The organism is Streptomyces sp. NPDC048197 (genome assembly GCF_043202395.1).
GTDB lineage: Bacteria > Actinomycetota > Actinomycetes > Streptomycetales > Streptomycetaceae > Streptomyces > Streptomyces siderophoricus.
The window spans coordinates 1-55874 of sequence record NZ_JBIDAJ010000033.1 but is presented as its reverse complement, the minus strand read 5'-3'; the positions used below and the strand labels follow the sequence as shown (position 1 = coordinate 55874).

Genomic DNA, 55874 nt, shown 5'->3' with positions numbered 1-55874 from the left:
CGGCCGCCGCGGGTGGGGTCCGCGGTGACGACGATGTTGACCGGTGTTTCGAGGATCGCCTCGATCTTCAGCTCGCGGAACTGCTTGGCCCGCGCCTTGGGCAGCGACTTGGCGTACGCGTCGCGCTGCTGCATCGCGAGCTGGTGCATCTTCTCGCGGGTGTCGGCGGACCGGATGACGACGAAGTCCCAGGGCTGGGAGTGGCCGACGCTGGGGGCGGTGTGGGCCGCCTCCAGGACGCGCAGCAGGACCTCGTTGGGGATCGGGTCGCTGCGGAAGCCGTTGCGGATGTCGCGGCGCTCGCGCATCACGCGGTGGACGGCGGCGCGCTCGGAGTCGTCGTAGCCGGCGGCCGGGGGCCCGGCCGGGACCTCTTCCGCCTCGGGGGCTCCGTCGGCGGCGTCGGTCTCCTCGGCGGCGGGCTGCTCGTCGGCGGCCTGCTGGTCAACGGCCTGCGGCTGGTCGGCCGCGGGAACCGCGTCGGGCTCCTGCGGCTGGTCCTCGTCCGCGCCCTCACCGCGCTGGAGGAGCGCCTCGGCGTCCTGCTGGTGGGGGGCCTCGTCGGCGGGGGCCTCCTCGGGCGCCGCTACGGCGGCCGGGGTGTCGGCGGGGTCCTGGGCCTGCGGAACGGTGTCGTCCGCGGCGGCCTGCGGCTGCTGTCCGGCGGCCGACGGCTGTTCGCCGGCCGGCTGCTCGGCAACCTGCTGGGCCGGGATGTGGACGGTGCCGGGCCGGGCCGCGGGGGCGGCCTCTGCGGGGGCGTCGGCCGGGGTGGCGGGCTGCTCGTCGGCCGCCTGCGGCTGCTCGGGCGCGGGGGCCGTGTCTGCTGCCTGCACCGGCTCCGTTGCCTCTTCTGCTTCTGCTGCCACTGCTGCCGCTTCTTCGGTGACGTCCGGTTCCGCCGCCTCTGCCGTTGCTGCTTGTTCTGGGCTCGCGGGGGCTGCGGAGGTCTCCGGGGTGGCCGCGGCGGGCTCCGGAGCCGGGGCGGCCTCGGGAGTCGCTGCGGCCTCAGGCGTCACTGCGGCCTCGGGGGACGCGTCGGCGGGGGTGTCCGGTGCCGCGTCCGGCGTGGCGTCCGCGGCGGGTGCTGCGGACCCGGCGGCCGGGGTCGCCTCTCCCTCGGGGGCGGCCGTGACGGCAGCGGCGGCCGAGGGGTCAGGGGTGATGGCCTCCGGCGGCTCTATGACGGTCTGCTCCTGCTCGACGGGGGCGACCGCCTGCTCGACGGGGCCACCGTCCTCGGTAGCGGGCAGGGCGACGGGGCCCTGCGGCGCCGCGGCGGCCTCGGATGCCACGGCCTCGGGGGCCACGGCTTCCGGCGCGGCGGCCTCGGGCTGCGGCTGGGCGGCGGCGTCGACCGTGACGTTGTCTTCGTCTTCCGTGCCCTCGGCCGCGCCCTGCTCAGGAACGTCCTGTACGGGCACTTCCTGGGCAGACACTTCTTGGGCAGGCGCGTCCTGGGCAGGCGCGTCCTGGACCGGAGCCTCCTGTGCCTGAACGTCCGGAATCTGTGCGTCCGGAGTCTGTGCCTCCGGGGCCTGGGCGGTCGGCTGCTCTGCCGTCGGGGCCTCGGCGGGCTCGCCCGGTGCGGTCCCGTCCGCGGCGCCCTCCGCGGGCTGCGCCACCGGCTCGGGCTGTGCCTGCGGCTCAGGCTGCGCCACGGGCGGCTGTTCGGCGGCCTGCGGCTGTTCGGCGGGCAGCTCGGGGTCCTGGGTGACGGGCTGTGCGACCGGCTGCGCGGTCGCCACCGTCGGCGCGGCGAGGGCCTCCGCGGGCGCGGCCGCCTCCTCCACCGCCGGTGCCGCGTCGGCAACCGGGGCTGCTTCCGCGGCCGTTGCGGTCTCCTCGACCGGCGGCAGCTGATCGGCCACCGGCGCCGGTGCGGCCACCACGGCCGGCTCGGGAGCCGGTGCCGGCTCGGGGGCGGGGACCGGTGCGGCCTGGGCCGGGGCGTCGTTCCAGGCCGGCATCTGGGCCGGGATCTCGCCGAGCTGCGGGCCCGGCAACGGGCCCTGGCCGGCAGCACCGTAGGTCTGCTCGGGGGACAACTGCCCACCGTAGGAATGGCCGCCGTAGGACTGGCCGCCGTACGTCTGCTCGGCGTACGGCGCCGCCCCGGCCTGCGGCTGCGGTGCGGCGTACGCCTGGGCCGGGGCCGGCTGGGCGTCCTGGGGGGCGGCGGGGACCTGCTGGGCGGCCGCGGCGGCCTCCGGGGCCACGGGGGCCTGGGCGGCGGCGTCGAAGTATTCAGGGGCGCCGGCGGGCGGGGCGGCGTGCCGGGCGGGGGGGTCTGCGGGGCCGCGGTCGGCGAGCGAGCGGACCACGCCGCCGGTCGCGTCGGGCACCGGCGGGCCCATGTGCAGCGGGCGGCGGTTGGGGGCGGCCGCGCGGGCCCGGTCCGGCTGCTGGGGCGCCGCGGGCTGTGGGATGCGGACCGCGCTCAGGTCGACGGAACCGGAGTCCCGGCCGCCGCTCTCGTGGTCGCCGGCCTGGGCGGGCATCGCCTCGTAGCCGGTGGCGCCCTGGGCGGTGGCGTCGAACGGCACGCCCTGCTGCGGCTGCTGGGCCGGGCCCTGGTGGGTCTCGTGCGGCAGCGGCCGGTCCGCGGGCTGCTCGCTCCAGGCGCCCTGGGCGCCCGGCATGAGCAGCAGGTCGTCGTCCTCGACGGCGGGATCGGTCTGGTCGAGGTAGGGGTAGTCGCCCTGAGGGGTCACCATGCCCGGCAGCTCCGTGGGTCCGGCGTCGGCAGGGGAGGGAGCGGCCGCCGGCTGCGGCTGCCCGGGATGTCCGCCTGCGTTCTCCGGCTGTCCCTCGCCCGGGACCTGGCCGGTGTCGGTCATGCGTACCCCTCGCCCATTGGTAGTGCTCCTTCCAACCGCTCGTGCGACACGCTCGACCGGGGCGCCCCGACGCCCCGATAGCTAGAACGAGCGAGCACGCCTCGCGGCACGTCCACGCTCACAGCTTCATATTCGTCCAAAACCACGGCATTTTCCGGATATTGGCGTACGAAGCCGAACGTGGAACGGCGGCGCAACGATCCGCCAGCCTACCTCGCGCGGGTTGCCTTCCTGGTCACGGGTGAGGAACGCGATACCCGCTGAGCAAAAACACCACGGACCGCTCGCGTTCGACCCAGACGGAGGTGTCCAGGTCCACGGACTGCAGCAGGGCGCACTCGACGTCGTACCCGCCGTCGGCCAGTGCCCGGCCCAGCAGCTCGGCCTCGTCGCGGGTGGCGGCGTGGGTGACGATCCGTTCGGGACGGCGGGCGGCGCAGGCGGTGACGACCTCCACTCCCCCGCCGCCGATCCGTACGACGTCGGGCTCGGGCAGGTCCTCCAGGATCTGCGGCGCCCGCCCGTGGACGACCTGGAGTTGGACGCCGTGCCGGCGGGCGACGGCGGCGGTGCGTCCGCAGGCGTCGGGGTCGGCGTCCACCGCGATGACCGCGGCGCCGAACCGCGCGGCCTCCACGGCCGCGGCCCCGCTGCCGGTGCCGATGTCCCAGACCAGGTCGCCCACCCGGGGCCCGAGGCGGGCGAGTTGGGCGGTGCGCAGCTGGACGGTTTCCCCCTCGGCGAGGGCTCCGCCGAACGCGCGGCCAGGCAGTCCCCAGCCGCGCGGTCCGGTCGGGTGGCCGACCTCGTGGCCGGCGATCCAGCCGGTGCCCTGGGCCGCGGCGCCGCCGGGTGAACCGCCGACGACGATGACGACGTTGGGGTCGCGCCAGACGTGGTCGGCGGCCTTGTCGGATGTGAGGACCGTCACCTGCTCGCGTTCGGTGCCCAGTTCCTCGCAGATGACGAAGGTGCGGTGGACGCCGCCGAGCAGCAGGGCGAGTTCGGCGGGGCCGGCGCCGGGCGAGGTGAGCACCGCGACCTTGGTGTGGGCGCGGCAGACGTTGACCGCGCGGCGCAGGTCGCGGCTGTGGGCCACCACGATCTGGGCGTCGTCCCAGGGCATGCCGGCGCGGGCGAAGGCGGCCGCGACGGAGGAGACGGCCGGGACGACCTCGACCTCCAGGCCGTGCTCGGGGGCCCGCAGGGTGCGGACAACGCCGAAGAAGCCGGGGTCGCCGTCGGCGAGGACGACGGCGGTGCCGCGGTGCTGGGCGATCCGGCGGGCGGCCAGGGTGACGCTGCCGAGCCGGATCCGCTCGGCGTGCGGCGGGACTTCGGGCAGTGCGAGGTGGTGGGCGGCGCCGGCCACGAGTGTGGCGGCGCCGAGGGCGGAGCGGGCGGCGGCGGTCAGCGGAGAGCCGTCCCATCCGATCACCGTGACCCGGTCGGCCATGCTCGTCAGTCTCCTGGGGCTGCTGTGGTTACGCGGGCGGTGGCGGCCGCGGGGTGGCCGCGGGCCGGTGGCGCGCCGCTGTGGTGCGCCGGACGCAGGTCCGTGCTGGTCGCGCGGGTGCGCGGCAGGCCGAGGGTACCCCGAGAGGTACGGACCTGGGCGCGGGCGTGGGTCAGTTCCACTCGGGGTAGGTGAATCCGTTCGCGTCGGCCATCCGGCCGGGGATCCCGTCGAGGTCCTCGGGCAGCAGGCTCCAGACGATCAGATCGGTGCGGATGTCCGTCCAGCCGCCGTCCTCCGTGCGGCTGCGGGCTATCCAGGCGTTGCGCAGGACGCCCTCGCTGATGCAGCCGATCTTCTGGGCGACCTGCTGGGAGGCGGTGTTGTCGGCGGCGGTGCGCAGTTCGAGGCGTTCGAACTTCTCGTGGTGGAAGAGCCACTGCGCGATGGCGAGGACGGATTCCGAGGCGTAGCCCTCGCCGCGGGCCCAGGGGGCGGTGACGTAGCCGATCTCGGTGGAGCGGATGCGCCAGTCGGTGTTTTCGAGGTGGACGGTGCCGACCAGGCGCTGGGTGAGGAATTCGGTGACGGCGAGGGCGAGGCCGCGGCCGGTGGTGCGGAGCGCGGCGGCCTTGCCGGTGGCCCAGGCGCGGGCCTCGGCGGTGGTGTACGGGTGCGGCAGCGCGGTCCAGGCGGTGACCAGCTCGTCGGACATCATCTCGGCGAGGGCGGGGACGTCGGCCTCTTCGAAGGGGCGCAGCACCAGCCGGTCCGTGCTGAGGGAGATGTCCGGAAAGGTGGATGTCATGCCGCTGCTCCAACGCCGTTGACCGTGGGTGCTCCGGGACGTCGCGGGATGGTTCAGCGCGAGGTCACGGGCCGTCTGACCGTCTTGAATGCACCAGCATGCAGCATCGGTGGGTGGGTGTGCCACGCGCCCGGGCCCCGGCCGCGCGGAGTGCGCTGCCGGGGCCCGGTGGTGGCTCGGGGGGGGTCAGGCCTTGGCGGGACCGAAGGCGGGGATGACCGAGCCGTCCTTGTACTTGTCCTCGATGAACTTCTTGACCTCGGGGGAGTTCAGGAGCTTGGCCAGCTTCTTGATCCGCGGGTCGTTCTCGTTGCCCTTCTTGACGGCGAGGAAGTTGGCGTAGGGGTTGTCCTTGGCCTTCTCCAGCGCGAGGGCGTCCTTGGAGGGCTTGAGGTGGGCGCCGATGGCGAAGTTGCCGTTGATGACGGCGGCGTCGACGTCGTCGATGCGCGGCGCGGTCTGTGCGGCCTCCAGCTCGGTGATCTTGATGCCCTTGTCGTCCTTGACGTCGGTGAGCTTGGCGTCGGCGCCGACGCCGGGCTTGAGGGTGATCACGCCGTTGTCGGCGAGCAGCTTGAGCGCACGGCCCTCGTTGGACGGGTCGTTGGGGACCGAGACGGTCGAGCCGGACTTGAGGTCCGAGAGCTTGTGGATCTTCTTGGAGTACAGGCCGAGGGGCTCGATGAGCACGTTCTGGACCGGCACGATGTGGGTGCCGTTCTCCTTGTTGAAGGTGTCCAGGAAGGGCTTGTGCTGGAAGAAGTTGGCGTCGACCTGGCCGTCGTCGGTGACCTTGTTGGGGATCTTGTAGTCGTTGAACGGCTTGACGACGAGCTTGAGGCCCGCCTTGGCCGCCAGCTCGTTCTTGACGAAGTCGAGGATGGTGGCGTGCGGGGTGGGGCTCGCGGCGACGACGAGGGGGGCGTTCTTGTCGCTCTTGTCGCTGCTGGCCGTGGTGTCGGAGGGCGCGGAGCAGGCGCTCGCGCCCAGGGCGACGGCGGAGGCGGCGGCGACGGCCACGGTGATCTTGACGGTGTTGCGCACGAAGAGTGCCTCTTTCTTGTTGCCACACGGGGTGTCCGTGTGCTGTCCGCCCGGCAAAGGGTCCGGGCTCTTGGGTGGTGCGGGTGACGCGGGTGGCTTATGGGGTCAGGCGGCCTCGGTGACGGCTGCCGGCTCCTCGGCGCGGGCGCGGCGCAGGCCGACGCGTACGGGCGAGGAGGGTCGGGTGCCGCGGCCGGCGAGCCGGCGGACGATCAGGTCGCCGAGCAGCTGGACGAGGGTGACCAGGACGATCAGCTCGACGACGGTGGTGATCATCAGGGAGGTCTCGTACTGCTGATAGCCGTAGGTGTAGGCGAGGTTGCCCAGGCCGCCGCCGCCGACCGCACCGGCGATCGCGGAGTAGCCGATCAGCGTGATGACGGTGGTGGTGACGGCCGCGACCAGCGCGGGCAGGGCCTGCGGCAGCAGCACCTTGAAGATGATGGTCCAGGTGCCGCCGCCCATGGCCTGGGCGGCTTCCACCAGGCCGTGGTCCACCTCGCGCAGCGCGGCCTCGACGAGGCGGGCGAAGAACGGGATCGCGGCCATGGCGAGCGGGACGACCGCGCCGGTCGGGCCGATGGAGACGCCGACAACGAGCCGGGTGAAGGGGATCAGCACGACGATGAGGATCAGGAACGGGAAGGACCGCCCGATGTTCACGATCGCGCCGAGGACCTTGTTCACCACGACGTTCTGCAGCAGGGCGCCGCGGTCGGTCAGGTGCAGCAGCACGCCGACCGGGATGCCGAAGAGCACCGCGTAGAACGTCGACCACCACACCATGAAGAGGGTGTCGAGCGTGTTGTCGTAGAGCAGCGGCTGCATCTCGGTCCAGCTCACTTGGCACCTTCCTTCAGGAGCGGGGCGGCGGCGGGCGCCGGGACGGCCGCGGCGGGGGCGGCGTCGGCCACGTCGGCCACATCGACCTGGAGGCCCTGCTCGCGCAGGAAGCCGATGGGGACGACGTTCTCCTCGAAGCGGCCGGGCAGCTCGATCCGCATCCGGCCGATCTGCTTGCCGCCGACGGTGTCCATGGCGGCGCCGAGGATCGAGATGTCGACGTTGTAGGTGCGCGCCAGCTCGGAGATCACCGGGCGGGTGGCGGCCGAGCCGTGGAAGGTGATGTCGACGACGGTGCGGTCGTCGGCCGAGGGCTCGCCGCCGACCGGGAAGAGCTCGCGGGCGAGCTCGGAGCCGGGGGTGGCGAGCAGTTCGGCGACGGTGCCCTGCTCGACGACGCGGCCGTTCTTCATCAGCGCGGCCGAGTCGCAGATGGTCTTGACGACGTCCATCTCGTGCGTGATGAGGACGATGGTCAGGCCGAGCTGGCGGTTGAGGTCGCGCAGCAGGGTCAGGATGGAGCGGGTGGTCTCCGGGTCGAGGGCGCTGGTGGCCTCGTCGGAGAGCAGCACCTTGGGGTCGCCGGCCAGGGCGCGGGCGATGCCGACGCGCTGCTTCTGGCCGCCGGAGAGCTGGGCGGGGTACGCCGAGGCCTTGTCGGCGAGGCCGACCAGGTCCAGCAGTTCCAGGGCCTTGCGGGAGCGTTCGCGGCGGTCGACCTTGAGGATCTCCAGCGGCAGTTCGACGTTGTCCTGGACGGTGCGCGAGGACAGCAGGTTGAAGTGCTGGAAGACCATGCCGATGTGGCTGCGGGCGGCCCGGAGCTGGGCGCCGGCGCGCTTGCCGCGCCCGGCGATGGAGGTCAGCTCCTGGCCGGCGACGGTGACCGTGCCGGAGGTGGGGCGCTCCAGGAGGTTGAGGCAGCGGATGAGGGTGGACTTGCCGGCGCCGCTCTGGCCGATGACGCCGTACACCTCGCCCTCGCGGACGTGCAGGTCGACGCCGTCCAGGGCGGTGACGTCGCGGTCTCCTGAACGGTAGACCTTGGTCAGGCCCGTTGTGGTGATCACAGGGAATTCCGTCACTGTCGAGTGCACGGCGGGGTCGCCGCCGGCACGGGGCATTCTTGCGAGTGCGGCAGGGGGGAACGGGAGCGGTGGCGGGCGCGGGGCCCGGCTCCTGGTTCCGGTGACGCGGGGCGGCCGTCGCGGTCGGGGACCGGTGCACGGCATGGGGTCTCGCTTCGGGGCGCGAGGCTCAGGCGGGGGCCCTCAGCGGTCACACATTCGACACATGCAACGAGCACCGGGCGTCAGGTTCGCCTCGGTCGCAGGGGTGCGGTTGCTCGTCGTGGTCATGGCGGCAAGTAAACCAGACGGCTGTGCGGGCCGATCAACCGTGTCCGAATGGCGGACCTGACCGACCGGCCCGTGGACAGCGCCTCATCCGGCCAGGGTGATCTCCACCGTCCCGTCCGTGGCCTGCGCGGATACCGCCGACAGGTCGGGGACGACGACGTCGGCACGGAGCTCGGCGGCCGGGTGGGTTGTGGTCAACGCCACGGTCGTCATGCCGGCCGCGCGGCCGGCCGCCAGCCCGGCCGGGGCGTCCTCGAAGACGACGCAGCGGGCCGGGTCCACGCCGAGCCGGCGGGCGGCCAGCAGGAACGGCTCCGGGTCGGGCTTGCCGCGGGTGATGTCGTCGGCGGCTATCAGCTTCTTCGGCCGGATCCCGGCCTCACCGAGGCGGGCCTCGGCCAGCCGCCGGGTGGCGGAGGTGACCACCGCCCACCGCTCGGGAGGCAGGCCCGCGAGGAGGGCGCGGGTGCCGGGCAGCAGGGTCACTCCCCCGGCGACGTCCTCGACCTCCAGCTGTTCGATCCGTGCCAGCGCGCCGGGCACCTGCCCGGCCGGGAGCAGATCGGCGGCGATCTCGGCGGCCGGACGGCCGTGCAGCTCGACCCGGGCGAAGTCCTCGGGGGCGATGCCGTACTCCTTTGCCCACCGGGTCCAGCAGCGGTGGACGGAGTCGAGGGAGGAGACCAGGGTGCCGTCGTTGTCGAAGAGGAGTGCGTCCGCGTGGATCTTCATGGGGACCGAGCGTATGTGCGGTCCGGGGGCGGGCGCATCGGGTCTTTTGGCCCGTAATAGGGTCTCGGCATGCTTGATGCCCTGACGATCGCGACCGGTGTGGCCGCGCTCGCGCTCGCCGCCTGGTGCGGTTTCGCCGCCTACCGGGACCAGCGGACCATGGACTGGCACTTCCTCGGCATGGCCGTGGTGACGCTGCTCGCCGTGGTGCAGCTGGTCGTCGGCATCGTCCAGCTGGCGCGCGGCGAGAAGCCCGCGCAGGGCACGGCGATCTTCGTGGCGTATCTGCTCGGCGCGTTCGCCTGTGTGCCCGCCGCGGGCTTCATGTCCCTTGCGGAGCGCACCCGTTGGGGCTCGCTGACGGTCTCCGCCGGCGGCGTGGTGCTGGCCGTGCTCGAAGTGCGGCTGTTCGACATCTGGGGAGGCTGACGTGACGGCGACCGACCGCACCGCCGAGGAGGGTGCGCCGGGCACCCGCCGGAAGCTGATCACCGGCCCGGGGATCCTGCTGGTCTGGCTGTACGGCGTGATGGTGGTCGGCGCCGTGTCGCGCTCGGTCTTCCAGATCGCCACGGACTTCGACCGGGCCCCGCTGGCGTACGCGCTCTCCGCGCTCGCCGGCGTGGTCTACGGCTTCATCACCTACTCACTGGTCCGCGGCGGCGACCGGGCCCGCCGGGCGGCGCTGGTGTGCTGTGCGGCGGAGCTGGTGGGCGTGCTGACCGTGGGCACCTGGACGCTGATCGAGCCGTCGGCGTTCCCCGACGCCACGGTCTGGTCCGACTACGGCAGGGGCTACCTCTTCATCCCGGTCCTGCTGCCGGTCACCGGGATGCTGTGGCTGCGCCGGGCGCGCACGGCGTAACGGTCGCCCCCACGGGCACCTGCGGCACGTCTCCGGTGGACGGGCCCGCCGCACTGCGGGCCCGCTCCCTTCCGTGACGTCCAGCGACGCGCGAGCCGCTACGCCTGGGCCACGAACTCCTCGGCCGCGGCCTCCTTCTCCAGCGTGACCAGGCTCAGCCGCCGGCTGAGCTCCTCGGTGCCCACGGGCGCGTAGCCGTGGCTGCGGTACAGCCGCAGATTGCCCTCGCTGCGGTGGCCGGTGAAGAGGCGGAACCGGGTGGCCGAGCGCTCCTCGGCGAGCCGCTGCTCGACCGCGGCCAGCAGCCGGCCGCCGAGGCCGTGCCGCTGGAGCCGGGGGTGCACGATGAGCTTGGCTATCGCCGCGGTGCCCGACGCGTCGACGGTGCCGCGCACGGATCCGACCACCTCGTCGCCGAGCCGGGCCACCAGCACGCAGCCCTCGCCGAGTTCGGCGCGCAGCGCGGCCAGCGTCTGGGTGAGCGGCTCGATGCCGTAGTCGTCGTACAGCGCGGCCTCCGGCTGGTAACAGAGGTACTGCAGTTTGAGGATCTGCTCGGCGTCCTCGTCGGTCGCCGCAGAGATGGTCACGCTCGTGCCCATGCGCGTATGCCTCCCCTTATTCGGTTGGCCCGGGCGCGCGAGGGTGTGAGGGGTGTGCGCCCGGACGTGGTGCCCTGACTTCCGGACTCCCCGGAATGTGGCGGCGGCAATCGCCGCCGGGAGCATTCTGCGCAGGCAATTGGGGCAAGCGGAACGGACCGGCACCGAGCTCCTCTGTGACATTCCCAACTCAGATGAGAGCACGGGGAGGTCACTCGGGCCCGGTGCCGGTGCGTGGCCGGCGGCCGGTCAGCGCGTACGGAACTCCTCGGCGGCCAGCAGTGCGGTGTCGGGGTTGTCGGAGAACAGCCCGTCGATGCCGGTGCCGAGGTACGCCTTGAAGACGCCGAGGGAGTCGCCGTAGGCGGTGGGGTCGGTGCCGCGGCGGAAGTCGGCCGGCAGGAACGTGTTCTCGTTACGGACGGTGTACGGGTGCAGGACCAGGCCGGCCGCGTGCGCGTCCTTGACGACGGAGCTGGGCGTGCCGAGCTTGCCGTCCTTGTCCCGCGGGATGATCACGGTCAGGTCCGGGCCGATGCCCTCGGCGAAGCCGGCGATCCAGCCGAGGCCCTCGGGCGTGACCAGGTCGGCGACGGTGCGCGGGTCGCCCGCCGCGGTGAAGTCCCAGGGACGGTCCTTGAGCGTGCCCAGCAGGACGACCTTGGGGCAGTCGACGAGCTCGCCGAGGCGCCGGATGCTGCTGGGCTCGAAGGACTGCAGGAAGTTCGGGGAGTTGCGGCGGTGCCGCCCGTGTGCGCGCAGGGCCTTGGCGAGGCGCTCCTCCAGGCCGAGGCCGAGCCCCCGGAAGTAGGTGGGGTGCTTGGTCTCGATGTGCAGCCAGACCCGGCGGCCCCGCTTGCGGCCCTCCCGTTCGGCCCACTGGAGGACCTCCTCGAAGGTGGGCACCTGCCACCGGCCGTCGTAGAGGGTGTTGTGCTGCCGGGTGCCCGGTATGCGCTCCTTGGCGCGCAGGGTCTTGAGTTCGGCGAGCGTGAAGTCCTCGGTGAACCAGCCGGTCAGCTGCTGGCCGTCGACGGTCTTGGTGGTCCTGCGGTCGGCGAACTCCGGGTGTGCGGAGACATCGGTGGTGGCGGTGATGTCGTTCTCGTGCCGGCAGACCAGATGGCCGTCCTTGGTGGGGACGAGGTCCTGCTCGATGACGTCCGCGCCCATGTCGAGGGCGAGTTGGTAGGAGCCGAAGGTGTGCTCGGGGCGGTAGCCGCTGGCGCCGCGGTGGCCGACGATCAGCGGCACGGGCAGTTCCCGGCCCGCCGTGCCGCGCCCGGCGGCGCTTGCCTGCCCGGCCCCGCCGAGCACCGCCGCGCCCGCACCGAGGGCCGCCGCCCCCAGCACCGTCCGCCGTCCCGGCTGCTGCCGCTTCTGCATGCCCACGCTCCTTGTTCTGCGTCGTTTCGTGCGTTTCCGGGTGCGCCCGGGTGCTTCGGTGCTTTCCGGTGCCGCCGAGTGCTTCCGGGTGTTTTCCGGCCCGCGTCAAGGCGTGTTGCCCGGGTACCCGGGGAACCGGGCCGATCGTAGGCACGGACGGGTCACGCCGGGGAGACGCACGACGACTCCGGGGGGAACATGGTGGTAACACACGTCAACCGTGAGTCAACTGTGCGTATCGACCTCATGAACCCGATGTGCGCGCGGGAGTAACCCGCGAGTATCGTCCTGGGCTGCAGAGTTCTGCGCCCGCTTGACGCTGACCAGACAGCCACGACCCGGAGGACCCGTTGTCCCGCATTGTGCTCAAGGCGATTCTCGGATTCGTCATGCGTGTCCTTTACCGCCCGAAGGTCGAGGGTATGGAGCGCATTCCGGCGACCGGACCGGTGATCCTGGCCGGTAACCACGTGACCTTCATCGACTCGCTGTTCCTGAGCCTGGTGGTCAAGCGGCCGGTGTACTTCATCGGCAAGGACGAGTACGTCACCGGCACCGGCATCAAGGGCCGCCTGATGGCCTGGTTCTTCACCAGCGCCGGCATGATCCCGGTGGACCGGGACGGCGGCCACGGCGGGGTGGCGGCCCTGATGACCGGCCGCCGGATCCTGGAGCAGGGCAAGGCGTTCGGCATCTACCCCGAGGGCACCCGCTCCCCCGACGGCCGGCTCTACCGCGGCCGTACCGGCATCGCCCGGCTCGCCCTGATGACCGGCGCGCCCGTCGTCCCGTTCGCCATGATCGGCACGGACAAGGTGCAGCCCGGCGGCAAGGGCGTGCCGCGGATCGCCCCGGTCACCATCCGCTTCGGTGAGGCGCTGGACTTCTCCCGGTACGACGGGATGGACCGCGACCGCTACGTACTGCGGGCCGTCACCGACGAGGTGATGAGCGAGGTCATGGAGCTGTCCGGCCAGGAGTACGTCGACATCTACGCCACCAAGGCCAGGGCCGCCGCCTGAGCCGGCGGTCCGATCCGGCGTCACCGGGCCCCGTCCGCAGCAGCGGACGGGGCCCTTCGGGTGTCAGCAGGGCACCCGGAAGCCGCCGGGGGCGCGCTGGCCCTCGGCGCCGCCGGTCAGCGCGGAGCGCAGGGCCGCCTCGGGGCGCGGCACCACGCTGCCGTCCTGGAGCAGTTGCTGGCGCTGGGTGACGGTGCCGGTGCGCGCGCCGCGCACCGCGGCGTTCTTGACCGCGACCCGGTTGAGAGGGGCGGGCACCAGCCGCTTCCGGGTCCGTACGAAGGCGATGAAGCTCTCGAAGTCGCGGGTGTGCCGCACGGGTGCGGTGAAGCCGGTGAAGGCGCTGAAGCCGTCCTGGTTGATGAGGGTGTAGGAGGGCGCGGCGAGGCGGTAGCTGCGCCTGAGGTCGAGGGGCCTGCCGTCGATGAGGACCTCGGCGGGGTCCACCCGGCGGCCGACCTTGCCGGCGGCGTCGAAGGTGTAGCGGACGTTGGCGGAGACGGCGAGGGGGGAGAAGCCGAGGCCGCCGCCGGGGGTCGGCGCCCACTGTTCCTCCAGGGCGTCGTGGATCTGCCGGCCGGTGACGGTGACGGTGACGATCGGGTCGCCGAAGCCGACCGCGTTCCAGGCCTGGGCGAAGGTGACGGTGCCGTCCGACTCCTCGTCGAGGATCAGGTCCCCGGCGATGACCGCCTGGCCGACGCGCGGGGCGACCGCGATGACGGCGAGGTCGGCGGGGGTGTCGGGGTGCTCGGCGGGGTCGGCCGTCGGGCCGGGCGGCTGCCGGCCCGCCCACAGGGCCCAGTCGGCGACGAGGTTGCCCATGGTGGACTCCCCCAGTTCGTTGCGGCGCCGGGTGAAGGAGGCGGTCTGGGTGCCGATCTTGGTGCGGGCCCGCCGGCTGCCGTAGCCGGCCCAGTAGGCGGCGATCGACTTGAGTTCCGGATCGGGCGCCACATCGCGGGTGTTGGGGTGGTTGACGGAGGTGGTCAGCTCCCGGACCACCGACCCGGTGTCGGGGTCGAGGCGCAGATTGATCTCGTTGATGATCTGGCCGTAGCAGCCGGCCTCGACGAAGGGGCGGGGCTCGCCGTCGGGGTCGGGCAGCATCATGGTGAAGGCGCAGTGCCAGTGGCCGGTGACGATGGCGTCGATGTCCGGCGAGGCGCGCAGCGCCAGTTCGTAGGCGGGTCCGGAGGGGTTCTTGCCGCTGGAGAAGTCGCTGCCGGCGACCGCGCCGTCGTGCATGCTCAGCACGATCGCGTTGACGCCGCGTGACTTGAGCTCGGCGGCGCAGCGGTTGGCGGTCTCCAGTTCGTCCAGGGTGCGCAGGCCGGGCTGGTAGGAGCCGGGGAAGGACTCGGTGCCGATGGCGGTGAGGTGGATGAAGCCGATCGGCAGCCGGCGGCCGCCGCCGGCGTCCACGTGCACGATGTTGTACGGCGGAAGGACGCGTTCGCCGGTGGCGTTCCACACCATGTTGGCGCTGTAGTACGGGAAGTCCGCACCGCGGAAGCGGCGGCCGGTGGAGTCCTTGAAGTCGTCGTCGCGGCCGGCGGTGGGGAAGGCGTCGCCGTCCTCCATGTGCGAGGTCAGGAAGCGGGCGGACTTGTCGAATTCGTGGTTGCCGGCGGAGGCGAAGTCCAGGCCCATGGCGTTGAGCGCCTCGATGGTGGGCTCGTCGGCGAAGGCGGCCGCGTCGAACTCCCAGCCGGAGAAGAGGTCGCCGGGGGCGAAGAACAGGGAGTTGGAGCGGCCGTCGCGCAGCCGCTCCAGGTGGGCGGCCATATAGGCGACGCCGCCCACGGTGTAGGTCTTCCCGCCGGCTCCGGTGATGACGGAGTGGGCACCCGGGGCGCCCTGCAGATAGCCGTGCAGGTCGGTGATGTTGAGGAGCTGGACGTCGACGTATTCGTCGGCGGTGGCCGCGTCGCGGGCGTGGCCGGTGGCGTAGGCGTTGCTTCCGATGGCGCTCGCGGTGGCCAGAGCCCCTGCGGCGGTGAAGAAGGACCGTCGTCCGATGTCGCGCACTGCGTCACTCTCCTGAGCGGGCCGTCCGTAGGGGGACGACCGGAGAGTCGAACGAGCCGCGCCTGACGGCCGGTCACCAGCGCGCGTACCGGGCGTGAACGGGCGGGGACAGTCGCCCCCAGGGCGTGTCCTATGGATCATCGCGGGTGCGGGGCGGGGTGATCCACCGGACACGCCCTGAGGCGGGGGTGCGCCCGCCGTCCGGCGGAGCGGCGGGCGTGCGGCGGGGTTACCTGCTGTCGGCGAGTTCCTGGCCGCGGAGCAGGAACCAGGCGGCGCCCGCCGCGGCGAGCAGCACGGCGGAGCCGACCGCGGCGGCGGAGTCCACGCCGTCAACGAAGGAGTGCTGAGCCGCCCTCATCAGGACCGCGCCCTGGTGGGAGGGGAGCTGGACGGCGGTCTCGACGGCGCCGCCGAGCGATTCGCGGGCCGCGCCGACGGCGTGCTCGGGAACGCCCTCCGGGGCGGGGAAGCCCCGGTAGATGCTGGTGACGATGGAGCCGAGCAGGGCGATGCCGAGCGCGGCGCCCAGTTCGTAGGCGGTCTCGGAGACCGCGGAGGCGGCGCCGGCCTCCTCCTTGGGCACGCTGGAGAGGATCACGTCCGCGGTGACGGTGAAGGAGAAGCCGGCACCGACGCCGACGACGAAGAGGATGACGCACATCGCGGCGGTGCCGGTGTCGGCGTGCAGGGTGGTGCAGCCGGCCAGCGCGATCCCGACCACGGCCAGGCCGCCGGCCACCACGATCCGTACGGACAGCTTGCGGGCGACCCAGCCGGCGGCGAGCCCGGCGCCCACCGCGCCGATGGCGGCCGGCAGTTCGACCAGGCCGGCGTTGAGGGGCGAGCGCAGCTGCACCATCTGGAGGAACTGGGAGAGGAAGAAGACCAGGCCGGACAGTCCGAGGATGGTCAGCAGGTCGGCGAGGACGGCCCCCGAGAAGCCCCGGTGGTGGAAGAGCTTCATGTTGAGCAGCGGGGATTCCAGGGTGAGCTGCCGGCGGACGAAGACGAACAGGGCGAGGACGCCGAGGACGGCGGTCAGCGCGACATCCCAGCGGTAGCCGTCCACCGCGGCTTCCTTGACGGCGTAGACGACACCGACGATGCCCACCAGGGCCAGCAGCACGCTGGGGATGTCCCAGGGGCCGGGGTCGGGGTTGCGGGACTCGGGGATCACCTTGGCGCCGACGGCGACCAGGAGCAGCATCACCGGCAGGTTGATGAGGAAGACCGAGCCCCACCAGAAGTGCCCCAGGAGGAAGCCGCCGAGGACCGGGCCGACGGCCATGCCGGCCGACGCCATGGCGCCCCAGATGCCGATGGCCAGGCTGCGTTCCCGGGGGTCGTGGAAGAGGTTGCGGATCAGCGCGAGGGTGGCCGGCATCAGGGTGGCGCCGGCGACGCCCTGCAGCGCCCGGGCGGCGATCATCATCTCCGGGCTGGTGGCGTAGGCGGCGAGCACCGACATCGCGCCGAACGCGACCGAGCCCATCAGCAGCAGCTTCTTGCGGCCGATGCGGTCGCCGAGGCTGCCCATGGAGACCAGCAGGCCGGCGATGACGAAGGAGTAGATGTCGCCGATCCACAGCAGTTGGGTGCCGGAGGGGCGGAGGTCCTCGCTGAGGAAGGGGGTGGCGAGGCCGAGGACCGTGGCGTCGACGCCGACCAGCAGGACGGCCAGCACCAGGACGGCCAGCGCGAGCCAGCGTCCCGGGCGGGGCTGGTCGTCCACATGGGCCGAACCGGCCCGGCCTGACGCTATGGTCTCGGTCATTTCTCCATGCTCCGTCGGATGCCACCGAGCAGCAGCTCGGCGATCGAGTGGGTGAGGTCGTTGCGGGCGACCCGTCCTTCGTGGACGGACCAGGCGCCGGCGCCGAGCAGGCCGTAGAACGCCTCGGTGAACCAGGCGGCGCTCAGGTCGAGGCGGAAGTCGCCGTCCTCCTGGCCGCGGCGGAAGAGGGCGGTGATGCGGGCGTCGAGTTCCGCCCAGCCGGCGTTGATCTCACCGTCCTCGAAGAGCTGGTTCTCGGTGAAGAGGAACGCGAGGACGGCGGCGACCGGTTCGGCCTCCCGGATCAGCCGGCGCAGTGCGGCCGGGGCGTCGCCCTCGTCGAGCCGGGCGGTGTCCATCGCCTGCGCGAATTGGGTGATCCCGTGCTCCTCCAGCGCTCTGATCAGGGCGTCCCGGCCGGCGAAGTGCCGGTGCAGGGTGGCGCGGCTGATGCCGGCGGCGCGGGCGATCTCGTCCATCGACGTCGACGCCCGGCGCGTCAGCAGCGCGGCGGCTTCCTTGAGTACCCGTTCACGATCCAGGGCCATGAGACACAGGATATCCGAATGAGACATCAATGTCTCATGCGAGACACGTACGCCCTCATGCCGACGGCCCGCATCCGGGGTCTGTTCCGGATACGGGCCGGCGGTACGGGTCCGTCGTCGTCTACCGCGGCTGCTTGGCCGCCGCCCACTCCTGCTGCCGCACCAGGTCGGCGCGCAGCTCCGCGAGCTGGACCGCCACCGCCGAGGGCGCGGTGCCGCCGCGGCCGTTGCGCGCGGCGAGCGCGCCGGGGACGTTGAGCACCTCGCGGACCTCGGGGGTCAGATGCGGCGAGATCTTGGCGAACTGCTCGTCGGTGAGCTCGTCCAGCTCGATGCCGTGCGCCTCGCACTCCTTGACGCAACCGCCGGCGACCTCGTGCGCCACCCGGAACGGCACGCCCTGCTTGACCAGCCACTCGGCGATGTCGGTGGCGAGCGAGAAGCCGGCCGGGGCGAGCTCTTCCATCCGCTCGCGGTGGACGGTCAGGGTGGCCATCATGCCGGTGAACGCCGGGAGCAGCACCTCCAGTTGGTCGCAGGAGTCGAAGACCGGCTCCTTGTCCTCCTGGAGGTCGCGGTTGTACGCCAGCGGCAGCGCCTTGAGCGTGGCCATCAGGCCGGTCAGGTTGCCGATGAGGCGGCCCGACTTGCCGCGCGCCAGCTCCGCGATGTCCGGGTTCTTCTTCTGCGGCATGATCGACGAGCCGGTGGAGAAGGCGTCGTGGAGGGTGACGAAGGAGAACTCCTTCGTGTTCCAGATGATGATCTCTTCCGCGATCCGCGAGAGGTTCACCCCGATCATCGCGGTGATGAAGGCGAATTCGGCGACGAAGTCGCGGGAGGCGGTGCCGTCGATGGAGTTGCCGGCGCTGCCGTGCTCGAAGCCGAGGTCGCGGGCCACCGCCTCCGGGTCGAGACCGAGGGACGAACCGGCCAGCGCGCCCGAGCCGTACGGCGAGACGGCGGTCCGCTCGTCCCACTGCCGCAGCCGCTCGGCGTCCCGGGACAGCGGCTGCACATGCGCCAGGACGTGGTGCGCGAACAGCACCGGCTGGGCGTGCTGCAGATGCGTACGGCCCGGCATCGCCACGTCCGGGTGGGCCTCGGCCAGGCCGATCAGCGCCTCCTGGAGGTCGGCGATCAGTCCGCCGATGATCCGGGCGTGATCGCGCAGGTACATCCGGAAGAGGGTGGCGACCTGGTCGTTGCGGGACCGGCCGGCCCGCAGCTTGCCGCCCAGATCCGGGCCGAGCCGCTCCAGCAGCCCGCGCTCCAGGGCGCTGTGCACGTCCTCGTCGGCGACGGTGCCGGTGAACGAGCCGTCGGCGACGTCCGCCTCCAATTGGTCGAGCCCGGCGAGCATGCGCGCCAGCTCGTCCTCGCTGAGCAGCCCGGCCTGGTGCAGGACCCGGGCGTGCGCCCTCGACCCGGCGATGTCGTACGGCGCGAGGCGCCAGTCGAAGTGGACGGACGCCGACAGCTGGGCCAGGGCCTCGGCGGGACCGTCGGCGAACCGGCCGCCCCAGAGCCGGACGTCACCGCTGTTGCTGCTCAACTCTGCTCCTCGCAAGGGATGGGATGTGCGGCCGCCTCCCCACCGCTGGGCGGGGAGGCGGCCGTGGTACGAACTGCCGTCGGGCCAACGAGCCGGGCCCGGGCCGGGTCGCGTCGGGCTAGGCCCTGTCGTCAAACTCCCGTCGTTCGCCCGGAGGGCGGCCTCGCGGCGTCTGGTGCGTGCGATCGCAAGGCGGAGGGTCATCCCGGTACTGGGTGTACCGGGATGAGCCCGACAACGCAGCGAGCGTGCGTGCCAGGCGTCGCGAGGCAGGCGGGAGTTTGACGACAGGGCCTAGGCCCGCAGTTGACGTTGTGCCGCGATCTTGCTCGACATGCCGAAGAGCTCGATGAAGCCCTTCGAGAGCGACTGGTCGAAGGTGTCGCCGGTGTCGTACGTCGCCAGGTTGAAGTCGTACAGCGACCGGTCGGACTTCCGGCCGGTGACCACGGCGCGGCCGCCGTGCAGGGTCATCCGGATCTCACCGGACACCTGCTGGTTGGCCTCCTCGATGAAGCCGTCCAGCGCCCGCTTGAGCGGGGAGAACCACAGGCCGTCGTAGACCAGCTCGCCCCAGCGCTGCTCGACCTGGCGCTTGTAGCGGGCGAGTTCGCGCTCGACGGTGACGTTCTCCAGCTCCTGGTGGGCGGTGATCAGCGCGATCGCGCCGGGCGCCTCGTACACCTCGCGGGACTTGATGCCGACCAGGCGGTCCTCGACCAGGTCGATCCGGCCGACGCCCTGGGCGCCGGCCCGCTGGTTGAGCTCCTTGACGGCCTGCAGGACCGTGACGGGCCTGCCGTCGAGGGCGACCGGCACGCCCTCGTGGAAGGTGATGACGACCTCGTCCGCCTCGCGCGGGGTGGCCGGGTTCTGGGTGTACTCGTAGACGTCCTCGATGGGCGCGTTCCAGATGTCCTCCAGGAAGCCGGTCTCCACGGCCCGCCCGAAGACGTTCTGGTCGATGGAGTACGGCGACTTCTTGGTGGTGGCGATCGGGAGGTTCTTCGCCTCGCAGAAGGCGATCGCCTTGTCCCGGGTCATGGCGTAGTCACGGACCGGGGCGATGCACTTCAGGTCGGGGGCGAGGGAGGAGATGCCGGTCTCGAAGCGGACCTGGTCGTTGCCCTTGCCGGTGCAGCCGTGGGCGACCGTGGTGGCGCCGTGCTTCTTGGCGGCGGCCACCAGGTGCTTGACGATCACCGGCCGGGAGAGCGCCGAGACCAGCGGGTACCGGTCCATGTACAGCGCGTTGGCCTTGATCGCCGGGAGGCAGTACTCGTCGGCGAACTCGTCCCTGGCGTCCGCGATCTCGGCCTCGACCGCGCCGCAGGAGAGCGCCCGCTTGCGGATGACGTCCAGGTCCTCGCCGCCCTGACCGACGTCCACGGCGACGGCGATGACCTCGGCGCCCGTCTCCTCGGCGATCCAGCCGATGCAGACGGAGGTGTCCAGGCCGCCCGAGTAGGCGAGTACGACGCGCTCGGTCACGGGTCTCTCCTTACGTGCATTCCTCGATCGGCATAAGTATGCACTCCACCGTATGCTTCGTCAATGAACCGGGAAAAGGCCCAGGTCAGCGACGTCAGCTCGGCGACGGGCCGGACGCATCGACCACCCGTCGAACCCCTCAGAACCCCGTCAGAGCCCCTTCTCCAGCACCTCGACCAGCACGGCGACATGGCTGAGCGGCACCTCCTTCGTCGCCGTCAGCAGCGTCAGCGGCCCCTGGTCGGCGAGCCCCCGCAGCCGCTGCAGCGCCTCCCCGGCCGCCTCCTCCTGCGCCAGCTCCGCGCGGTACCGCTCGGCGAACCGCTCGAACCGTGCCTCCTCGTGCCCGTACCAGCGCCGCAGCTCCGTGGAGGGCGCCACCTCCTTGCACCACTCCGTCAGCCGCGCGTCCTCCTTGGACAGCCCGCGCGGCCACAGCCGGTCCACCAGCACCCGCGCCCCGTCCGCCTTCTCGGCCGGCTCGTACACCCGCCGCGCCCGGATCCCCGCACCGTCCGACATTTCAGCCATATCCCCATCGAAACACGGAAGCCACCGCCCCGCCGCGAGGCCGGGAAGCGCCCCTCGGGGACCCCGCTTTGGATTCGCGGCCCGGGACAGGGTATTTTTCTTCTGCACGCCCCGGCCGGGACTCCTCCGGCCGGCCGCAGCACCGGGACGTGGCGCAGCTTGGTAGCGCACTTGACTGGGGGTCAAGGGGTCGCAGGTTCAAATCCTGTCGTCCCGACGGTGCAAAGGGCCCATGGCCCACGAGAAGGCCCTGCCGCACTTCGGTGCGGCAGGGCCTTCGGCGTTCCTGCGGGCGGGCACCACTGACCCGCCCGCGGCCGGGCGGGACGGCGGGGCGGGTGGTTCAGCGGGGCGGGTGGTTCAGCGGGCCTTCTGGGCCAGGCGGAGCAGATGGTCGGCGAGGGCCTGGCCGCCGAGCGGGTCGCGGCTGATGAGCATCAGGGTGTCGTCGCCGGCGATGGTGCCGAGGATGTCGTGCAGCTCCGCCTGGTCGATGGCGGAGGCCAGGAACTGGGCGGCGCCGGGCGGGGTGCGCAGGACGACGAGGTTGGCGGACGCCTCGGCGGAGATCAGGAGTTCGCCGGAGAGGCGGCGCATCCGCTCCTCCTTGGCGGACTCGCCCAGCGGGGCCCGCGGCTTGCGGTCGCCGCCCTCGCTGGGCACCGCGTAGATCAGCTCGCCACCGGTGTTGCGGATCTTCACCGCACCCAGTTCGTCCAGGTCGCGGGAGAGCGTCGCCTGGGTGACGGACAGGCCGTCGTCGGCGAGCAGCTTCGCGAGCTGGCTCTGGGAGCGGACCGGCAGCCGGTTGAGGATGTCCACGATCCGGCGGTGGCGGGCGGTGCGGGTCTGCGGTACGGCCTGGCCGTTGTGCACCTCGTTGTCCTGCGGCTCGCTCATCGGTCTCGTCAGTCTCCGGATCGTTGTTCCCCGTCGGCCCCTTGGCGGACCGTGTTGAGGACGGCGGGGAGCCTCCGCAGGAACGTGTCCGCCTCGTCGTCGGAGACGATCAGCGGCGGGGCGAGCCGGATGACGTCCGGCGCGACCGCGTTCACCAGGAGACCCGCGTCCTGAGCCGCCTGCTGCACGCGCGGCGCGAGCGGCTCCGTCAAGACGATACCGAGGAGCAGGCCCGCGCCGCGGACCTGGCCGACCATTGGGTCGCCCAGCGCCTCGATCCCGGCCCGCAGCCGCTCGCCGACGCGCTTGACGTTCGCCAGCACGCCGTCCGCCTCGATGGTGTCGAGAACGGCGAGGGCGCCGGCGCAGACGACCGGGTTGCCGCTGAAGGTCGAGCCGTGCGAGCCGGGGGTGAGCAGGCCGGCGGCGGGGCCGAAGGCGAGGGTGGCGCCGATCGGCAGACCGCCGCCGAGGCCCTTGGCGAGGGTGATGACGTCCGCCTCGACGCCCTGCGCCTGGGACTCCAGCCAGTGGCCGGTCCGGCCGATGCCGGTCTGGATCTCGTCCAGGACCAGCAGGGTGCCGGTGGCCGCGGTGATCTCCCGGGCGGCGCGGAGGTAGCCGGGCGGCGGCACGACCACGCCGTTCTCGCCCTGGATGGGCTCCAGGACGACGAGGGCGGTGTCGGTGGTGACGGCGGCCCGGAGCGCCTCCACGTCCCCGTACGGGACGTGGCTGACGTCTCCGGGGAGCGGGGCGAACGGGGCCTGCTTGGCGGGCTGGCCGGTGAGCGCGAGGGCGCCCATGGTGCGGCCGTGGAAGCCGCCTTGGGTGGCGACCATGTGGGTGCGCCCGGTCAGCCGGCCGATCTTGAAGGCGGCTTCGTTGGCCTCGGCGCCGGAGTTGGAGAAGTAGACCCGGCCGGGGCGCCCGCCGGCCAGCGCGAGCAGCCGCTCGGCGAGGGCCACGGTGGGCTCGGCGACGAAGAAGTTCGAGACGTGGCCGAGGGTGGCGACCTGGTCGGAGACCGCGCGGACCACGGCGGGGTGCGCGTGCCCGAGGGCGTTGACCGCGATGCCGCCGAGGAAGTCGAGGTATTCCTTGCCGTCGGCGTCCCACACCTTGACGCCCTCGCCGCGGACCAGGGGGACGCGCGGGGTGCCGAAGTTGTCCATCATGGCGCCCTGCCAGCGCCGGGTGAGGCCCGCGTTGGTCGCCGGCCCCTGGTCGTGTGCCTCCTGGCTCATGACTCCCCCTCGGTTTCCGCGTCCGGCACGACCATCGTGCCGATCCCTTCGTCGGTGAAGATCTCCAGCAGGATCGAGTGCTGGACCCGCCCGTCGATGACCCGGGCGGTGTGCACGCCGTTGCGCACGGCGTGCAGGCAGCCCTGCATCTTCGGGACCATGCCGCTGGCCAGGTCGGGCAGCAGCTTCTCCAGTTGGCCGGCGGTGAGCCGGGAGATCACCTCGTCGCTGTGCGGCCAGTCCTCGTAGAGGCCCTCGACGTCGGTGAGGACCATCAGCGTCTCGGCGCCGAGGGCGGCGGCCAGGGCGGCGGCCGCGGTGTCGGCGTTGACGTTGAAGACACCGGAGGCGCCGGACCGCTCGTCCTCCTCGTCGTTGCTGCGGGCGATGGAGGAGATGACCGGGATCCGGCCGTCGTCCAGCAGCGCCTGGACCGCGCCGGGGTCGATGTCGGTGATCTCGCCGACCCGGCCGATGTCCACCCGCTCGCCGTCGATGTCGGCGTAGTGCTTGGTGGCGGTCATCAGGCGGGCGTCCTCACCGGTCATGCCGACGGCGAGCGGGCCGTGCTCGTTGAGCAGCCCGACGAGCTCGCGCTGGACCTGGCCGGCCAGCACCATCCGGACCACGTTCATCGCCTCGGGCGTGGTGACCCGCAGGCCGCCCTTGAACTCCGACGGCAGGCCCAGCAGGTCCAGATGGGCGCTGATCTGCGGGCCGCCGCCGTGCACGACGACGGGGCGCAGTCCGGCGTGCCGGAGGAAGACCACGTCCTGGGCGAAGGCGCGCTTGAGCTCCTCGTCGACCATCGCGTTGCCGCCGAACTTGATGACGACGGTCTTGCCGTGGTGGCGGGTCAGCCAGGGCAGCGCCTCGATGAGCGTGCGGGCCTTGGGCAGCGCGGTGTGCTTGCGGGTAGGGGTCATGAGGAGTACGCGCTGTTCTCGTGGACGTAGTCGGCGGTGAGGTCGTTGGTCCAGATGACCGCGGACTCGGTGCCGGCGGCGAGGTCGGCGGTGATCCGCACCTCCCGGTAGCGCATGTCGACCTGGTCGCGGTCCTCCCCGACCGAGCCGTTCTTGCAGACCCAGACGCCGTTGATGGCGACGTTCAGCTGGTCCGGCTCGAAGGCGGCGGCGGTGGTGCCGATGGCGGAGAGCACCCGGCCCCAGTTCGGGTCCTCGCCGTGGATGGCGCACTTGAGGAGGTTGTTGCGGGCGATGGAGCGGCCGACCTCGACGGCGTCCGCCTCGCTCGCCGCGTTGATCACCTCGACCTTGATGTCCTTGCTGGCGCCCTCGGCGTCCCGGATGAGCTGCTGGCCCAGGTCGTCGCAGACGGCCCGTACGGCCTCGGCGAACTCCGCGTATGCGGGCGTGACCTGGGAGGCACCGGAGGCGAGCAGCAGCACGGTGTCGTTGGTGGACATGCAGCCGTCGGAGTCGACCCGGTCGAAGGTGACCTTGGTGGCGTCCCGCAGGGCCCGGTCCAGGACGTCGCCGTCGAGGTCGGCGTCCGTGGTGAGCACGACGAGCATGGTGGCGAGGCCGGGCGCGAGCATGCCGGCGCCCTTGGCCATACCGCCGACGGTCCAGCCGTCGCCCTCGTGGACGGCGGTCTTGTGGACGGTGTCGGTGGTCTTGATGGCGATGGCGGCCTTCTCACCGCCGTGCTCGGAGAGCTGCGCGGCGGCGGACTCGACGCCCGGGAGCAGCTTGTCCATCGGGAGCAGGACGCCGATCAGGCCGGTGGAGGCGACGGCCACCTCGCCCGCGTTCAGGTCGAGGACCTCGGCGACCTTCTCGGCGGTGGCGTGGGTGTCCTGGAAGCCCTTCGGGCCCGTACAGGCGTTGGCCCCGCCGGAGTTGAGGACGACGGCGGAGACCGTGCCGCCCTTGAGGACCTGCTCGGACCACAGGACGGGGGCGGCCTTGACGCGGTTGGAGGTGAAGACGCCCGCGGCGGCGTGGCGGGGCCCGTTGTTGACCACGAGGGCCAGGTCCGGGTTCCCGCTGTCCTTGATCCCGGCGGCGATGCCCGCCGCCTGGAATCCCTTGGCTGCCGTCACACTCACGGCGCGACTCCGATCGTGGTGAGCCCCGTCGTCTCGTCGAGACCGAGGGCGATGTTCATGGACTGGACGGCACCGCCGGCGGTGCCCTTGGTGAGGTTGTCGATGGCGCTGATCACGATGATGCGGCCGGCGGCCTCGTCGTGCGCGACCTGGATCTGTACGGCGTTGGAGCCGTGGACGGCGGCCGTGGACGGCCACTGCCCCTCGGGCAGCAGGTGGACGAACGGCTCGTCGGCGAGCGCCTTCTCGTAGGCGGCGCGGAGGGACTCCCCGGTGACCCCGTCCCGGGCCTTGGCACTGCACGTGGCGAGGATGCCGCGCGGCATGGGCGCGAGCGTGGGCGTGAAGGAGACCGAGACCCGCTCCCCCGCGACCGCGCTGAGGTTCTGGATCATCTCGGGGGTGTGCCGGTGCCCGCCGCCGACGCCGTACGGGGACATGGAGCCCATGACCTCCGAGCCCAGCAGATGCGGCTTGGGGGCCTTGCCGGCGCCGGAGGTGCCGGAGGCGGCGACGATCACGGCCTCGTTCTCGGCGAGCCCCGCGGCGTAGGCCGGGAAGAGGGCCAGCGAGACGGCCGTCGGGTAGCAGCCGGGCACCGCGATGCGCTTGGAGCCCGCAAGGGCGGCGCGGGCACCCGGGAGTTCGGGGAGGCCGTAGGGCCAGGTCCCGGCGTGCTCGCTGTCGTAGAACTTCTGCCAGTCGCCGGCGTCCGCGAGCCGGAAGTCGGCGCCCATGTCGACGACGAGGACGTCCGGGCCGAGCTGCTCGGCGACGGCCGCGGACTGGCCGTGCGGCAGCGCCAGGAAGACGACGTCGTGGCCGGCGAGGACCTCGGGGGTGGTCTCCGCGAGGACCCGGTCGGCCAGCGGGAACAGATGGGGCTGGAGTGTGCCCAGGCGCTGCCCGGCGTTGGAGTTGGCCGTCAGCGCGCCGATCTCCACGTCCGGGTGGGCGAGCAGCAGGCGCAGGACTTCACCGCCCGCGTATCCGCTCGCACCGGCCACTGCCGCTCGTACCGTCATGGACCCTCCTCGTCGATGGCATGACTATACGGACTACAACAGTTTTATGCAACGCCGTCCTGCGGATGTCGTGGCAGGCCGGCACCTAAGATCGCCGGCATGGCACTGCGACCTGTTCAGGTGAACATCAAGGCTCTTGATCACTCGGCGGTCGGCCGGTTCTGGGCGGAGGCGCTCGGTTGGGGCCTGTCCAGCGAAGGGCCGGGCGTGACCAACGTGGAACCCGGCGGCGGCTTCGTCTGGCCGGACCCGGTCGCCGTCTGCATCGACGTCGTCGCCGTCCCGGAACCCAGGACCACCACGAAGAACCGTGTGCATCTCGATCTCGCCACCACCTCCGCGGCCCATCAGGCGGAGCTGGTCGCGCGCCTGAAGGCCCTCGGCGCGACGCCCGCCGACGTGGGCCAGGGCCAAAACGTGCCGTGGACGGTCCTCGCCGACCCCGAGGGCAACGAGTTCTGCGTGCTGGAGCCCCGGGAGATCTACCGGGACACCGGGCCGATCGCCGCGGTGGTGGTCGACTGCGCGGATCCGCGGGCCATGGCCCGCTTCTGGGACGAGGCGCTGGACTGGACGCTGCACGAGGTGGCCGACGACCGTGCGGTGTTGCGCTCCGCCGAGGGTGTCGGCCCGTATCTCGAATTCCTCCGCACGCCCGGCGGGCAGACCGTGCCGGACCGCGTCCATCTCGACCTCCTGCCGTACCCGGGTGACGACAAAGCGGCGGAGGTGGCCCGGCTGCGGGCCCTCGGCGCCACCGACCTCGATCTCGGCCAGGGTGACGTCCCGTGGACGTGCCTGGCCGACCCGGAAGGCCACGAGTTCTGCGTCCTCGCCCCCGCGAAGCGCTGAATCACACTGCGCTCTCTTCGCTCTCTTCGCTCTCTTCGCTCTCTTCCTGAGTTTTTGCCGTACGAACGGCCGCCCCGTGCTGCGGGGCGGCCGATGGCCTCGGCTTTCCCCGGCGGCCGGATGAGGGCCGGGGCTCAGGCGGGCTGCGGCATCTCGTTCTTCAGGGATTCCCGGATCTGTTCCCGCAGCTCGGTGCTGTCGGTGTGGCCGTGGACGGAGATGGCGTGCTCGGTGGCCGCGCGCACCACTTCCTCCTCCTCGCCGGAGATCACGAGGGAGCAGTTCATCTCGCTCGGGTAGTCACGGCAGTCGATCTTCTTGCGCATGGCGCACCTCCTCGCTTCCAGTGTCGGCGGGCGCCCGGGGCCCGCCGTATACGGCGAATCCCGTATGGCGCGCGGGGCGGCGGGGCTGGTGGAGTGGAAGGCGACCTGGTGGCCGCCTGGAGGCGACGGGAGGTGCGGGACGTGGCGACTTCGACCTCCGCCGGCGCCCCCTCCGGCGCCGTGGACCAGGAGCGGGTGCAGCAGTTCCTGGAGAAGGTGATCACCGACGGCGGGGCCGCGGTGGCCGGACTGTGCACCTCGCTCGGCGACCGGCTGGGCCTGTACACGGCCATGGCCGGCGCCGGTCCGCTCACCTCCGCCCGGCTCGCCGCCCGCACCGGCCTGGTAGAGCGCTACGTCCGCGAATGGCTGGACGCCCAGGTGGCCGGCGAGTACGTCACGTACGCCCCGGGGACCGACACCTACCAGCTGCCCGACGAGCACGCCGCCGTCCTGGCGGATCCGGACCGGAGCACGTACGCGGCCGGGTTCTTCACCATGCTGCAGGCCGTGTACGCCACCGAGGACAGCCTGATGGACGCCTTCCGCACCGGCGAGGGGGTCGGCTGGGAGGAGCACGGACCGGCGCTGTTCGCCGGCACCGCGAAGTTCTTCCGCCCCGGCTACACGGCCGCGCTGGTACCGGAGTGGCTGACCTCGCTGGACGGTGTGGTGGAGAAGCTGGAGCGCGGTGCGCGGGTCGCCGACGTCGGATGCGGCTACGGCTACTCCACGACGCTGATGGCCCGGGCCTTCCCCCGGTCGTACTTCCGGGGCTTCGACTTCCACCGCCCGTCCGTCGAGGCCGCCCGCGGCATCGCGGCCGAGCGGGGACTGGCCGACCGGGTCAGCTTCGAGGTCGCCACCGCACAGGACTTCCCGGGCGAGGGCTTCGACCTGATCACGTTCTTCGACTGCCTGCACGACATCGGCGACCCGGGCGGCGCGCTGCGGCACGCCGAGCAGGCGCTGGCCGACGGCGGCACCTGCATGATCGTCGAGCCGAACGGGTCGGCCAACGCCCAGGAGAACGCCAATCCGGTGGGCCGGGCGCTGACCGCCGCCTCGGTCGCCGTCTGCCTGCCGTCCGCGCTGGCCCAGCACGGACCGCAGGCGCTGGGGAACCACGCGGGTGAGGAGGCGATGCGGAAGATCGCCGACGATGCCGGGCTCCACCACTGGCGGCTCGCCGCCGAGAGTCCGGTCAACCGCGTCTATGCCGTCGGGCGTTAACCGCGCCTGACGCGCCCGGCCGGTCTTCCCCCGGCCGGCCGGGTGGCACCCCGGGGCCGGGCGGATCTGCCTTGACGGGCCCCGGCCCCCTCGGCACGCTGGGTACATGACCCCGGCCGCGGAGGTCGGCCTGCGACGGATCCTCGCCGTCGTGGACCTCCTGATGGATGCCGTCATCGATGCCGTCGACGAGGAAACCCTCGTTCCGGTGCTGCTTCCGCTGCTGCTCGGGGCGGTCCCCGGCGACAGCATCGTCTGGTCGCCGCACGCCGGGAGTACGGAGCGCCCGTTCACCGTCCCCGCCGGCCTGCTGAGCCAGGACGTCCGCGACGCCTTCGACCGCGAGGCGGCCTCCGACTCCCTCGTCCTGCACACCACTGTCGGCCCCGGCACGCCGATGCGCCGCTCGACGCTGCAGACCCGCCGCGAGTTCCACGCACTGGCCGCCTACCCGGACGTCTACCGGCCGCTCGGCGCCGAACACCAGCTGGCGATGTCCTTCCCGGCCGGCCGCGCCGACGAGCCGCCGCGCAAGGTGTGCGTGGCGGTCAGCCGGAACGGCAGCGACTTCTCCGACGACGACGTGGCCACCGCCGCGCTGCTCCGCAGCCGGCTCACCCGGGTCCTCACCCGGCTCGCCCCGGCGCTGCCCGCCCCGCCGCCGGTCACCCGCCGGGAGTCCGCCGTACTCGCCCTGCTGGCCCGTGGTCTGACGAACCAGCAGATCGCGCACCGGCTGGCGATCAGCCCGCGCACGGTCGACAAACACCTGGAGCACGTCTACGCGAAGCTGCGGGTCGGCAGCCGCGTCGAGGCGGCGAACGCCTGGCTGACGCGGGACGCGGCGGTGGCGCGGCCGGTCCGGTAGCGGCGGTTGGTCCGGTAGCGGCGCTGGGCCCGGTAGCGGCGGTTGCCCGGCCGGTCCGGTAGCGGCGGTTGCGCGTCCGCCGCCGCCGTCGGCTTCAGCCGTCCAGCCGGTCCGGGTCGGCGGCCACCGACTCCCAGAACTCCGCGTGGGCGCGCTCGTGCAGCACCCCGAGGCGCAGCAACCGGGCCCGGGAGCGCTGCCGGGAGTCCTCGGCCGGATCGAGGGCCGCGCGCAGCGACTCGTAGTGGGCGAGCCATCCGCGGTGCCGTTCGGCCTGGCGGGTGGCCAGCGCGACGATGTCCGCGGCGGTGCCGAGATCGGCGAAGAACAGCTTCAGCTGGGCCGGGTCGCGGGTCTCCGCCTCGGGGGTGTCGGGGTCGGCCAGCCAGCGTTCCAGGGCGGCGCGGCCCTCGGCCGTGAGGTGGAAGATCCGCCGGCGGCGGCCCGCCGTCTCGGTCTCCTCCCGCAGCAGACCGGCCTGCGCCAGCTCCGCCGGGATGCGGTACAGCTGCGCATGCAGGATCGGCCAGAACGGCTGGATGTCGTCCTCGACGCGGGACTTGAGCTCGTACGGCGTCATCGCCCCGTGCCGCGCGATCAGACCGAGCACGACATATCTCGCCGGGCTGTACTCCGCCATCCTCCGCCGCCTCCCAGTCACCTTGACACCATCTCATTGAGACCATACCTTCCCTCTCACCGAGACCATCTCAATGAGATGGTTGAGGTGTCGCCTCCCAGTCATGCGCCACAGAAACGGGGAATCCCATGCCCGGCCGCACCACCCCGCCCGCCGTCCGTCCGCATCCCGAACTGGCCGCGGTCCTCGGCCAGTTGCCACCGCGCCCCGCCGACCCGTACGCCGACATCGAGGCGGTGCGCAGCGGCTTCCGGCAGCTCATGGCACCGCTGATGCCGGCCCACGACCCGCGGGTGACCGTGCGGGAGACGACCCTCCCGGGACCGGACGGAAACCTCCTCGACGTACAGGTGCTGCGCCCCGCAGGCGCCGAGGGGGTGCTGCCCGGCGTCCTCTACCTGCACGGCGGCGGCTTCGCGTACGGGGAGCTGGACGGGCCCAGCCCGATGGCCCGCCACGCCTGTGTCGCCGCGGGAGCGGTGGTCGTCAACGTCCATTACCGGCTGGCCCCCGAGCACCGCTACCCGGCCGGGGTCGAGGACTGCTACGCCACGCTGGAATGGATGGCCGCGACGGCGGACGAACTCGGCATCGACCGCGAGCGGATCGCCGTCACCGGAGCCTCCGCCGGCGGCAATCTGAGCGCCGCGCTCTGCCTGATGGCCCGCGACCGCCAGGGGCCGCGGATCGCCTTCCAGTGCCTGCTGATCCCCTGCCTGGACGACCGGGACCGGACCGCCTCCCGGCGGCGGATCGCCGACCCGCGGATCATCAACGGCACCGGCATCGCCCGCACCTGGGACACCTACCTCGGCCCCGGCCGCGGCCCCGACACCCCCGCCTACGCGGCCCCCGCCCGGGCCACCGACCTCACCGGACTGCCGCCCGCGTACGTCCTGACCTGCGGCCTCGACCCGCTCCGCGACGAGGGACTGGAGTACGCCCGGCGCCTCATGGAGGCGGACGTCCCGGTCGAGGTCAGGGACGTCCCCGGCGCCTGGCACTTCTTCGAGGCGTACGCCCCGGAATCCGGCCTGGCCCGCCGCACCACCGACCACTGGCTGGCCGCGCTGCGCACCGCCCTCAACTGACGGGCCGTGGTCCCCAACGGCCGCCGGTTGTCAGCACGTTGGGGACTCGGCGGGCATTCAGTGCGGAACGGAGCGGCGGCGGTAGGTCACCTTGTTGTCGTGGACCCGGGTGACCTCGACGGTCAGGTGGCGGTACCGGCCGATCGGGAAGTGCGCCGTACAGCGCACCGCGGCTGACCGCACCGGCCGCAGGTCGCCCGAGCAGTGCACCGCGTCCGGGCCGCTGCGGAACGGGAGGGTGAGCTGGCCGCTGAGGGTGCGGGCGATCTCGCTGCGCGGCACGGTGTGGGTGCCGTCGTCGACCTCGCTGGTCGCGTCCCGGCCGTGGAGCGCGGGCACGACGAGCACGAGGAGGACGGCGCCGGCCGCGAGGAGGGCGGTGAGCAGGCCGAGGAGCAGCCCGCGGCGGGGCGGTGGCTGGCCGGTCACCGCCGTCAGCCCTGGGCCCGGCGGGCGCGCCGGCGCTGGGCCGAGGCTCCCCAGCCGGCCGCGCCGAGCAGCGCCAGGCCGCCGAGCACCGCCGCCGTCCGGTCACCGTCGTGGCCGGCCGCGCCGCCGAGACCGGTGCGCGAACCACCCTGCGGGACATACCGGCCGGAGTCGTCGGAGAGCCCGGAATCGTCGAGCCCGGAGCGGTCGGAGAGCACCTCGTCCGCCTGGGCTGCGTCCTCGGGGGCCTCGGGGGCCGAGCCGCCGGAGAAGGTCCCGGCGCCGTCGGAGACCGGCGTGGCCAGGAGCGCGCCGTCCGTGACGGTCAGGGTGCCGGTGGCGGTTTTCGCCGCCTTCCGGCCGCCGCCGTCCTCCTGCCCGGCGCGGGCCGCCTGGTACACCGCATGGTGCGGCCCGGCGCCCGTAGCGCCGCCGCAGACGACGGTGACCCGGTACGTGCCCGCGGCGACGCCCCGCGGCAGCACCGCGGTGCCGCCCGCCTGGCCGGCCGTCGCGGACAGCCGCAGGGCCGGGATGTCCGGGCTGTCGAAACGGGCCTCGGCGGTCCCGCCCGCGCAGACGCCGCCGTCGTACACCGAGAAGGCCCCGCCGGGCGCCACCCGCTCGGGCTGGACGGTCACCGCGCCGGAGGCGTCCGGCGCGAGCCCGGAGGCGGCCTTGGACGCGGCGCCGCCCACCGCCTCGCTCACCGCGTCGGTGGCGGCGTCCGCACCGTCCCCGTCACCGAAGAGCAGGACGGACACCGCCAGACCACCGGCCGCCAGCGCATAGAGAGGAATGTGGCTTATGTGCATACCCCACAGAGAAGCGCCCCGCCCGGCGGCCCGCACCTCGATGGGGACCGCGGCCGCCGCCCGCAGCCCGGCACAACGCCGCGGCCGACACCGTTTGCGCAGGTCACACGGGGTGCGCATGCCCCGGACAGCGGAACGCGCGGACTGGGCCTTACGGGTGGTGACGATTCGTGACGGACAGCGAGGGCCGGAACCGGCTGCCGAGGCCCGTCACGCCTCCAGCCGGAGGTCCCATTTGCCGGAGCGGCCGGCGAGGGTCACCACCGACAGCGGCCGGACGTCGATGCGCCAGTACGCGTGCGGCGGTGCCTGGAGGGCGTAGACCAGGGCGGCCCGGACCACGCCGGGTTCGGCGACCGCGAGCAGCCCGGCGGCGTCCTCGACCGGGCGGGTGTCCAGCCAGCCGCCGACCCGGGTGATGAAGGCCAGCAGTGATTCCCCGCCGTGCGGGGCCGAGCGGGGGTCGGCCAGCCAGGTCTCGACCGCCGCCGGCTCGGCCGCCGCGACCTCCCCCAGGGTGCGGCCGCGCCAGCGCCCCATGTCGCAGTCGCGCAGCGCCGGTTGGGGCAGCGGGCGCAGGCCCAGCCCTTCCCCGGTCTCCCGGCAGCGCGCGGACGGCGAGCAGTAGCGCAGCTCGGCGGCGGCGAGCCGGCACAGCACGGGCGCGGCCCGCTCGACCTCCTGCCAGCCCACCGCGTCGAGCGGGCGGTCGTCGTCGAACTGCGTGGCGAGCAGCGCGGAGCTGCGGGCCGCGGCCAGCAGCGAGAGTCGAACGCTCATTCGCCGATGGTAAGAGGAGGACCGGCCGACCGGACCTCGCTTGCGCGGATCCCGAGCGGTCCGCCTCGGATCCCGAGCGGCCCGCCTCAGATCCCGAGCGGGCCCGGGTCGATCAGCCCGAGGGTCATCCACTGCTCGGGCGCCACCAGCGGCCGGAAGCCGACCTTCTGGTAGACGCCGTGGGCGTCCTTGGTGGCGAGGGTGAGCCGGTTCAGCCCGCTGGGCGCCAGGTGGTCGGCGACGGCCTCGACCAGGGCCGTGCCCAGCCCCTTGCCGCGGTCGTCCCGGCAGACGTAGACGTCGCAGAGCCAGGCGAAGGTGGCGTGATCGGTCACGACCCGGGCGTACGCCACCTGACGGCCGGAACCGGACGCGTACAGGCCGAAGTTGAGCGAGCCCGCGACGGCGCGGTCGTGCAGGGCCCGGGGCCGGTCCAGCGCCCAGTAGGCGTCGGTGGCGAGCCAGTCGTGGACCAGGTCGGCGTCCAGGCGGGCCGGGTCGGTGGAGATCTCGTAGCCGTCGAGGGCGTGGGCGTTCATGCCGGGAGATTCCCAGAAGGACGGCGGCGGCGTCGAACCGGTGTGCCCCCGGCCGCCGTCATTCGACGGCCACCCCCAGTTCGTCGCAGGCCGTGCGCAGCCGGCGGACGCCCTCGGTGATCTCGGCCGGGCCGGCCGCGGCCGCGAAGCTCAGCCGGAGGTGCCCGGCCGGCGGCTCGGCGGCGAAGTACGGGCGGCCGGCCGCGACCGCGACCCCGGCCCGCAGCGCCGCGTCCGTCAGCGCGGCCTCGTCGGCGCCGTCCGGCAGCCGCAGCCAGAGCTGGTAGCCGCCGCACGGCACGTACGGGCCGCCGTCCCGGCCGGGAATGCCGCCGTACGCGGCGCCGGACCCGGCGAGGGCCGGCAGCCGGCCCGCGAGCGCCGCGGTCAGCGCGTTCCGGCGGACGGTCAACTCGCTCGCGATGAACCGGAGATGGCGTCCCCAGGCGGGTGATCCGACCAGTTCCAGGGCGGTCTCCTGGAGCGGCTGGGGCACGAAGAAGTTGTCGACGACCTGGATGGCGCGCAGCCGGTCGCGGACCGGGCCGCGGGCGGCCAGTGCGGCCACCCGGAGGTTGGGCGAGGTGGCCTTGGTCAGGGAGCGGATGTGCACGACGGTGCCGTCCCGGTCGTCGGCCATCAGGGTCGGTGGCAGCGCGGCCGCGTCGTCGTGGACCAGCAGCCGGGCGAAGTCGTCCTCGATCACGAAGGCGCCGGCCGCCCGCGCCACCCGGAGCACCTCGCGCCGCCGCTCGGCGGAGAGCACCGCCCCGGTCGGGTTCTGGAACAGCGGCTGGCAGACGAAGAGCCGGGCGCCACTGACCCGGAAGGCGTCGGCCAGCAGGTCCGTCCGTACGCCGTCCGCGTCCACCGGTACCGGCACCGGGCGCAGCCCGGAGGCGCGGGCGACGGCGAGCATGCCGGGGTACGTCGGCGATTCGACGAGGACGGGGGCGCCGGGCGCGGCGAGCGCGCGCAGTGCGGCGGTCAGGGCGTTCTGGCCGCCGGCGGTGATCTGTACGTCGCTCGCGGCGAGCGCGCCCCCGGGGCCGCCGATCTCCCGGGCGAACCAGGCGCGCAGCTCCGGCACGCCGTCGACCGGGGGCCGCGTCCAGGCGCCCGGCCGGCGGCCGGCCCGGGCCAGGGCGGCGGCGAGGGCGCGTTCGGGCTGCAGGTCGGGGTGCAGATAGCCGCCGTTGAGTTCGATGACGCCGGGGGCCGGGCGGGCGAGGGTGGCCACCACGCCCGACGCGTCGACGCTGCGCGGCACCTGGTCGCCGCCCGGTTCGGCGCTGAGCGCGATCTCCTGCCAGGAGGTGTCGGCCGGCCGGGGGGCCGTTGCCGGGGGCTCGGCGCGGAAGGCGCCGGCGCCGGGCCGGGTGGTGACCAGGCCCTCGGCGACCAGTTCGGCGAGGGCCCGGGAGACGGTCACGGGGCTCACCCGATGCCGCTCCACGAGAGCCCGGCTCGATGGCAGCTTCTCCCCTGGAGAGTAGCGCTTCAGCTCGTTCCTCAGGCTCGCGGCCAGCTCAGCCACACTGCTACGCTCTTGCATGAGAGCCAACGATAGCGCTACTACCGCCACAGCGATAGCGGTGAACGCCCCCGCCGCGGCCTCCAGGACCGCCGCCACCGCTGCCACCGTCGCCGCCACCGCCGTCGAGGCCCCGGAGGCCACCGGGTCCGCCGGCCGCACCCCGGCCGGCCGCGGAGCGCTGCTCGCCGGCCTGGGCGTGGCGTCCTTCTCCCTCACCTTCCCGGGGACCGCCTGGGCGCTGGAGGGCATGGGGCCCTGGACGGTGGTGATGCTGCGCAGCGTGCTGGCCGCCGTCCTTGCCGGCAGCGCGCTGGCCGTCCTGCGGGTACGCCTCCCCGAGCGCCGCCACTGGGCCGGGATCGCCATCGTGGCGGGCGGAGTGGTGCTCGGCTTCCCCCTGCTGACCACCCTGGCGCTGCAGACCTCCACCACCTCCCACGCGGCCGTCGTGGTCGGCCTGCTGCCGCTGACCACCGCCGCCTGCTCGGCCCTGCGCACCGGTGCCCGCCCGTCCCGCACCTTCTGGGTGGCGTCCCTGGTCGGCGCCGCCGTCGTCCTCGGCTTCGCGGTGCAGCAGAGCGGCGGCGCACCGGGCCGTGGTGACCTGCTGCTGTTCGCGGCGCTGCTGGTGTGCGCGGCCGGCTACACCGAGGGCGGCCGGCTGGCCCGCCACATGCCGGGCTGGCAGGTGATCGGCTGGGCGCTGGTGCTGTGCCTGCCGGTGACGGTGGCGGGTGCGGCGGTCGCGCTGTCCACCGAGCCGCTGCGGCTGACCGCCCACGCGGTCACCGGGCTGCTGTGGCTGGCGGCCGGCTCGCAGTTCCTGGGGCTGGTGGTCTGGTACCGCGGGATGGCCGTGATCGGCGTCTCCAAGGCGAGCCAGCTGCAGCTCGCCCAGCCGCTGCTGACCCTGGTGTGGTCGGTCCTGCTGCTCGGCGAACACCTGCCGCCGGCCGCGCCCGTGACGGCGCTGGCGGTCCTGGCCTGCATCGTGGTCACTCAGCGGGCGCGCGGGTGACCGGCCCGGGGGCGGCGCCCACACGCCCGGCCGCCGGTTCCGGGAGAACCGGCGGCCCGCTCCCCGGGTGCGCCGCGCCCCCGCGGACGTAAACTTGCCGCGATGGCAGATAGCGCGCCGTCCGGGCCGCGCCAGGCCCGTAACCCCTTAAACCGTTGGCCGTTCAACCGCTCGGCCGTCCCCTCGTCGGCCGTTCGGGTCGCATGGCCGCCCGAAGCGGGGAGGACCCTGATGCACGCGACCAAGGGCGACCGGCTGGTGGTGCACGGCAGGACCGTCGGGCATCACGACCGGGTCGTGGAAATCGTCGAAGTACTGGGGACGAACGGCGATCCGCCCTACCGCGTCCGCGCGGAGGACGGACACGAGGCGATCGTGTCGCCCGGGCCCGACTCGGTCGTCCGGCACGCCGAGACCTCCGACGTCGAACCCGGCCGCTGACCCCCTCGGCCGACCGGCCGAGGACCCACCGGGGCCACCCGGCCCCACCACCGACCCGCGCCGCGCGGACCGGCCCGGGGCGAGCGCCCCTAGGACCGTGCCGCGCTGCCGTAGTGGTCGCGCACGACCCGGGCCAGTGCGCCCACCCGGTCCCTGGCCACCTCCTTCGCCGAGAAGTAGACGTGCCCGCCGACCTGGGGGTAGCCGCGGGCGAAGGTGAGATGGCGGGAGAGTTCGGCCGGGTTCTTCCAGGCCGCCGGCTGACTGTCGCCCGCCTTGTAGAGCGCCTCGCCGATGTAGAGGTCGACGCCGGTGCCGTCGACCGTCCGTGACCACCACGGCACCAGCTCGGCGTAGTCGGCGGCCTTGGTGCCGATCGGCCAGTAGACCTGCGGCACGATGTAGTCGAGCCAGCCCTCGCGCACCCAGCGGCGGGTGTCGGCGTAGAGGTCGTCGTACGTCTCCACCCCCGCCTGGGTCCGGGAGCCGTTCTTGTCGGTGGCCTGGTTGCGCCAGACCGCGAAAGGGCTGACGCCGAAACGCACCCGGCGGCCCCGCTGTTGGCCGCCCTCGCCGAGCCGCTGCGCCATCTCGTACACCAGCCGGTCGATGTTGTCCCGCCGCCAGTCGGCCCGGTTGTCGAAGTCCTCGCCGTAGGTGTCGTAGGCCTCGTCGTCGTCGAATCTCTTGCCGGCGGCCGGATACGGATAGAAGTAGTCGTCGAAGTGCACCCCGTCGACGGAGTAGTGCTCCACCGCGTCGAGCATCGCGTCCTGGACGAACGTGCGGACCTCGGGCAGGCCGGGGTTGTAGTACAGCTTGCCGTTGTAGGGCACGATCCACTCGGGATGCCGGCGGGCCGGGTGGTCGGCGGTCAGCCGGTCCGGGTCGGTGTGGTTGGCGACCCGGTACGGGTTGCACCAGGCGTGCAGTTCGAGGCCGCGCCGGTGCGCCTCGCGGACCGCGAAGTCCAGCGGGTCCCAGCCCGGATCGCCGCCCTGCCGCCCGGTCAGCGACTCGGCCCAGGGCTCGTACGGGGACGGCCAGAGCGCGTCCGCGGCGGCCCTCACCTGGAAGAACACCGTGTTGAGCTGGTGCGCGACCGCCGCGTCGAAGTGGGCGCGCAGTTCGCGCTGCTGCTCGGCGGCGGTCAGCTTGGTACGCGAGGGCCAGTCGAGGTTGCCGACGGTGGCCAGCCACACCCCTCGCATCTCGCGCCGCGCCGCTCCCCCGGCCGGTCCGGCCGCCGCCGGCCCGAGTACCGAGCCCGCGATGCCGATCGCCGCCCTGCCGAACACCCTGCGTGTGATCTGTTGCATCAAAAATCCCCAGCTTGTCCGGTTCGTCCCGTCCTGCGGGCTCAGAATGCCCGCCCCGGAAGCCGTGGCCCAGCACCGCGCGGAGTAACGTCGGGGCCGAGGCGGCCGCCGGACCCTTACGGCGCACCGCCGGTCCTGAAGATCAGCGAAAGGCACGAGGTGACGGACATCGAACGCGTCGGAGTGGTCGGTTGCGGCCAGATGGGCGCAGGCATCGCCGAGGTGTGCGCCCGCGCCGGGCTGGACGTCATGGTCGCCGAGACCACGGGCGAGGCCCTGGAGCTGGGGCGTACCCGCCTGACCAACTCCCTCGGCAAGGCCGCCGAACGCGGCAAGATCACCCCCGAGGAACGCGACGCGACGCTCGACCGGCTCAGCTTCACCACCGACCTCGGGGAGTTCGCCGACCGCGACCTCGTCATCGAGGCCGTGGTGGAGAACGAGCAGGTCAAGACCGAGATCTTCCAGGTTCTCGACCAGGTCGTCAGCCGCCCGGACGCGATCCTGGCGTCCAACACCTCCTCCATCCCGCTGGTGAAGCTGGCGGTGGCCACCTCCCGCCCGGACCAGGTCATCGGCATCCACTTCTTCAACCCGGCGCCGGTGCAGAAGCTGGTGGAGCTCATCCCGGCGCTGACCACCGGCGAGGAGACCATCAAGCGCTCCGAGGCGCTGGTCCAGAACGTGCTGGACAAGCACGCCATCCGCGCCCAGGACCGCTCCGGCTTCGTGGTCAACGCCCTGCTCATCCCGTACCTGCTCTCCGCGATCCGGATGTTCGAGTCGGGCATCGCCAGCCGTGAGGACATCGACAACGGCATGGAACTGGGCTGCGCCCACCCGATGGGCCCGCTCAAGCTGTCCGACCTGATCGGCCTGGACACCGTCGCGTCGGTCGCCGCATCCATGTACGAGGAGTACAAGGAGCCGCTGTACGCCGCTCCCCCACTGCTCCAGCGGATGGTGGACGCGGGGCGGCTGGGGCGGAAGAGCGGGTCGGGGTTCTACCCGTACTAGGGAGTGCGGCGGGGCCGCCAACTGGCGCTGCTGCAGGGGGAGTTCACCTGGAGCAGCGCCGACGGCGGCGCTGCGGTCGGGTGGCTCTCGCGGTCCCCGCCAGATCCTCATCCGCATCCTTGCCCAGCCGACGGGGAATGCGCGGGGACCCGGCCCGGCGAGCGCCATCGACCGACAGGAAACTGACCCTGACCTGGGGCTTTGTGTCATTCCAAGCTGTCAGGGCCTTCCCGCTCACTCAGCGGAAAATCCCTGGAAAGTCCCTGGTCGCGGCGGCTCCACCAGCGCCTTCGAAGTGCGCACCGGCACGGCGGCTTCGCGGCGGCGCATCACGGGTGACAGGCTCCGAACCTGAGTCCGGGCCGACGGAGATGACGACCGTGTCGCGAGCGGCCTCCGGGGCGATCGTCAGGCCGGCCCGTTCGGGATCGCAGGGCGAGCGGGAGATCGACGACTCCGAGCTGGTGGACGTCGCGCAGACCCCAGAGCAGGCGCGCGGTCCACAAGGCGCTGCGCGCTCTGGTCAAACCACCACCATGTGAGCGGAACGCCCCAGTAGAGGGCCCAGGGCATCCTGTCGGGACGTATGGGAATGACCGACGCCCTCAAGAACGGGCGCGCCGAGCACGACGGTCCTTCGACCAACCTGGTCACGGGGCCGAAGAAGCGGGGGCGGGGTGCACACCGGGGTCGAGCCCGGGGCCGGATGCGGACCAAGGGGCCGTGCCCACGGAGGCTCGGGCCGTCGTCAAGAGCAAGGACTGCCCGGCGCCTCAAGCCCGAGTTCACCCGCATGTCCGCGCCTGGCCCACAGGCGACCCTTCACTGACAGGAGAGAGTCCGTGTCGCATCCCGACGCGCCGGAACCGGTACAGCCCATCCCCGCCACTGCCGAAGATGCCTTGACTGCCGCTCGCGCCCGATTCGAAGTACTGGATCTGGAAGGAAACCCGGCGCCGTTGCACGTGGCGGAGTTCGACATCGGCTTCCTCGTCCACGCCGTCATACCCCCACCGCCGCCCGGCACTCAGGCGCCGTTGGGTGGTAGTCACATGGTGATCTCCAAAAGCGACGGAGCCGTCACCTATGTCCCCAACTTTCCGCCGGACTCCGCCATCGAGCTGTACCGCAGCCTCCGCCGGCCCAATGGCTAGGCGTTCTGCCCACGGCGCCGACCACCAACCCGACCGATAGCGAACGCACACCTTCGGCAGACCCCGCGAACGTCAACTCCCTGATGAAAAAGGGGACTCGGACAACGGGACTGCGGACAACGGAACATCCGCGCCGTCGGACTCGCAGCGCTCACACCGCAACGTTCCGCAGAAGGACACCGAACTCGCGGGCGCGGGACGGACCCCGCGCCCCACCACCGCCGCCACGGGGCGAGCGAGCAGGCCGACGCGCCGAACCCATCCGACGGCGAGCCTCGCGAGGGCTCCCCCGACTCGGACAACCAGCCGGAAAAGCGAGGCCGGTTCAAGCAGCTCTGGCAGTCCCTGACCCAGTCCGGTCCGGCCGAGCCCTCCGAGATCACCACTGAGGTGGACCAGCCGCCGCACTTCGGCAACCACAAGAAGCTGACGGAGTTCCAGCCCGACCGTTACGGCACCCCGCAACAAGGGCCTGATTCAGTTGCGCAATCCGCACAACATGAAAGATCCCCAGCCGCTGACCATAAAGGAATTCATGAAGTATTGCAGCAACCAGTACGCTTCTTTGGGGGATGATAAGTGAGTAGAGCCGACACGATTCACCTCTGGCAGGGGATTCAGCGGCACATCGAGAACGCGAGGTTCTCGGTCAGCGATATCTACAGGGAGTCCGACGCCCTGGTCAGGGTTCGGCTCGTGACCGTCGCCACCGAAGAGCAGATTCACATCCTCCGCATTGGTGAGACCTTCCCCGTGGGCAGCGAGACATGGCAGCTGGCCGATTTGACGGGTTGGCCGAGCGAGGACGACTGGACCGTGACGCTGCGCCGCGTCGCGGCTGCCCCAGCCTGATTCCGCCACCGCCCACCACCCGTAGGGTCGAGGAGTCATCGCGCAACTGAGGAGAACCATGCCCGAGCCAACCACCGACACCCCCGGGATCCCCGAGGAAGAGGTCGCCGGTCGCGTCGGCGCATGGTGGCGTGCGGGTGGACTCGGCGGCCAAGTGGCCTTTCTTGTCCCTCCGGTCGGCCATGACGCCTCGGCCGTCATGCGGGAGATACCCGAGCACGTGCCCGGCAGTGTTGTCGTCGACGCGACCGGTCTCACCGCCGAGCAGGTCATGCAGCAGGCCCTCACGGCGCTCGGAGTCGACCTGTCCGCGGATGAGCGGGACGACTGGCGTTTCGCGCTCGGCGCCTGGCCCGAGGAGCGGTTGCTGCTGGTCGTCAACGCCCATCGTGCCGGGCCGACCCGGCGGTCGTACGAGCCCGAGCGGCTGGTGACCCAGACCCTTCCGTGGCTGGCGCGTGGCAAGTTGGCCGTGCTGGTCCATGGGGCTCCCGAGCTGCTGCCGGCCCGCGTCGATCCCAGGGCGGTGTTCCGGCTGTCCGCGGCGGCCGTCGAGCCGCTGCCGGCGGTAACGGAGTCCGTTGCCGTGCGGGCGTTGGCGCTGGCCGAGCCTCGCCTCGTACCCCTTCCCGTCTGGGCCCAACTTGTCGCCGGATGGAGCGGTGCAGCGGTATCTGAGGAGGAACTCGCGGATATCGCAGCGGAACGGTCCGACGTTCTCCAACTCGGGCCGCTCGGGGCTTCCTTCGTCGACGAGGCCGTCGCCGAAGCCGTGCGCCGCGAGATCGCTCCCGCCGAACTCGCCCGTGTCAATGGGCATGTGGTCGCTTGGCTCATTCGCTCGGCCCCGGATTTCCGCCACCCCGAAGGGTGGGCCAGGCGCGGTGCCGTCGGCCTGTACGCCGCCACCGGGCTCGCCATGCACGCCGTACAGGCGGGCAGGTACGAGGAAGTTCTTCGTGACGGACGTGTCATCGCCCATCTGCCGCAATCGGCGCTCATGGACGCGGCACGAAGCATCACCTTCCTCATCCCCGGAAACACGGCCGCCGCCGACGCCCTTCATCTGTGGGCGTGGGGAGTCACGCCACAGCACCAGACGGAGTGGGCCTCGTGGCTGCACCTGATGGCCGTCTCGCGCGACGATCACGCATTCGCGTCGGGTGTGACCTCCTCAGGCGTTGCACTGCCCTGGCGAGTCACATGGGCACATTGGCGCCCGCCGGGCGGATATCACGCACGTTTTCTCCAGGCCGGAAGGTTCGCCGCGACGGCGGTTGTGCGATGGCGAGGGCGAGCCGCCATCGCCGGTTTGCAGCGGCGGACGGTGGACGGGGCACAGCAGCCGTATGTCTCGATCTGGGACGTGGAGACGGGAGACCGTGTCGCGGGACCTTGGGAGAACAACGAGATTCCGGAGGAGGATCGGGCGGATCTCGCCTGGCCCGACTCACCCGGGGACGGCTCCGCATCACCTGAGCTTGTCCAGGAGTTGTTCGCCTTGTCGTCCCCCCGCCGAAGTGACCGCGCTTTTGTGCTGCCCTGCGAGCCACTGCCCGTGGGTGAAGTCGTCGTCTTCGGCGGTGATGCGGGACTGATCGCCCTTCAGCCAGCGCGAGGCGTGGACGTCTCCGATTTCGGCGCGCGACAGCAGCCCCTGAGTGGGGATTACGCGGACGCGGGCCTGAGCAGTCCGCTTGGTGCGCCGGCTCCGAGTCGCGAGGACCTCATCGATCTGTTCGGCGAGGACAATATCTTTCCCATCGAGGCCGAGGATCTCCCGGATGGCCTCACCCACGGGGCGACGCGCGAACTGCTCCTGGAGTTCGGGCTGCCGTACATGTGGAACGAAGGAGGCATGGGAATCTTCCCCTGCGGGGACTGGGAGTCCGGTGTTCTCGACGAACTGCCCTCCTGGCCCGAAGGGATCGAACCCGTTGCCGAAACGGGTCCCTTCTTTCAGATCGGCAGGTGGATGGGCGCCAAGCTCGTCATCGACGGCCCCACCGGACACATCCTGCGCGTCCCGACCGGGCCCGACCAGGAGTATCTCGCCGGTCTTCCCGCCGCGCACAGCCTCGACAACTTCCTCACCATGGTGGCGCTGTGGGTCACCGGGCTGCGCACCCGGAGCATTCTGCCCCCGGGCGCCGAACGGAGGCAGCTCCCTTACTGGGTCCTCGGGAAGCTGGCCGATGTCGAGGAGCAGGGCGGCGAACAGCCTGCCTGGTCATACGTACTCCACAACGAGTGACGCCGATCAGTCGGAGAGGCGGGCGACGAGACGCCTCAGCTCGGCGACGGCGGAGGCGAGCGGGGTCAGCAGGTGCACGGGCAGGCCGTCGTCCTCGGCGAGCGCGCGTCGAGCGTCAGGCTCGGTCGTGAACGGCAGCTCCGGGGCACCGAATCGGGGATCGAGCAGCGCCTCGGCCTGCCGCACAAGCCCTTCGTGATCGGCCCACTCGGGTGCGTCGAGGTCGATGATCTGGGCCACGCCGGGCGGCAGGCCCTCGGCGAGCTCGACGGCGAACTCCCGGGGCACGTCGGCGAGAAGGCGTACGGACTCGACGGCGGCGAGGGGCTTCAGCGCGTCCCGCACCACGCGCGCGGGCTCACCCGTCCCTCGCACCGGACCGGCCCGATCCACATCCGGCACGACGATCGTCACCGGCCGTCCGGACAGTGCGAGTTGACCGATTTCAGGGAAGATGTCGACGGTGCGGGTCGCGTGAGGGGCTGGCGCGCCGGCAGCCGGCATCGCACCCCCATCCTGCCCTGTCAGGCCCCGAACGGACCCGGAAACCGCAGGTCAGCGCGGTAGTCGCCCGCATTGTAAGCATGTACGAGGAGTACAAGGAGCCGCTCTACGCCGCTCCCCCGCTGCTCCAGCGCATGATGGACGCGGGCCGGCTGGGCCGGAAGAGCGGTGAGGGAATCTACCCGTACTGAGTCCGAGCCCCGGTGGTGAACCCCGTCTCCCACGGCGCATGTACTCCCGTGCCGGGGGTCGGTACGGCCGGGTCGTGGTCCGTGCCGTCCGCGCAGAGCAGTACGAACGCGACGTCGTCCGACAGTTGCCCGCCCGCGTGGCGCAGCAGCGCCTTCCGTACGTCGTCCACCACTCCGGCCGGTGCGGGGCCGGGCGTTCCGGCGGTCGTTGCCACGCTGCGGTAGAGGCGCTGCGCCAGGGGGAAGAACTCCCCGGCCCGGTCCCGGGCCTCCACCGCACCGTCGGTGTGCAGGAAGAGCCCCTCCCCGGGCCGCAGTCGTCCGCAGCGCACCGGCGCCGCGTCGGCCGGGAGCGGGAACAGCCCGAGCGGCGGCATCGGCTCTCCCGGGGCGAGCGGCGCCACCGGGTCCACCGCCCGCCACACGAGGCGGTACGGCCACGGGTGCCCGCAGTTGAGCGCCGTCATCGAGCCGTCCGGGGCGATCTGCACCAGCAGCAGCGTCACGAACTCCTCCCCGGCCGGGCTCGCCGCACCGCCGTCCGCCGGGTCGGCGCGGCGCGCCCGCTCTCCGAGATGCCGCTGGTGCGCCCGCTCCAACCGCCGCAGCACACCGGCGAGTTCGGGCTCGTCGTGGGCGGCCTCGCGGAAGCTGCCGAGCATCGCCCCGACCGTGCCTATGGCCGCGAGGCCGTGCCCGCGGACGTCGCCGATCACCGCCCGGACGCCGTACCGGGTGCCGACGACCTCGTAGAGGTCCCCGCCCACCACCGCGCCCTCGCTCGCGGAGAGGTGGTCGGCCGCCAGGACCAGCCCGCCGATCCGCGGCGGCAGCGGCCGCAGCAGGACCCGCTGGGCGGCCGTGGCGACCTCGCGGGTGCGCTCCAGCTCCCGCAGCAGCCGCTTCCTGCGGCCGGCCGTCAGATAGCTGGCGCCGACCACCGCGAGGACCGCTCCGCAGGTCATCACCCGGGTACCCGGGCCGGGGCCGGCGTCGCCCGCGCCGAAGGGCACCAGGGCGGTCAGTGCGCACACCCCGCCGAGCAGGACGCACTGCCGGCGGCCGGTGCCCGCACAGGCGATGGCCGGCGCCGCGGCGAGGAGTTGCAGCAGCCGGCCGCCGGACGGCTCGCAGAGCTCCCAGGTGACCACGCCCAGGACCCAGAGGCCGGGCAGCACGAGGACGAGACCGCGCCGGGCACGGCTCGCCCCGTCGCGTGCGCCTGTCCTCGCCCAGGCTCGGATCATGCCGATGGTCCCCCCAGCCGGTGGTCTGGCTCGACCGGATCGATTCTCGCGACGTTCCGTATCCGTTCCACGACGAAACGTACATCACCACCCGATTGGGTGATGGTGTATGGATCGGATCGTCGACAAAACGGCGCGGCACGCGAAGAGGGCGTGGACGGCCGTGCCGTCCACGCCCTCCACCGGGCTCGTGCGCGGGTCAGCCGCGCAGCACCGCTCCGGTCCGCTCCACGGCCGACGCCACCGCCGCGTCCCGGGCGGCCGACGCCTCCTCCGCGGTCAGCGTGCGGTCCGCGGCGCGGAAGCGCAGCGCGTACGCCAGCGACTTCTTGCCGGCCCCGAGCTGCTCACCGGTGAAGATGTCGAACAGCCGCAGCGCCTCCAGGAGTTCACCGGCCCCGTCGCGCAGCGCGGCCTCGACGTCCGCCGCCGGGACGGTGTCGTCGACGACGAGCGCCACGTCCTGGGTGGCGACCGGGAACGAGGAGATCGAGGGCGCCTTCAGCGGACCGGCACCGGCCCGCTCCAGACGGTCCAGGTCGATCTCCATCGCGCAGGTGCGCTCGGGCAGGGACAGCGTCTTGATGACCCGCGGGTGCAGCTCACCGGCGTTGCCGACGAGCACCTCCTCGCCGTCGACGACGGCGAGGAGCGCCGCGCACCGGCCCGGGTGGAACGGCGCGTGCTGGTCCTGACGGATGATCAGCTCGACGCCCGCCTCACGGGCGACCGTACGGCCGGCCTCGATGGCGTCCGCCCAGTCGGACGGACGGCCGCCGCCCCACCAGCCGGGCTGCTCACGGTGGCCGGCGAGGACCACGGCGGCGCGCCGCGGCTGCTGCGGCAGCGAGGCGTCCAGCGAGGCGATCTCGTCGTCGGTCGGCCGGCGGTCGACGACCAGCCGGCTGGCCGGCTTCTCGTCACCGCTCGCCCGGAAGACCGGACCGGTCTCGAAGAGCGCGAGGTCGTGCGTGCCCCGGCCGTAGTTGCGGCGGAGCGCGCCCAGCAGCCCGGGGATGAGCGTCGTGCGGAGGTCGGGCTCCTCGTCGGAGAGCGGGTTGACGAGGGTGACCGCCGAGCGGCGCGGGTCGTCCGGCTCGATGCCGAGCTGGTCGAGGACGTGCGAGCCGGTGAACGGGTAGTTCAGCGCCTCGACGTAGCCCGCACCGGCCAGCGCCCGGCCGACCCGGCGGTGCAGCCGCTGACGCTCCGTCAGGCCACGGCCGGCCGGCGGCTTCGGCAGGGTGGAGGGCAGGTTCTCGTAGCCCTCCAGGCGGATGACCTCTTCGGCCAGGTCGTTGGGGTCGGAGAGGTCCGGCCGCCAGGACGGCACGGTGACGACCAGCTCGTCCTGGCCATAAACATCGCAGCCGACCTGCTGGAGGCGGCGGACGACGGTCTCCCGGCCGTAGGTGACACCGGCGACCTTGTCCGGGTGGTTCGCCGGGATGGTGATCGTGCGCGGCCCGCGGGGCGAGACGACCTCGGTGACGCCTTCCCCGGCGGTGCCGCCGGCGAGCAGCACCAGCAGGTCGACGGTGCGCTGCGCCGCCGCCGACGCCGCCTCCGGGTCCACCCCGCGCTCGAAGCGCTTGGCCGCCTCGGAGGACAGCTTGTGCCGGCGCGCCGTACGGGCGATGGCGATCGCGTCGAAGTGCGCGGCCTCGATCACGACGTCGGTGGTGCCGCGCAGCTCACCGGTCTCCGGGTCGGTGACCGGGGCGGCGATCTCGGTGTTGGCGCCGCCCATGACACCGGCGAGCCCGATGGGACCGCGGTTGTCGGTGATGACCAGGTCCCCGGCGTCCAGCGCGCGCTTGGTGCCGTCCAGGGTGGTCAGCTTCTCGCCGGGGGTGGCACGGCGGACGCCGATCGGGCCGTCGACCGTGGTGCGGTCGTAGGCGTGCAGCGGCTGGCCGAGCTCCAGCATCACGTAGTTGGTGATGTCGACGGCGAGCGAGATCGGGCGCATGCCGGCCTTCTGCAGCCGGCGCTGCATCCACAGCGGGGTGCGGGCGCCGGGCTCCAGGCCGGTGACCGTCCGCGCGGTGAAGCGGTCGCAGCCGATCGGGTCGGCGACCTGGACCGGGTAGCCGGCGGCGTTCGGCGGCGGGACGTCCAGCAGCGCCGGGTCGCGCAGCGGCAGCCCGTAGGCGGTGGCGGTCTCGCGGGCCACGCCGCGCATCGACAGGCAGTAGCCGCGGTCCGGGGTGACGGCGATGTCCAGCACCTCGTCGACGAGCTCCAGCAGCTCGATGGCGTCGGTGCCGACCTCGTACTCCGGCGGCAGCACGATGATGCCGTGCGTACCGTCGTCGCCCATGCCGAGCTCGTCGCCGGAGCAGATCATGCCGTGCGACTTCTTGCCGTAGGTCTTGCGCGCGGCGATCTTGAAGCCGCCGGGCAGCTCGGCGCCGGGGAGGACGACCACGACCTTGTCGCCGACGGCGAAGTTACGGGCGCCGCAGACGATCTCCTGGGGCTCGCCGGTGCCGTTGGCCCGGCCGACGTCCACCGTGCAGAAGCGGATCGGCTTCTTGAAGCCCTCCAGCTCCTCGATGGTCAGCACCTGGCCGACGACGAGCGGGCCCTTGAGGTCGGCGCCGAGGCGCTCGACGGTCTCGACCTCCAGGCCGACCGCGATGAGCTTTTCCTGTACGTCCCGGCCGGTCTCCGTCGCCGGCAGGTCGACGTACTCCCGCAGCCAAGAAAGCGGGACCCGCATCAGATCTCCATCCCGAACGGCCGGGTGAACCGGACGTCGCCCTCGAACATGTCGCGCATGTCTTCCACGTTGTGCCGGAACATCAGCATCCGGTCGATTCCGAACCCGAAGGCGAAGCCGCTGTACTTCTCCGGGTCGACGCCGCAGGCGATGAGCACCTTGGGATTGACCATCCCGCAGCCGCCCAGCTCGATCCAGCCCTCGCTGGAGCACGTACGGCACGGCCGGTCGGGGTTGCCCACGGACTCGCCACGGCAGACGTAGCAGACCATGTCCATCTCGGCGGACGGCTCGGTGAACGGGAAGTAGTTCGGCCGCAGCCGGGTCTTCATGTCGGGGCCGAACAGCGCCCGGACCATGTGGTCGAGGGTGCCCTTGAGGTCGGCCATGGTCAGGCCCTCGTCGACGGCGAGCAGCTCGATCTGGTGGAAGACCGGGGAGTGCGTGGCGTCCAGCTCGTCGGTGCGGTAGACCCGCCCCGGGCAGACGACGTAGACCGGCGGCTCGCGGTCGACCAGCGTGCGGGCCTGGACCGGCGAGGTGTGGGTGCGCAGCACGACACCGGACTCATCGCCCTTGGTTCCGTTGGCCTTGACGAAGAAGGTGTCCTGCATCTGGCGCGCCGGGTGGTCCGGCACGAAGTTCAGGGCGTCGAAGTTGAACCACTCCGCCTCGACCTCGGGGCCCTCGGCGATCTCGTAGCCCATCGCGACGAAGACGTCCGCGACCCGCTCCATGAACGTGGTGAGCGGGTGCCGGGCGCCGGCCGGGACGCGGTCGTAGGGCAGCGTGACATCCACCGCCTCCTCGATCAGCACCCGCGCGTCGCGCTCCGCCTCCAGCTCCTCCTGGCGGGCCTTGAGCGCCTGGTTGACGCGGCCACGGGCCTGGCCGACGCGCTTGCCGGCGTCCGCCTTGGCGTGCGGCGGCAGGGCGCCGATCTCCCGGTTGGCGAGGGCGAGCGGCGAGCGGTCGCCGGCGTGGGCGACCTTCACCTCGCGCAGCTGCTCCAGATCGGCCGCGGCGGCGACGGCGGCCAGCGCCTCGTCCAGCCGGGCGGCGATCTCTTCCGGTTTCAGGGCTTCGACCTCGACAGGGTCGTACGACTTATTGGGTGCGGACATCTCTTCCCGTGCTTCCGGTGGACTGGCTTGGCTTGGCTCGCTTCGCCTCGGCTCTTCGATCACATGGGTCGTATGGCCGAGCCCGCGCTGCGCCCGCGATGCCTGTGCGCCAAAGGTGCCAAAGGTCAAGTCTAAGGGGGACGGGTGGCGCGGCCGGCCCGAGCCCCTGCGGGGCGCCCGCCGCGTCCGTTCCTCCTAGCTCATGAAGGCCGGCGTCGCGACGGGCAGGCTGAATCGGAACTGGGCGCCGCCGGCCGGGGCCCGGCCGACCGTGATCGTGCCGCCGTGGGCCTCGACGATGCCCTTGACGATGTAGAGGCCCAGGCCGGTGCCACCGCGCTTGCTGCCCCGCCAGAAGCGGGTGAACACGCGGCTCATCGACTCCTCCGGGATGCCGGGGCCCTCGTCGCTCACGGTGACGCTCGTCCCTTCCGTACTGGTGGCGTCCGTTGCCGGTCCGACCTCGATGGTGACCGTTCCCTCGCCGTGGCGCACCGCATTTTCCAGGAGGTTGCCGAGCACCTGGTCCACCTTGTCCGGGTCCGCCCACAGATCGGGCAGTGGTTCCCGCATCCGGATCAGGAAGCGGTCCGGCCGCTGGCCCGCGGTGGTCTGCGCCTGGACGTGCCGGCGCACCGCGGCGATCATGTCGACCCGCTGCCGGCGCACCTCCAGCCGCCCGGAGTCGATCCGGGAGATGTCCAGCAGTTCGGCGATCAGCCGGGTGACGCGGTTGGCGTCGGCGTCCACCGTCTCCAGCATCAGCCGCTTCTGGTCGTCGGTGAAGCGTTCCCACTTCTGGAGGAGGGTGGCGGTGAAGCCCTTGACGGAGGTCAGGGGCGAGCGGAGCTCGTGGGCGACGGTGGCGATGAGTTCGGCGTGGCTGAGCTCGGTGCGGCGCCGGGCCTCGGTGCCGCGCAGCGCGATCACCAGCCGCTCGACCGGCCCGCCCGGCCGGCCGCGGACGTAGCGGGCGGAGACCAGCACCTCGCGGCCGCCGAGCAAGAGGTTGCGCTCGGGCTGGCCGCGGCGGATGGCCAGCCCGTCGTAGGGGTCGGTCAGCCGCCACCAGCGGCGGCCCTCGATGTCCTGGAGCGGCAGGGCCTCCTCCAGGGGGCGGCCGAGCGCGTCCTCGGGGGCGAGGCCGGTGATCCTGGCGGCCGCGGCGTTGAAGCAGCTGACCCGGCCGGCCGCGTCGGCGACCACCAAGCCGTCCGGAAGGTCGTCGGGGTCGAGCCCGAGCCCGTTGTCCGGGGCGGTGGACGCCACCACGCGGGCCGGCGGTGGCCTGCCGGCCGGCCCCTCCGACGGGTCGCGGTCGGCGCGTGCTGTGCTGCCGGAAGTCCTCACACTCATCCCCGTTACCCCCTTCCGGGCCTCCGGGCACGCAAGACTACTAGTTCGCCTCCGGTGCGCCGGGTCGTTCCCGTGCACGCCCCTCAGGCGGGTGACGCGGAGCGGCAGCCACCGGGGCCGCGCTGGGCACGGGCCGAGGCGTAGAGGCAGACCGCGGCGGCGGTGGCGAGGTTGAGGCTCTCGGCCTTGCCGTGGATGGGGACGCGTACGACGGCGTCGGCGAGTGCCCGGGTCTCCTCGGGCAGGCCCCACGCCTCGTTGCCGAAGACCCAGGCGGTGGGCCCGCCCATGGACCCGGTGTCCAGCTCGGCGTCCAGGTCCCGGTCACCCGCGCCGTCCGCGGCGAGGATCCGCGCGCCGGCGCCCTTGAGGCCGGACACCACCTGCTCGACCGGTACGCCGACCGCGACCGGAAGGTGGAAGAGGGAACCGACCGACGCCCGTACGGACTTGGGGTTGTACAGGTCGACGGAGGCGTCGGTGAGCACCACGGCGTCCGCGCCGGCGGCGTCCGCGCAGCGCAGCACCGTACCGGCGTTGCCGGGGTCGCGGACGTGGGCGAGCACCGCGACCAGCTTCGGGCGGGCGGCGAGGATCTCCTCGAACGGCGAGTCGAGGAAGCGGCAGACACCGAGCAGGCCCTGCGGGGTGACCGTCTGGGAGATGTCCCCGATGGTCCGGTCGTCGGCGAGGTGCACCCGAACCCCGGCCGCGCGGGCCGCCCCGACGATCTCGTGGTGCCGCTCGGCGGCCTCGACGGTGGCGAACAGCTCGATGAGCGTGGCGGCGCCGTCCGTGCGGTGCGCGATGGCCTCCCGTACGGCCTGCGGGCCCTCGGCGATGAACCGGCGCTCCTTGCCGCGGAAGGCGCGGCGGGCCAGCCGCCGGGCGGCGGTGACGCGCGGGGAACGCGGGGAGATCAGCTCGGGGGTGCCCATGGGCGGCGGCTCGCTTCTGTGGTTCGGGGCGGGACCGGACCGGGCGGACCGGGCCGGAAAAGCGGCGGACCCGCAGGCCCGGGGCCTGCGGGTCCGATCACGACGGTGTCACGACCGCGTCGGTCGTCACGCCAGGTCGTCAGGCTGGTGTTCAGGCAGCCTTCGGGGCGTTGACGTCGCTCGGCAGGGCCTTCTGGGCCACCTCGACGAGCGCGGCGAACGCGTTGCTGTCGTTGACCGCGAGGTCGGCCAGGATCTTGCGGTCCACCTCGATGTTGGCGGCCTTCAGACCCTGGATGAAGCGGTTGTAGGTCATGCCGTTGGCGCGGGCAGCGGCGTTGATGCGCTGGATCCACAGCTGACGGAAGTCGCCCTTGCGCTTCTTGCGGTCGTTGTAGTTGTAGACGAGGGAGTGGGTGACCTGCTCCTTCGCCTTGCGGTACAGGCGGGAGCGCTGGCCGCGGTAGCCGCTGGCCTGCTCGAGGATCGCCCGGCGCTTCTTGTGGGCGTTGACTGCCCGCTTGACGCGTGCCACTTGTTAACTCCTTGTAGCGGGGCCGTGGTTGTCGTCACACAGCCCGAATCGATTGAGTCCCGGTCCGAGTCGCGCACCCCGCTCGGTCAGCGGGGCGCGGTGACTCACTTGCCGAGAAGCTTCTTGATCTTCGCGGCGTCGCCCGGGGCCATCTCGGCGTTGCCGGTGAGGCGACGCGTCACGCGGGACGACTTGTGCTCGAGCAGGTGGCGCTTGCCGGCGCGCTCGCGCAGCACCTTGCCGGAGCCGGTGACCTTGAAGCGCTTGCTGGCACCGCTGTGCGTCTTGTTCTTCGGCATGCGCCGTTCTCTCCTCGTCAGTGGCGCTCCCACCGGCACGGGCCGGCTGGCGGGAGCGTCAGATGTATCGGTTGGTGTCCGGGGCGGGTTGCCCCGGCATGAATCCGGGGCTCTCGCCCATGGATCACGCCTCGGCGGGCTCCCCGGCGGGCTCCTCCGCGGGAGCACCACCCTGGCGCTCCGCCTTGCGGGCGGCCTGCGCCTCACGGGCCTCGGCCATCGCCTCGGTCTTCTTCTTGTGCGGACCGAGGACCATGATCATGTTGCGGCCGTCCTGCTTCGGGTTCGACTCGATGAAGCCGAGCTCCTGGACGTCCTCCGCGAGCCGCTGCAGCAGTCGGAAGCCCAGCTCGGGGCGGGACTGCTCGCGACCACGGAACATGATCGTGATCTTGACCTTGTCACCCTGCTTGAGGAACCGGACGACGTGACCCTTCTTGGTGTCGTAGTCGTGCGGGTCGATCTTCGGCCGGAGCTTCATCTCCTTGATGACCGTGTGCGCCTGGTTCTTGCGCGCCTCACGGGCCTTCATGGCCGACTCGTACTTGAACTTTCCGTAGTCCATGAGCTTGCAGACCGGCGGACGGGCGTTCGCCGCCACCTCGACCAGGTCGAGGTCGTACTCCTGCGCAAGCTCCAGGGCCTTGGCAAGCGGCACAATGCCGACCTGCTCGCCACTGGGACCGACGAGTCGCACCTCGGGGACGCGAATCCGGTCGTTGATGCGGGGCTCGGCGCTGATGGATCCTCCTCGGTAGCACCACGCGACGGCCTGGCGGACTGCCGCGTAACGTCTGTTCGGTGTGACCAACCGCGCCGGTACATGAAAAATGCCCCGGACGGGACACAGGCGGGGCTCCACATAGATCTGGAGCACCGCCGCGAAGTCTCCGCGGGGCGCAGCCGGACCGTTGACCCGCCAACCTGAGGTCGGCCGGGTGGGAGATCGGAGCCTCCACTTGTGGGCCGGTCACATGCGTGTCCGGCCGGTCGGAACACCAGAATACACGAGTCAAGCCCTGGCCCCCACTCGTACGCCGCTCCGCGGGCGCCGCCCGTCAAGGGTGACGGTCCCGGACGCCGGGCCCGCGGAAGGGGGCCATAGGCTGGGGCCGACCCCTCTTTCAGGAAGAAGCCCTTAAGACATGAGTGACCAGACCCCGCAGCCGTCCGACGCGCCCGAGCCGTCCGGCGCCCCGCACGCGGCGAGCCCCGACTTCGATGCCATGACCCGGGACATCGCGGACGTCCCGGCGGTCGAGGTGATCACCACGGTCGCGGTGCATCTGATGAGCTCGGCGGCGGTCAACCTGGGGCTCGCCGAGGGCGGCGAGACGCACAAGGACCTCGACGAGGCGCGCAAGCTCATCCAGGCGCTGGCCGGTCTGGTCACCGCCAGCGCCACCGAGATCGGCTCGTACCACGCGGCGCCGCTGCGGGACGGTCTGAAGTCGCTGCAGCTGGCCTTCCGCGAGGCCTCGGTCGTCCCGGACGAGCCGGGTCAGGGCCCCGGGGAGAAGTTCACCGGGCCGGTCTACGGCTAGTCCGCACCCTGTGCACGCCTGTGCACTCCTTCGCACAAGACGACGAGCCCCGGCCGGTGCGGCCGGGGCTCGTGTGGTGAGGGTACGGGTTCGCCGGGCCCGTGACCTGTGGCCTGTGATCCGTGATCCGTGACCCGCGGCCCGCGGCCCGGGGGGTCAGACCCGTTCGCCGGGGCCGGTGGTCGGTTCATGGGGCGAGACCTGGTCGGCGACGAGCACCGGTTCCTGCGGCGGGTGGGTGACCTGGTGGACCACCGCGGCGATCGCGCCGCCGATCAGGGGGGCGACGATGAAGAGCCACAACTGGGTGATGGCGGCGCCGCCCGCGAACAGCGCCGGGCCGATGGAACGGGCCGGGTTCACGGAGGTGCCGTCCAGCGGGATGCCGATGAGGTGGACGGTGGCCAGTGCCAGACCGATCGGCAGGCCGTCGAAGCCGATCACGGCCACCCGGTGGGTGACCGCCAGGAAGACGAAGACGTAGAGGAAGGTCATCACCATCTCGGCGACGAAGGCACCGCCGAGGTTGAGGTGCACCGCCGAACGGTCGCCCCAGCCGTTCGTGCCGAAGGCCGCATGGGTCTGCAGGCCCGGGATCTGCTTGGCGACCAGGAAGAGCAGCGCGGCCCCCACGATGGCGCCGAGGATCTGGGCGATCCAGTACTCGACGGCCGTACGGAGGGTGATGCGGCGGGACAGCAGCATGCCCAGCGTCACCGCGGGGTTGAGGTGGCTGCCCGAGATCGGGCCGAGCGCGTAGGCCAGGGCCAGCATGGTGAAGCCGAAGGCCAGGGCGATGCCGAAGGTGCCGATGTACTCGCCGGCCAGCACCGCCGAGCCAACGGCGAAGAACACCAGGAGCAGCGTGCCGAGGAATTCCGACACGACCGTGCGGGTCACGACCGAGGGGGTCTCCGTTGTCTCCATGTGGGCTCTCCTCGCGGGGATCTTGAGCTCTCCTCGCATTGTGCGGCCCGGGAGGGGAACCCGCCCGTCGGCGATCTCCCCGGGCGGCCGTGGCACGGCCCGGGGAGGCCCCCGCCGCGGAGCCCGTCAGCGCTGGTAGAGCGGTTCCCCGGTGGTCGCCGCACCGGGCGGCAGGAGCGCCAGGTCCAGGCCCCGTACGAGCCGGGCGCGCAGGACCTCGTCGGCGGCCAGCGCCTGCGCCAGCCGCTGGGCGACCTCGGCGGTGGGGGCGTCGGCGGCCAGGCCCAGGGCGAGGGTCCCGTCGGTCTCCGTGGACGGCGCCAGCCGGGCGGTGAGGACGGCCGGCTCGGCGGCGAGGAGGGTGCGCAGGGCCTCGGTGACGGCCGGGTCGGCGAGCGGGTCGGCGGTCGTACGCCCCTCGGCGAGGGCGCGCAGGGCGGGCCCGGTGAGCTGGTAGGTGACCGGGCCCGCCAGGTCGATCACGACGGTGTCGGCCTTCTCGTGCGAGGCGGCCAGCAGCGCCTGCTGGAGCGGGACGGCCACCGGCCGGGCGTCCGGGCGCCAGCGGTGCAGGGTGTCCATGCTGGTGAAGGCGGGGAGGGCGCGCCGCCCGTCCGGGGCCTGGAGGGTGGGCACGGCCATGTCACTGGTCTTCTCGCGACGCAGGCCGTCGGGTCCCGTCTCGACCTCACCGAGGATCGCGACGACCGGCACGAGGAGGCGGGCGCCGGCCAGGGCGGTCAGCAGCGCGGGCTCGGTGGACCGGTCCTCCTGGTACGCCGCCAGAGCTGCGGCGAGGGCGGGATCGGCGGACCCGTCGTCGTCGGAAAAGGTCGACTCGGGAATGTTCTTCTGCACGTGCCCGAGCGTATCGGGGGCTCGGCGTACGTTTTCGGCTGGGCCGGGCGTGGTTGTTGCTCGCCGTTGCGCTTTGCGGCGCCCCGCACGTACCTGGCTTTCCCGCCGCGGGGCTTGTTCGCCGTTGCGCCTTGCGGCGCCCCCGCACGTGCCCGGCTTTCCCGCCGCGGGGCTTCTCGCCGTTGCGCTTTGCGGCGCCCCGCACGTACCTGGCTTTCCCGCCGCGGGGCTTCTCGCCGTTGCGCCTGCGGCGGGCTGGGTTTGTGGTGGGTGCGGTGACGGGCCTGCGGGGCCGGTGTTTGGGACTGCTGTCGCTTTACGTCCCA

At 72.5% G+C, this 55874-nt stretch carries 53 protein-coding genes, 1 tRNA gene and 1 pseudogene (1 of these 55 running past the window's edge); 16 read left to right on the top strand and 39 right to left on the bottom strand.

The window, feature by feature from the left end; translation table 11 throughout:
- The 7 genes from cobT to ACGF4C_RS31360 form a co-directional block, all read right to left on the bottom strand.
- On the bottom strand, window positions 1–2840 hold the 5' portion of the coding sequence (gene cobT / locus ACGF4C_RS31390; protein WP_393570789.1) for a nicotinate-nucleotide--dimethylbenzimidazole phosphoribosyltransferase. The gene continues 1375 nt to the left of window position 1, outside the view; only the first 2840 of its 4215 coding nucleotides appear in the window; the start codon lies at window positions 2838–2840; the stop codon falls past the left edge of the window.
- Between the two features lie 235 nt (window positions 2841–3075).
- Window positions 3076–4296 carry a precorrin-6y C5,15-methyltransferase (decarboxylating) subunit CbiE gene (cbiE, locus tag ACGF4C_RS31385; RefSeq protein WP_393570787.1) on the bottom strand — a complete coding sequence of 407 codons (1221 nt, stop codon included), beginning with the start codon at window positions 4294–4296 and terminating at the stop codon, window positions 3076–3078.
- 172 nt (window positions 4297–4468) lie between these two features.
- Window positions 4469–5104: a GNAT family N-acetyltransferase gene (locus tag ACGF4C_RS31380; protein WP_393570785.1), complete on the bottom strand. Its 636-nt coding sequence runs from the start codon at window positions 5102–5104 to the stop codon at window positions 4469–4471.
- 186 nt (window positions 5105–5290) lie between these two features.
- Window positions 5291–6148 carry a MetQ/NlpA family ABC transporter substrate-binding protein gene (locus ACGF4C_RS31375; RefSeq protein ID WP_393570783.1) on the bottom strand — a complete coding sequence of 286 codons (858 nt, stop codon included), beginning with the start codon at window positions 6146–6148 and terminating at the stop codon, window positions 5291–5293.
- Window positions 6149–6253: 105 nt separating this feature from the next.
- Window positions 6254–6991 carry a methionine ABC transporter permease gene (locus ACGF4C_RS31370; RefSeq protein ID WP_393570781.1) on the bottom strand — a complete coding sequence of 246 codons (738 nt, stop codon included), beginning with the start codon at window positions 6989–6991 and terminating at the stop codon, window positions 6254–6256.
- Window positions 6988–8061, bottom strand: a complete 1074-nt coding sequence (locus ACGF4C_RS31365) for a methionine ABC transporter ATP-binding protein (RefSeq protein WP_393570779.1) — start codon at window positions 8059–8061, stop codon at window positions 6988–6990. Before ACGF4C_RS31365 ends, ACGF4C_RS31370 begins: the two co-directional genes overlap by 4 nt.
- A 372-nt stretch (window positions 8062–8433) precedes the next feature.
- Complete coding sequence (locus ACGF4C_RS31360; RefSeq protein ID WP_393570777.1) at window positions 8434–9081, bottom strand: HAD-IA family hydrolase; 648 nt, start codon at window positions 9079–9081, stop codon at window positions 8434–8436.
- A gap of 69 nt (window positions 9082–9150) precedes the next feature.
- Between ACGF4C_RS31360 and ACGF4C_RS31355 the strand changes: the two genes are divergently transcribed.
- Both ACGF4C_RS31355 and ACGF4C_RS31350 read left to right on the top strand, forming a co-directional pair.
- Window positions 9151–9510: a hypothetical protein gene (locus tag ACGF4C_RS31355; protein WP_030413092.1), complete on the top strand. Its 360-nt coding sequence runs from the start codon at window positions 9151–9153 to the stop codon at window positions 9508–9510.
- Window position 9511: 1 nt separating this feature from the next.
- Window positions 9512–9946: a hypothetical protein gene (locus ACGF4C_RS31350; RefSeq protein WP_393570775.1), complete on the top strand. Its 435-nt coding sequence runs from the start codon at window positions 9512–9514 to the stop codon at window positions 9944–9946.
- Window positions 9947–10044: 98 nt separating this feature from the next.
- Here ACGF4C_RS31350 and ACGF4C_RS31345 read toward each other — a convergent pair whose 3' ends face one another.
- A complete protein-coding gene (locus ACGF4C_RS31345) occupies window positions 10045–10548 on the bottom strand; it encodes a GNAT family N-acetyltransferase (protein WP_393570772.1) in 504 nt (167 codons plus the stop codon).
- 249 nt (window positions 10549–10797) lie between these two features.
- Window positions 10798–11934 carry a glycerophosphodiester phosphodiesterase gene (locus ACGF4C_RS31340; RefSeq protein WP_393570770.1) on the bottom strand — a complete coding sequence of 379 codons (1137 nt, stop codon included), beginning with the start codon at window positions 11932–11934 and terminating at the stop codon, window positions 10798–10800.
- A gap of 350 nt (window positions 11935–12284) precedes the next feature.
- On the opposite strand from ACGF4C_RS31340, the gene ACGF4C_RS31335 reads away from it, so the two are divergent.
- Window positions 12285–12956: a lysophospholipid acyltransferase family protein gene (locus tag ACGF4C_RS31335; RefSeq protein WP_393570768.1), complete on the top strand. Its 672-nt coding sequence runs from the start codon at window positions 12285–12287 to the stop codon at window positions 12954–12956.
- A 63-nt stretch (window positions 12957–13019) separates the two neighbouring features.
- On the opposite strand, the gene ACGF4C_RS31330 is transcribed toward ACGF4C_RS31335, so the two are convergent.
- The 6 genes from ACGF4C_RS31330 to ACGF4C_RS31305 form a co-directional block, all read right to left on the bottom strand.
- Window positions 13020–14987 (bottom strand): bifunctional metallophosphatase/5'-nucleotidase, encoded by a 1968-nt coding sequence (locus tag ACGF4C_RS31330; protein WP_393570766.1) that lies wholly within the window; start codon window positions 14985–14987, stop codon window positions 13020–13022.
- A 229-nt stretch (window positions 14988–15216) separates the two neighbouring features.
- Entirely contained in the window at window positions 15217–16764 is a 1548-nt protein-coding gene (locus ACGF4C_RS31325) for an MFS transporter (RefSeq protein ID WP_393570764.1), read from the bottom strand.
- Window positions 16761–17312, bottom strand: a complete 552-nt coding sequence (locus ACGF4C_RS31320; RefSeq protein ID WP_393570762.1) for a TetR/AcrR family transcriptional regulator — start codon at window positions 17310–17312, stop codon at window positions 16761–16763. Before ACGF4C_RS31320 ends, ACGF4C_RS31325 begins: the two co-directional genes overlap by 4 nt.
- Window positions 17313–17433: 121 nt before the next feature.
- Window positions 17434–18867 (bottom strand): argininosuccinate lyase, encoded by a 1434-nt coding sequence (gene argH / locus ACGF4C_RS31315; protein ID WP_393570760.1) that lies wholly within the window; start codon window positions 18865–18867, stop codon window positions 17434–17436.
- Between the two features lie 294 nt (window positions 18868–19161).
- On the bottom strand, window positions 19162–20358 hold the full coding sequence (locus tag ACGF4C_RS31310) for an argininosuccinate synthase (protein ID WP_393570758.1): 1197 nt from the start codon (window positions 20356–20358) through the stop codon (window positions 19162–19164).
- Between the two features lie 150 nt (window positions 20359–20508).
- Entirely contained in the window at window positions 20509–20880 is a 372-nt protein-coding gene (locus tag ACGF4C_RS31305) for a DUF488 domain-containing protein (protein WP_393570836.1), read from the bottom strand.
- A 152-nt stretch (window positions 20881–21032) separates the two neighbouring features.
- Here ACGF4C_RS31305 and ACGF4C_RS31300 point away from each other — a divergent pair.
- Window positions 21033–21106, top strand: a tRNA-Pro gene (locus ACGF4C_RS31300).
- 143 nt (window positions 21107–21249) lie between these two features.
- On the opposite strand, the gene ACGF4C_RS31295 is transcribed toward ACGF4C_RS31300, so the two are convergent.
- The 5 genes from ACGF4C_RS31295 to argC are packed head-to-tail and all read right to left on the bottom strand — an operon-like array spanning window position 21250 to window position 26135.
- The gene (locus ACGF4C_RS31295; protein ID WP_030413081.1) at window positions 21250–21789 is read right to left on the bottom strand and encodes an arginine repressor; all 540 of its coding nucleotides are present in this window, start codon (window positions 21787–21789) and stop codon (window positions 21250–21252) included.
- Between the two features lie 8 nt (window positions 21790–21797).
- Window positions 21798–23036, bottom strand: a complete 1239-nt coding sequence (locus tag ACGF4C_RS31290; protein ID WP_393570755.1) for an acetylornithine transaminase — start codon at window positions 23034–23036, stop codon at window positions 21798–21800.
- Window positions 23033–23962 (bottom strand): acetylglutamate kinase, encoded by a 930-nt coding sequence (argB, locus tag ACGF4C_RS31285; protein WP_393570753.1) that lies wholly within the window; start codon window positions 23960–23962, stop codon window positions 23033–23035. Before argB ends, ACGF4C_RS31290 begins: the two co-directional genes overlap by 4 nt.
- Window positions 23959–25110: a bifunctional glutamate N-acetyltransferase/amino-acid acetyltransferase ArgJ gene (gene argJ, locus ACGF4C_RS31280; protein WP_393570751.1), complete on the bottom strand. Its 1152-nt coding sequence runs from the start codon at window positions 25108–25110 to the stop codon at window positions 23959–23961. Before argJ ends, argB begins: the two co-directional genes overlap by 4 nt.
- The gene (gene argC, locus ACGF4C_RS31275; RefSeq protein ID WP_393570749.1) at window positions 25107–26135 is read right to left on the bottom strand and encodes an N-acetyl-gamma-glutamyl-phosphate reductase; all 1029 of its coding nucleotides are present in this window, start codon (window positions 26133–26135) and stop codon (window positions 25107–25109) included. The genes argJ and argC overlap by 4 nt, the downstream gene beginning before the upstream one ends.
- Window positions 26136–26234: 99 nt before the next feature.
- Between argC and ACGF4C_RS31270 the strand changes: the two genes are divergently transcribed.
- Complete coding sequence (locus ACGF4C_RS31270; protein WP_393570747.1) at window positions 26235–26987, top strand: VOC family protein; 753 nt, start codon at window positions 26235–26237, stop codon at window positions 26985–26987.
- 134 nt (window positions 26988–27121) lie between these two features.
- Here the strand turns inward: ACGF4C_RS31270 and ACGF4C_RS31265 are convergent, their stop codons facing one another.
- Window positions 27122–27313: a DUF1059 domain-containing protein gene (locus tag ACGF4C_RS31265; protein ID WP_393570745.1), complete on the bottom strand. Its 192-nt coding sequence runs from the start codon at window positions 27311–27313 to the stop codon at window positions 27122–27124.
- A gap of 141 nt (window positions 27314–27454) precedes the next feature.
- Here ACGF4C_RS31265 and ACGF4C_RS31260 point away from each other — a divergent pair, with 141 nt between their 5' ends.
- Together ACGF4C_RS31260 and ACGF4C_RS31255 are read left to right on the top strand one after the other, a co-directional pair.
- A complete protein-coding gene (locus ACGF4C_RS31260; protein WP_393570743.1) occupies window positions 27455–28546 on the top strand; it encodes a class I SAM-dependent methyltransferase in 1092 nt (363 codons plus the stop codon).
- A gap of 106 nt (window positions 28547–28652) precedes the next feature.
- Complete coding sequence (locus tag ACGF4C_RS31255; protein WP_393570741.1) at window positions 28653–29414, top strand: response regulator transcription factor; 762 nt, start codon at window positions 28653–28655, stop codon at window positions 29412–29414.
- 94 nt (window positions 29415–29508) lie between these two features.
- Here the strand turns inward: ACGF4C_RS31255 and ACGF4C_RS31250 are convergent, their stop codons facing one another.
- The gene (locus ACGF4C_RS31250) at window positions 29509–30054 is read right to left on the bottom strand and encodes a PadR family transcriptional regulator (protein ID WP_393570739.1); all 546 of its coding nucleotides are present in this window, start codon (window positions 30052–30054) and stop codon (window positions 29509–29511) included.
- A 128-nt stretch (window positions 30055–30182) separates the two neighbouring features.
- Between ACGF4C_RS31250 and ACGF4C_RS31245 the strand changes: the two genes are divergently transcribed.
- Window positions 30183–31145 carry an alpha/beta hydrolase gene (locus tag ACGF4C_RS31245; RefSeq protein WP_393570737.1) on the top strand — a complete coding sequence of 321 codons (963 nt, stop codon included), beginning with the start codon at window positions 30183–30185 and terminating at the stop codon, window positions 31143–31145.
- A 57-nt stretch (window positions 31146–31202) separates the two neighbouring features.
- Here the strand turns inward: ACGF4C_RS31245 and ACGF4C_RS31240 are convergent, their stop codons facing one another.
- The 5 genes from ACGF4C_RS31240 to ACGF4C_RS31220 all read right to left on the bottom strand — a co-directional run bounded on the left by ACGF4C_RS31240 (window position 31203) and on the right by ACGF4C_RS31220 (window position 35263).
- Window positions 31203–31574, bottom strand: coding sequence for a DUF4333 domain-containing protein (locus ACGF4C_RS31240; protein WP_393570735.1), 372 nt, complete (start codon window positions 31572–31574; stop codon window positions 31203–31205).
- Between the two features lie 5 nt (window positions 31575–31579).
- Entirely contained in the window at window positions 31580–32389 is an 810-nt protein-coding gene (locus ACGF4C_RS31235) for a hypothetical protein (RefSeq protein ID WP_393570733.1), read from the bottom strand.
- A 210-nt stretch (window positions 32390–32599) separates the two neighbouring features.
- On the bottom strand, window positions 32600–33169 hold the full coding sequence (locus ACGF4C_RS31230) for a histidine phosphatase family protein (protein ID WP_393570731.1): 570 nt from the start codon (window positions 33167–33169) through the stop codon (window positions 32600–32602).
- Window positions 33170–33255: 86 nt separating this feature from the next.
- The gene (locus ACGF4C_RS31225) at window positions 33256–33708 is read right to left on the bottom strand and encodes a GNAT family N-acetyltransferase (RefSeq protein WP_393570729.1); all 453 of its coding nucleotides are present in this window, start codon (window positions 33706–33708) and stop codon (window positions 33256–33258) included.
- Window positions 33709–33766: 58 nt separating this feature from the next.
- Window positions 33767–35263 carry a PLP-dependent aminotransferase family protein gene (locus tag ACGF4C_RS31220; RefSeq protein WP_393570727.1) on the bottom strand — a complete coding sequence of 499 codons (1497 nt, stop codon included), beginning with the start codon at window positions 35261–35263 and terminating at the stop codon, window positions 33767–33769.
- Between ACGF4C_RS31220 and ACGF4C_RS31215 the strand changes: the two genes are divergently transcribed.
- Together ACGF4C_RS31215 and ACGF4C_RS31210 are read left to right on the top strand one after the other, a co-directional pair.
- Entirely contained in the window at window positions 35262–36263 is a 1002-nt protein-coding gene (locus ACGF4C_RS31215) for a DMT family transporter (protein ID WP_393570725.1), read from the top strand. The two genes, ACGF4C_RS31220 and ACGF4C_RS31215, sit on opposite strands and share 2 nt — an antisense overlap.
- Before the next feature lie 231 nt (window positions 36264–36494).
- The gene (locus ACGF4C_RS31210) at window positions 36495–36704 is read left to right on the top strand and encodes a DUF1918 domain-containing protein (protein ID WP_030808734.1); all 210 of its coding nucleotides are present in this window, start codon (window positions 36495–36497) and stop codon (window positions 36702–36704) included.
- Window positions 36705–36793: 89 nt separating this feature from the next.
- Here ACGF4C_RS31210 and ACGF4C_RS31205 read toward each other — a convergent pair whose 3' ends face one another.
- A complete protein-coding gene (locus ACGF4C_RS31205) occupies window positions 36794–38023 on the bottom strand; it encodes a glycoside hydrolase family 10 protein (protein WP_393570723.1) in 1230 nt (409 codons plus the stop codon).
- A gap of 159 nt (window positions 38024–38182) precedes the next feature.
- Between ACGF4C_RS31205 and ACGF4C_RS31200 the strand changes: the two genes are divergently transcribed.
- The 4 genes from ACGF4C_RS31200 (at window position 38183) to ACGF4C_RS31185 (ending at window position 43300) form a co-directional block, all read left to right on the top strand.
- Window positions 38183–39040, top strand: coding sequence for a 3-hydroxybutyryl-CoA dehydrogenase (locus ACGF4C_RS31200; RefSeq protein WP_030413063.1), 858 nt, complete (start codon window positions 38183–38185; stop codon window positions 39038–39040).
- An 842-nt stretch (window positions 39041–39882) separates the two neighbouring features.
- Window positions 39883–40194 carry a hypothetical protein gene (locus tag ACGF4C_RS31195; protein ID WP_393570721.1) on the top strand — a complete coding sequence of 104 codons (312 nt, stop codon included), beginning with the start codon at window positions 39883–39885 and terminating at the stop codon, window positions 40192–40194.
- A 579-nt stretch (window positions 40195–40773) separates the two neighbouring features.
- Entirely contained in the window at window positions 40774–41046 is a 273-nt protein-coding gene (locus ACGF4C_RS31190) for a DUF6406 domain-containing protein (protein WP_393570719.1), read from the top strand.
- A gap of 58 nt (window positions 41047–41104) precedes the next feature.
- Window positions 41105–43300 (top strand): SUKH-4 family immunity protein, encoded by a 2196-nt coding sequence (locus tag ACGF4C_RS31185; RefSeq protein WP_393570716.1) that lies wholly within the window; start codon window positions 41105–41107, stop codon window positions 43298–43300.
- 6 nt (window positions 43301–43306) lie between these two features.
- Here the strand turns inward: ACGF4C_RS31185 and ACGF4C_RS31180 are convergent, their stop codons facing one another.
- Complete coding sequence (locus ACGF4C_RS31180; RefSeq protein ID WP_393570842.1) at window positions 43307–43804, bottom strand: hypothetical protein; 498 nt, start codon at window positions 43802–43804, stop codon at window positions 43307–43309.
- Window positions 43805–43878: 74 nt separating this feature from the next.
- Between ACGF4C_RS31180 and ACGF4C_RS31175 the strand changes: the two are divergent.
- Window positions 43879–43995: pseudogene (locus ACGF4C_RS31175) on the top strand (3-hydroxyacyl-CoA dehydrogenase family protein); the annotation flags it as partial.
- On the opposite strand, the gene ACGF4C_RS31170 reads toward ACGF4C_RS31175, so the two are convergent.
- The 8 genes from ACGF4C_RS31170 to infC all read right to left on the bottom strand — a co-directional run bounded on the left by ACGF4C_RS31170 (window position 43983) and on the right by infC (window position 53030).
- Window positions 43983–45242, bottom strand: coding sequence for a PP2C family protein-serine/threonine phosphatase (locus tag ACGF4C_RS31170; protein WP_393570714.1), 1260 nt, complete (start codon window positions 45240–45242; stop codon window positions 43983–43985). The pseudogene ACGF4C_RS31175 and the gene ACGF4C_RS31170 overlap by 13 nt on opposite strands.
- 199 nt (window positions 45243–45441) lie before the next feature.
- Window positions 45442–47967, bottom strand: coding sequence for a phenylalanine--tRNA ligase subunit beta (gene pheT, locus ACGF4C_RS31165; RefSeq protein WP_393570712.1), 2526 nt, complete (start codon window positions 47965–47967; stop codon window positions 45442–45444).
- On the bottom strand, window positions 47967–49091 hold the full coding sequence (pheS, locus tag ACGF4C_RS31160) for a phenylalanine--tRNA ligase subunit alpha (protein WP_393570710.1): 1125 nt from the start codon (window positions 49089–49091) through the stop codon (window positions 47967–47969). The genes pheT and pheS overlap by 1 nt, the downstream gene beginning before the upstream one ends.
- 195 nt (window positions 49092–49286) lie before the next feature.
- Window positions 49287–50447 (bottom strand): ATP-binding protein, encoded by a 1161-nt coding sequence (locus ACGF4C_RS31155; RefSeq protein WP_393570708.1) that lies wholly within the window; start codon window positions 50445–50447, stop codon window positions 49287–49289.
- An 83-nt stretch (window positions 50448–50530) separates the two neighbouring features.
- Entirely contained in the window at window positions 50531–51385 is an 855-nt protein-coding gene (locus ACGF4C_RS31150) for an RNA methyltransferase (RefSeq protein ID WP_030808716.1), read from the bottom strand.
- A gap of 151 nt (window positions 51386–51536) precedes the next feature.
- Window positions 51537–51920, bottom strand: coding sequence for a 50S ribosomal protein L20 (rplT, locus tag ACGF4C_RS31145; RefSeq protein WP_030413047.1), 384 nt, complete (start codon window positions 51918–51920; stop codon window positions 51537–51539).
- Between the two features lie 104 nt (window positions 51921–52024).
- Window positions 52025–52219, bottom strand: coding sequence for a 50S ribosomal protein L35 (gene rpmI, locus ACGF4C_RS31140; RefSeq protein WP_016576627.1), 195 nt, complete (start codon window positions 52217–52219; stop codon window positions 52025–52027).
- Window positions 52220–52343: 124 nt separating this feature from the next.
- Window positions 52344–53030 (bottom strand): translation initiation factor IF-3, encoded by a 687-nt coding sequence (gene infC, locus ACGF4C_RS31135; protein ID WP_078866077.1) that lies wholly within the window; start codon window positions 53028–53030, stop codon window positions 52344–52346.
- A 334-nt stretch (window positions 53031–53364) separates the two neighbouring features.
- On the opposite strand from infC, the gene ACGF4C_RS31130 reads away from it, so the two are divergent.
- Complete coding sequence (locus ACGF4C_RS31130; RefSeq protein ID WP_261952476.1) at window positions 53365–53763, top strand: DUF1844 domain-containing protein; 399 nt, start codon at window positions 53365–53367, stop codon at window positions 53761–53763.
- Window positions 53764–53919: 156 nt separating this feature from the next.
- Here ACGF4C_RS31130 and ACGF4C_RS31125 read toward each other — a convergent pair whose 3' ends face one another.
- Entirely contained in the window at window positions 53920–54690 is a 771-nt protein-coding gene (locus tag ACGF4C_RS31125; RefSeq protein WP_393570704.1) for an MIP family channel protein, read from the bottom strand.
- Window positions 54691–54816: 126 nt separating this feature from the next.
- Window positions 54817–55548: an SseB family protein gene (locus ACGF4C_RS31120; RefSeq protein ID WP_393570702.1), complete on the bottom strand. Its 732-nt coding sequence runs from the start codon at window positions 55546–55548 to the stop codon at window positions 54817–54819.
- Window positions 55549–55874 lie beyond the last annotated feature (326 nt).

Coding starts and splice junctions, on each gene's coding strand:
- ACGF4C_RS31295 (WP_030413081.1), bottom strand. CDS start 21,789: ATGAGCGAGCCGCAGGACAACGAGGTGCACAACGGCCAGGCCGTACCG.
- ACGF4C_RS31205 (WP_393570723.1), bottom strand. CDS start 38,023: ATGCAACAGATCACACGCAGGGTGTTCGGCAGGGCGGCGATCGGCATC.
- ACGF4C_RS31130 (WP_261952476.1), top strand. CDS start 53,365: ATGAGTGACCAGACCCCGCAGCCGTCCGACGCGCCCGAGCCGTCCGGC.
- ACGF4C_RS31325 (WP_393570764.1), bottom strand. CDS start 16,764: ATGACCGAGACCATAGCGTCAGGCCGGGCCGGTTCGGCCCATGTGGAC.
- ACGF4C_RS31360 (WP_393570777.1), bottom strand. CDS start 9,081: ATGAAGATCCACGCGGACGCACTCCTCTTCGACAACGACGGCACCCTG.
- ACGF4C_RS31170 (WP_393570714.1), bottom strand. CDS start 45,242: ATGATCCGAGCCTGGGCGAGGACAGGCGCACGCGACGGGGCGAGCCGT.
- ACGF4C_RS31290 (WP_393570755.1), bottom strand. CDS start 23,036: ATGAGCCAGGAGGCACACGACCAGGGGCCGGCGACCAACGCGGGCCTC.
- ACGF4C_RS31150 (WP_030808716.1), bottom strand. CDS start 51,385: ATGGGCACCCCCGAGCTGATCTCCCCGCGTTCCCCGCGCGTCACCGCC.
- ACGF4C_RS31245 (WP_393570737.1), top strand. CDS start 30,183: ATGCCCGGCCGCACCACCCCGCCCGCCGTCCGTCCGCATCCCGAACTG.
- ACGF4C_RS31210 (WP_030808734.1), top strand. CDS start 36,495: ATGCACGCGACCAAGGGCGACCGGCTGGTGGTGCACGGCAGGACCGTC.
- ACGF4C_RS31380 (WP_393570785.1), bottom strand. CDS start 5,104: ATGACATCCACCTTTCCGGACATCTCCCTCAGCACGGACCGGCTGGTG.
- ACGF4C_RS31215 (WP_393570725.1), top strand. CDS start 35,262: ATGAGAGCCAACGATAGCGCTACTACCGCCACAGCGATAGCGGTGAAC.
- cbiE (WP_393570787.1), bottom strand. CDS start 4,296: ATGGCCGACCGGGTCACGGTGATCGGATGGGACGGCTCTCCGCTGACC.
- rpmI (WP_016576627.1), bottom strand. CDS start 52,219: ATGCCGAAGAACAAGACGCACAGCGGTGCCAGCAAGCGCTTCAAGGTC.
- ACGF4C_RS31180 (WP_393570842.1), bottom strand. CDS start 43,804: ATGCCGGCTGCCGGCGCGCCAGCCCCTCACGCGACCCGCACCGTCGAC.
- ACGF4C_RS31345 (WP_393570772.1), bottom strand. CDS start 10,548: ATGGGCACGAGCGTGACCATCTCTGCGGCGACCGACGAGGACGCCGAG.
- pheS (WP_393570710.1), bottom strand. CDS start 49,091: ATGTCCGCACCCAATAAGTCGTACGACCCTGTCGAGGTCGAAGCCCTG.
- ACGF4C_RS31185 (WP_393570716.1), top strand. CDS start 41,105: ATGCCCGAGCCAACCACCGACACCCCCGGGATCCCCGAGGAAGAGGTC.
- ACGF4C_RS31125 (WP_393570704.1), bottom strand. CDS start 54,690: ATGGAGACAACGGAGACCCCCTCGGTCGTGACCCGCACGGTCGTGTCG.
- ACGF4C_RS31265 (WP_393570745.1), bottom strand. CDS start 27,313: ATGCGCAAGAAGATCGACTGCCGTGACTACCCGAGCGAGATGAACTGC.
- argC (WP_393570749.1), bottom strand. CDS start 26,135: ATGACGGTACGAGCGGCAGTGGCCGGTGCGAGCGGATACGCGGGCGGT.
- argB (WP_393570753.1), bottom strand. CDS start 23,962: ATGACCCCTACCCGCAAGCACACCGCGCTGCCCAAGGCCCGCACGCTC.
- ACGF4C_RS31250 (WP_393570739.1), bottom strand. CDS start 30,054: ATGGCGGAGTACAGCCCGGCGAGATATGTCGTGCTCGGTCTGATCGCG.
- ACGF4C_RS31235 (WP_393570733.1), bottom strand. CDS start 32,389: ATGCACATAAGCCACATTCCTCTCTATGCGCTGGCGGCCGGTGGTCTG.
- ACGF4C_RS31225 (WP_393570729.1), bottom strand. CDS start 33,708: ATGAACGCCCACGCCCTCGACGGCTACGAGATCTCCACCGACCCGGCC.
- ACGF4C_RS31220 (WP_393570727.1), bottom strand. CDS start 35,263: ATGCAAGAGCGTAGCAGTGTGGCTGAGCTGGCCGCGAGCCTGAGGAAC.
- ACGF4C_RS31270 (WP_393570747.1), top strand. CDS start 26,235: ATGGCACTGCGACCTGTTCAGGTGAACATCAAGGCTCTTGATCACTCG.
- ACGF4C_RS31340 (WP_393570770.1), bottom strand. CDS start 11,934: ATGCAGAAGCGGCAGCAGCCGGGACGGCGGACGGTGCTGGGGGCGGCG.
- ACGF4C_RS31355 (WP_030413092.1), top strand. CDS start 9,151: ATGCTTGATGCCCTGACGATCGCGACCGGTGTGGCCGCGCTCGCGCTC.
- ACGF4C_RS31320 (WP_393570762.1), bottom strand. CDS start 17,312: ATGGCCCTGGATCGTGAACGGGTACTCAAGGAAGCCGCCGCGCTGCTG.
- ACGF4C_RS31230 (WP_393570731.1), bottom strand. CDS start 33,169: ATGAGCGTTCGACTCTCGCTGCTGGCCGCGGCCCGCAGCTCCGCGCTG.
- ACGF4C_RS31255 (WP_393570741.1), top strand. CDS start 28,653: ATGACCCCGGCCGCGGAGGTCGGCCTGCGACGGATCCTCGCCGTCGTG.
- ACGF4C_RS31305 (WP_393570836.1), bottom strand. CDS start 20,880: ATGTCGGACGGTGCGGGGATCCGGGCGCGGCGGGTGTACGAGCCGGCC.
- pheT (WP_393570712.1), bottom strand. CDS start 47,967: ATGCGGGTCCCGCTTTCTTGGCTGCGGGAGTACGTCGACCTGCCGGCG.
- ACGF4C_RS31155 (WP_393570708.1), bottom strand. CDS start 50,447: ATGAGTGTGAGGACTTCCGGCAGCACAGCACGCGCCGACCGCGACCCG.